Origin of the sequence: Streptomyces sp. NPDC002138 (assembly GCF_040296485.1) — a bacterium.
In the GTDB taxonomy this organism is placed as follows: domain Bacteria; phylum Actinomycetota; class Actinomycetes; order Streptomycetales; family Streptomycetaceae; genus Streptomyces.
Genome location: NZ_JBEOXE010000038.1, coordinates 1 through 55,608, shown reverse-complemented (window position 1 = coordinate 55,608; position 55,608 = coordinate 1). Strand labels below are relative to the sequence as shown.

At 72.5% G+C, this 55,608-nt stretch carries 52 protein-coding genes (1 of these 52 only partly in view); 15 read left to right on the top strand and 37 right to left on the bottom strand.

All coding sequences use genetic code 11. The features are described 5' to 3' along the window. From ABT084_RS23845 to ABT084_RS23810, 8 genes are all read right to left on the bottom strand, one after another. On the bottom strand, positions 1-569 hold the 5' portion of the coding sequence (locus tag ABT084_RS23845; protein WP_351047400.1) for a TIGR03842 family LLM class F420-dependent oxidoreductase. It extends 433 nt beyond the left edge of the window; 569 of the gene's 1,002 nt are visible here — the first part of the coding sequence; it begins with the start codon at positions 567-569; the stop codon falls past the left edge of the window. Between the two features lie 35 nt (positions 570-604). Then, a complete protein-coding gene (gene hydA / locus ABT084_RS23840; protein WP_351047397.1) occupies positions 605-2,005 on the bottom strand; it encodes a dihydropyrimidinase in 1,401 nt (466 codons plus the stop codon). A gap of 62 nt (positions 2,006-2,067) precedes the next feature. Beyond that, positions 2,068-3,321, bottom strand: coding sequence for an aspartate aminotransferase family protein (locus ABT084_RS23835; RefSeq protein WP_351047457.1), 1,254 nt, complete (start codon positions 3,319-3,321; stop codon positions 2,068-2,070). Between the two features lie 38 nt (positions 3,322-3,359). Then, positions 3,360-4,202: a nitrilase-related carbon-nitrogen hydrolase gene (locus ABT084_RS23830; protein ID WP_351047394.1), complete on the bottom strand. Its 843-nt coding sequence runs from the start codon at positions 4,200-4,202 to the stop codon at positions 3,360-3,362. 213 nt (positions 4,203-4,415) lie between these two features. After that, on the bottom strand, positions 4,416-6,551 hold the full coding sequence (locus tag ABT084_RS23825; protein WP_351047391.1) for a hypothetical protein: 2,136 nt from the start codon (positions 6,549-6,551) through the stop codon (positions 4,416-4,418). A gap of 45 nt (positions 6,552-6,596) precedes the next feature. Next, positions 6,597-6,977: a PPOX class F420-dependent oxidoreductase gene (locus ABT084_RS23820; RefSeq protein WP_351047388.1), complete on the bottom strand. Its 381-nt coding sequence runs from the start codon at positions 6,975-6,977 to the stop codon at positions 6,597-6,599. 9 nt (positions 6,978-6,986) lie between these two features. Then, positions 6,987-8,303 carry an alginate lyase family protein gene (locus ABT084_RS23815; RefSeq protein WP_351047385.1) on the bottom strand — a complete coding sequence of 439 codons (1,317 nt, stop codon included), beginning with the start codon at positions 8,301-8,303 and terminating at the stop codon, positions 6,987-6,989. Positions 8,304-8,415: 112 nt separating this feature from the next. Beyond that, positions 8,416-8,688: a helix-turn-helix domain-containing protein gene (locus ABT084_RS23810; protein WP_351047382.1), complete on the bottom strand. Its 273-nt coding sequence runs from the start codon at positions 8,686-8,688 to the stop codon at positions 8,416-8,418. A gap of 77 nt (positions 8,689-8,765) precedes the next feature. On the opposite strand from ABT084_RS23810, the gene map reads away from it, so the two are divergent. Then, the gene (gene map / locus ABT084_RS23805; RefSeq protein ID WP_351047379.1) at positions 8,766-9,533 is read left to right on the top strand and encodes a type I methionyl aminopeptidase; all 768 of its coding nucleotides are present in this window, start codon (positions 8,766-8,768) and stop codon (positions 9,531-9,533) included. 88 nt (positions 9,534-9,621) lie between these two features. Here map and ggt read toward each other — a convergent pair whose 3' ends face one another. After that, positions 9,622-11,427 (bottom strand): gamma-glutamyltransferase, encoded by a 1,806-nt coding sequence (ggt, locus tag ABT084_RS23800; protein WP_351047376.1) that lies wholly within the window; start codon positions 11,425-11,427, stop codon positions 9,622-9,624. A gap of 176 nt (positions 11,428-11,603) precedes the next feature. Between ggt and ABT084_RS23795 the strand changes: the two genes are divergently transcribed. Next, the gene (locus tag ABT084_RS23795; RefSeq protein WP_351047374.1) at positions 11,604-12,329 is read left to right on the top strand and encodes a hypothetical protein; all 726 of its coding nucleotides are present in this window, start codon (positions 11,604-11,606) and stop codon (positions 12,327-12,329) included. On the opposite strand, the gene ABT084_RS23790 is transcribed toward ABT084_RS23795, so the two are convergent. From ABT084_RS23790 to murJ, 5 genes are read right to left on the bottom strand one after another with little or no spacing between them, the layout of a single operon-like run. Next, complete coding sequence (locus tag ABT084_RS23790; protein ID WP_351047371.1) at positions 12,289-13,557, bottom strand: cytochrome P450; 1,269 nt, start codon at positions 13,555-13,557, stop codon at positions 12,289-12,291. The two genes, ABT084_RS23795 and ABT084_RS23790, sit on opposite strands and share 41 nt — an antisense overlap. Before the next feature lie 52 nt (positions 13,558-13,609). Beyond that, a complete protein-coding gene (locus ABT084_RS23785; protein WP_351047368.1) occupies positions 13,610-14,128 on the bottom strand; it encodes a hypothetical protein in 519 nt (172 codons plus the stop codon). Continuing rightward, complete coding sequence (locus ABT084_RS23780; protein WP_351047365.1) at positions 14,125-15,570, bottom strand: ATP-binding protein; 1,446 nt, start codon at positions 15,568-15,570, stop codon at positions 14,125-14,127. Before ABT084_RS23780 ends, ABT084_RS23785 begins: the two co-directional genes overlap by 4 nt. A 9-nt stretch (positions 15,571-15,579) precedes the next feature. Beyond that, entirely contained in the window at positions 15,580-16,260 is a 681-nt protein-coding gene (locus tag ABT084_RS23775; RefSeq protein WP_351047362.1) for a response regulator, read from the bottom strand. A gap of 39 nt (positions 16,261-16,299) precedes the next feature. Next, positions 16,300-18,000: a murein biosynthesis integral membrane protein MurJ gene (gene murJ / locus ABT084_RS23770; protein ID WP_502969056.1), complete on the bottom strand. Its 1,701-nt coding sequence runs from the start codon at positions 17,998-18,000 to the stop codon at positions 16,300-16,302. Between the two features lie 422 nt (positions 18,001-18,422). Here murJ and ABT084_RS23765 point away from each other — a divergent pair, with 422 nt between their 5' ends. Continuing rightward, positions 18,423-19,670: a L,D-transpeptidase gene (locus ABT084_RS23765; protein ID WP_351047359.1), complete on the top strand. Its 1,248-nt coding sequence runs from the start codon at positions 18,423-18,425 to the stop codon at positions 19,668-19,670. Between the two features lie 123 nt (positions 19,671-19,793). Continuing rightward, positions 19,794-21,392, top strand: a complete 1,599-nt coding sequence (locus tag ABT084_RS23760; protein ID WP_351047357.1) for a CocE/NonD family hydrolase — start codon at positions 19,794-19,796, stop codon at positions 21,390-21,392. A gap of 64 nt (positions 21,393-21,456) precedes the next feature. Here ABT084_RS23760 and ABT084_RS23755 read toward each other — a convergent pair whose 3' ends face one another. The 12 genes from ABT084_RS23755 to ABT084_RS23700 all read right to left on the bottom strand — a co-directional run bounded on the left by ABT084_RS23755 (position 21,457) and on the right by ABT084_RS23700 (position 31,494). Next, the gene (locus ABT084_RS23755; RefSeq protein WP_351047354.1) at positions 21,457-22,338 is read right to left on the bottom strand and encodes an amino acid ABC transporter permease; all 882 of its coding nucleotides are present in this window, start codon (positions 22,336-22,338) and stop codon (positions 21,457-21,459) included. After that, the gene (locus ABT084_RS23750) at positions 22,335-22,979 is read right to left on the bottom strand and encodes an amino acid ABC transporter permease (protein ID WP_351047353.1); all 645 of its coding nucleotides are present in this window, start codon (positions 22,977-22,979) and stop codon (positions 22,335-22,337) included. Before ABT084_RS23750 ends, ABT084_RS23755 begins: the two co-directional genes overlap by 4 nt. 17 nt (positions 22,980-22,996) lie before the next feature. Further along, entirely contained in the window at positions 22,997-23,923 is a 927-nt protein-coding gene (locus tag ABT084_RS23745; protein WP_351047351.1) for a glutamate ABC transporter substrate-binding protein, read from the bottom strand. Between the two features lie 12 nt (positions 23,924-23,935). Next, complete coding sequence (locus ABT084_RS23740) at positions 23,936-24,679, bottom strand: amino acid ABC transporter ATP-binding protein (RefSeq protein WP_351047348.1); 744 nt, start codon at positions 24,677-24,679, stop codon at positions 23,936-23,938. A gap of 125 nt (positions 24,680-24,804) precedes the next feature. Further along, positions 24,805-25,245, bottom strand: a complete 441-nt coding sequence (locus ABT084_RS23735) for a DUF6278 family protein (protein ID WP_351047345.1) — start codon at positions 25,243-25,245, stop codon at positions 24,805-24,807. 86 nt (positions 25,246-25,331) lie between these two features. Further along, positions 25,332-26,111 carry an exodeoxyribonuclease III gene (locus ABT084_RS23730; RefSeq protein WP_351047342.1) on the bottom strand — a complete coding sequence of 260 codons (780 nt, stop codon included), beginning with the start codon at positions 26,109-26,111 and terminating at the stop codon, positions 25,332-25,334. A 29-nt stretch (positions 26,112-26,140) separates the two neighbouring features. Beyond that, a complete protein-coding gene (locus ABT084_RS23725) occupies positions 26,141-26,773 on the bottom strand; it encodes an MBL fold metallo-hydrolase (RefSeq protein WP_351047339.1) in 633 nt (210 codons plus the stop codon). Positions 26,774-26,826: 53 nt separating this feature from the next. Next, complete coding sequence (locus ABT084_RS23720) at positions 26,827-27,420, bottom strand: hypothetical protein (protein ID WP_351047337.1); 594 nt, start codon at positions 27,418-27,420, stop codon at positions 26,827-26,829. Continuing rightward, positions 27,417-28,583: an ROK family glucokinase gene (locus ABT084_RS23715; RefSeq protein ID WP_351047334.1), complete on the bottom strand. Its 1,167-nt coding sequence runs from the start codon at positions 28,581-28,583 to the stop codon at positions 27,417-27,419. The genes ABT084_RS23720 and ABT084_RS23715 overlap by 4 nt, the downstream gene beginning before the upstream one ends. A gap of 15 nt (positions 28,584-28,598) precedes the next feature. Next, on the bottom strand, positions 28,599-29,456 hold the full coding sequence (locus ABT084_RS23710; RefSeq protein ID WP_351047331.1) for an ATP-binding cassette domain-containing protein: 858 nt from the start codon (positions 29,454-29,456) through the stop codon (positions 28,599-28,601). Then, complete coding sequence (locus tag ABT084_RS23705) at positions 29,423-30,487, bottom strand: ABC transporter permease (protein WP_351047328.1); 1,065 nt, start codon at positions 30,485-30,487, stop codon at positions 29,423-29,425. Before ABT084_RS23705 ends, ABT084_RS23710 begins: the two co-directional genes overlap by 34 nt. Further along, the gene (locus ABT084_RS23700) at positions 30,484-31,494 is read right to left on the bottom strand and encodes a sugar ABC transporter substrate-binding protein (RefSeq protein WP_502969051.1); all 1,011 of its coding nucleotides are present in this window, start codon (positions 31,492-31,494) and stop codon (positions 30,484-30,486) included. Before ABT084_RS23700 ends, ABT084_RS23705 begins: the two co-directional genes overlap by 4 nt. A gap of 189 nt (positions 31,495-31,683) precedes the next feature. Between ABT084_RS23700 and ABT084_RS23695 the strand changes: the two genes are divergently transcribed. Continuing rightward, a complete protein-coding gene (locus ABT084_RS23695) occupies positions 31,684-32,688 on the top strand; it encodes a Gfo/Idh/MocA family protein (protein WP_351047323.1) in 1,005 nt (334 codons plus the stop codon). A 148-nt stretch (positions 32,689-32,836) separates the two neighbouring features. Here the strand turns inward: ABT084_RS23695 and ABT084_RS23690 are convergent, their stop codons facing one another. Continuing rightward, entirely contained in the window at positions 32,837-33,766 is a 930-nt protein-coding gene (locus tag ABT084_RS23690) for a DMT family transporter (protein ID WP_351047320.1), read from the bottom strand. Between the two features lie 113 nt (positions 33,767-33,879). After that, entirely contained in the window at positions 33,880-34,488 is a 609-nt protein-coding gene (locus ABT084_RS23685) for a dihydrofolate reductase family protein (RefSeq protein ID WP_351047317.1), read from the bottom strand. 184 nt (positions 34,489-34,672) lie between these two features. Between ABT084_RS23685 and ABT084_RS23680 the strand changes: the two genes are divergently transcribed. Further along, positions 34,673-35,410 carry an SDR family oxidoreductase gene (locus ABT084_RS23680; RefSeq protein ID WP_351047314.1) on the top strand — a complete coding sequence of 246 codons (738 nt, stop codon included), beginning with the start codon at positions 34,673-34,675 and terminating at the stop codon, positions 35,408-35,410. A gap of 90 nt (positions 35,411-35,500) precedes the next feature. Here the strand turns inward: ABT084_RS23680 and alc are convergent, their stop codons facing one another. Both alc and allB read right to left on the bottom strand, forming a co-directional pair. After that, positions 35,501-36,628: an allantoicase gene (gene alc / locus ABT084_RS23675; protein ID WP_502969048.1), complete on the bottom strand. Its 1,128-nt coding sequence runs from the start codon at positions 36,626-36,628 to the stop codon at positions 35,501-35,503. 3 nt (positions 36,629-36,631) lie between these two features. Then, the gene (allB, locus tag ABT084_RS23670) at positions 36,632-37,975 is read right to left on the bottom strand and encodes an allantoinase AllB (protein ID WP_351047309.1); all 1,344 of its coding nucleotides are present in this window, start codon (positions 37,973-37,975) and stop codon (positions 36,632-36,634) included. Between the two features lie 327 nt (positions 37,976-38,302). On the opposite strand from allB, the gene ABT084_RS23665 reads away from it, so the two are divergent. Then, the gene (locus ABT084_RS23665; protein WP_351047306.1) at positions 38,303-39,109 is read left to right on the top strand and encodes an IclR family transcriptional regulator; all 807 of its coding nucleotides are present in this window, start codon (positions 38,303-38,305) and stop codon (positions 39,107-39,109) included. A 74-nt stretch (positions 39,110-39,183) separates the two neighbouring features. On the opposite strand, the gene ABT084_RS23660 is transcribed toward ABT084_RS23665, so the two are convergent. Both ABT084_RS23660 and ABT084_RS23655 read right to left on the bottom strand, forming a co-directional pair. Beyond that, positions 39,184-39,867 (bottom strand): ABC transporter ATP-binding protein, encoded by a 684-nt coding sequence (locus ABT084_RS23660; protein WP_351047303.1) that lies wholly within the window; start codon positions 39,865-39,867, stop codon positions 39,184-39,186. Beyond that, entirely contained in the window at positions 39,864-40,964 is a 1,101-nt protein-coding gene (locus ABT084_RS23655; RefSeq protein ID WP_351047301.1) for an ABC transporter permease, read from the bottom strand. The genes ABT084_RS23660 and ABT084_RS23655 overlap by 4 nt, the downstream gene beginning before the upstream one ends. Positions 40,965-41,098: 134 nt before the next feature. Here ABT084_RS23655 and ABT084_RS23650 point away from each other — a divergent pair, with 134 nt between their 5' ends. Both ABT084_RS23650 and ABT084_RS23645 read left to right on the top strand, forming a co-directional pair. Further along, positions 41,099-42,403: a sensor histidine kinase gene (locus ABT084_RS23650; protein WP_351047299.1), complete on the top strand. Its 1,305-nt coding sequence runs from the start codon at positions 41,099-41,101 to the stop codon at positions 42,401-42,403. After that, positions 42,403-43,032: a response regulator gene (locus ABT084_RS23645; protein WP_351047296.1), complete on the top strand. Its 630-nt coding sequence runs from the start codon at positions 42,403-42,405 to the stop codon at positions 43,030-43,032. The genes ABT084_RS23650 and ABT084_RS23645 overlap by 1 nt, the downstream gene beginning before the upstream one ends. Positions 43,033-43,058: 26 nt before the next feature. On the opposite strand, the gene yczR is transcribed toward ABT084_RS23645, so the two are convergent. Continuing rightward, positions 43,059-44,546, bottom strand: a complete 1,488-nt coding sequence (gene yczR / locus ABT084_RS23640) for a MocR-like transcription factor YczR (protein WP_351047293.1) — start codon at positions 44,544-44,546, stop codon at positions 43,059-43,061. A 244-nt stretch (positions 44,547-44,790) separates the two neighbouring features. Here yczR and ABT084_RS23635 point away from each other — a divergent pair, with 244 nt between their 5' ends. The 3 genes from ABT084_RS23635 to ABT084_RS23625 all read left to right on the top strand — a co-directional run bounded on the left by ABT084_RS23635 (position 44,791) and on the right by ABT084_RS23625 (position 48,866). After that, a complete protein-coding gene (locus ABT084_RS23635; RefSeq protein ID WP_351047291.1) occupies positions 44,791-45,498 on the top strand; it encodes a nucleotidyltransferase family protein in 708 nt (235 codons plus the stop codon). Positions 45,499-45,747: 249 nt separating this feature from the next. Then, positions 45,748-47,367, top strand: a complete 1,620-nt coding sequence (gene aceB / locus ABT084_RS23630) for a malate synthase A (protein ID WP_351047289.1) — start codon at positions 45,748-45,750, stop codon at positions 47,365-47,367. Between the two features lie 308 nt (positions 47,368-47,675). After that, positions 47,676-48,866, top strand: coding sequence for an SGNH/GDSL hydrolase family protein (locus ABT084_RS23625; protein ID WP_351047286.1), 1,191 nt, complete (start codon positions 47,676-47,678; stop codon positions 48,864-48,866). A gap of 77 nt (positions 48,867-48,943) precedes the next feature. On the opposite strand, the gene ABT084_RS23620 is transcribed toward ABT084_RS23625, so the two are convergent. Beyond that, entirely contained in the window at positions 48,944-51,112 is a 2,169-nt protein-coding gene (locus ABT084_RS23620; RefSeq protein WP_351047283.1) for a tetratricopeptide repeat protein, read from the bottom strand. A gap of 247 nt (positions 51,113-51,359) precedes the next feature. On the opposite strand from ABT084_RS23620, the gene ABT084_RS23615 reads away from it, so the two are divergent. Further along, a complete protein-coding gene (locus ABT084_RS23615) occupies positions 51,360-52,412 on the top strand; it encodes a radical SAM protein (RefSeq protein WP_351047280.1) in 1,053 nt (350 codons plus the stop codon). Next, the gene (locus ABT084_RS23610; protein ID WP_351047277.1) at positions 52,400-52,588 is read left to right on the top strand and encodes a hypothetical protein; all 189 of its coding nucleotides are present in this window, start codon (positions 52,400-52,402) and stop codon (positions 52,586-52,588) included. The genes ABT084_RS23615 and ABT084_RS23610 overlap by 13 nt, the downstream gene beginning before the upstream one ends. Before the next feature lie 48 nt (positions 52,589-52,636). Here ABT084_RS23610 and ABT084_RS23605 read toward each other — a convergent pair whose 3' ends face one another. Then, positions 52,637-53,533 (bottom strand): hypothetical protein, encoded by an 897-nt coding sequence (locus ABT084_RS23605; protein ID WP_351047274.1) that lies wholly within the window; start codon positions 53,531-53,533, stop codon positions 52,637-52,639. Between the two features lie 114 nt (positions 53,534-53,647). Here ABT084_RS23605 and ABT084_RS23600 point away from each other — a divergent pair, with 114 nt between their 5' ends. Beyond that, complete coding sequence (locus tag ABT084_RS23600; protein WP_351047271.1) at positions 53,648-54,052, top strand: hypothetical protein; 405 nt, start codon at positions 53,648-53,650, stop codon at positions 54,050-54,052. Between the two features lie 124 nt (positions 54,053-54,176). Here ABT084_RS23600 and ABT084_RS23595 read toward each other — a convergent pair whose 3' ends face one another. Together ABT084_RS23595 and ABT084_RS23590 are read right to left on the bottom strand one after the other, a co-directional pair. After that, on the bottom strand, positions 54,177-54,605 hold the full coding sequence (locus ABT084_RS23595) for a PH domain-containing protein (RefSeq protein WP_351047268.1): 429 nt from the start codon (positions 54,603-54,605) through the stop codon (positions 54,177-54,179). A gap of 10 nt (positions 54,606-54,615) precedes the next feature. Further along, positions 54,616-55,338: a hypothetical protein gene (locus ABT084_RS23590; protein WP_351047265.1), complete on the bottom strand. Its 723-nt coding sequence runs from the start codon at positions 55,336-55,338 to the stop codon at positions 54,616-54,618. Positions 55,339-55,608 lie beyond the last annotated feature (270 nt).

Here is a 55,608-nt window from a genome sequence, read left to right as displayed (position 1 = left end):
ACGGCCGCGTCCCGCACCGACTTGATCATCCACTCGGTGAGGAAGGGGTCGGCGAGCTGGAGGATGAACCCGTCGGCCTTCTGGCCGGCGAGGGCGAGGGCCTTGGGGCCGTACGCCGCCATCCACACCGGCAGCTTTCCGTCCTTGATCCACGGGATGCGGATCGGATTGCCGTCGACGACCGCTTCGCGGCCCTCCGCCAGGTCCCGGATCACGTCCATCGCCTCGCCGAGCCGGGCGAGGGTGTTGGGCGCGCGCCCGGCCACCCGCATCGCGGAGTCGCCGCGCCCGATCCCGCAGACCGTGCGGTTGCCGTACATGTCGTTGAGCGTGGCGAAGGTGGAGGCGGTGACCTCCCAGGTGCGGGTGCCCGGGTTGGTCACCATCGGCCCGACGTGCATCCTCTGGGTGTTCGCCAGGATCTGGCTGTAGATGACGAACGGTTCCTGCCAGAGCACGGCGGAGTCGAAGGTCCAGCCGTAGCGGAAGCCGTGGCGTTCGGCGCGCTTCATGAGGCTGATGACCTGGGAGGCGGGCGGGTCGGTCTGCAGGACGAGGCCGAAGTCCATGCGGGCGGCTCCTTACGGCGTGCGGCGTGCGGTGCTTACAGGTACTGGCAGGTGGAGCGGGGTACGAAGGCCCCGTGGCCGGCCCGGCCGGTGTACTCCCGCCGGTCGATGACGAGTTCGCCGCGCGAGAGCACGGTGTCGACGCGTCCGGTGATCCGCCTGCCCTCGTACGCCGAGTAGTCCACGTTCATGTGGTGCGTCTCGGCGGAGATGACCTGCTCGGCGTGCGGATCGTAGAGGACGATGTCGGCGTCGGAGCCCGGCGCGATCGTGCCCTTCTGCGGGTAGAGGCCGAACATCCGGGCCGGGGTCGCACAGGCGATCTCGATCCAGCGGCGGCGGCTGATGTGCCCGTCGAGGACCGCCTGGTGCAGGAGGTCCATCCGGTTCTCCACCCCCGGCAGCCCGTTGGGGATCTTCGAGAAGTCCCCCCGGCCCAACTCCTTCTGGCCGCGGAAACAGAACGGACAGTGGTCGGTGGAGACCACCTGGAGGTCGTTGGTCCGCAGCCCCCGCCACAGCGCCGCCTGGTGCTCGCGCGGGCGCAGGGGCGTGGAGCAGACGTACTTGGCCCCCTGGAAGTCCGGCTCCGCCAGGTTGTCGGTGGACAGGAACAGGTACTGCGGGCAGGTCTCCCCGAAGACGGGCAGCCCCTTGTCCCGGGCGGCCGCCAGCTCCGCGACCGCCTCCTCCGCGGACACGTGGACGACGTACAGCGGAGCGCCCGCGACCCGGGCGAGGGCGATCGCGCGGTGCGTGGCCTCGGCTTCGAGGAGCACCTTGCGGACCTCGCCGTGGTGGCGGGGGTCGGTCTCCCCGCGCGCCAGGGCCTGTTCGACCAGGACATCGATCGCGATGCCGTTCTCGGCGTGCATCATGATCAGCCCGCCGTTGTGCGCGGACCGCTGCATGGCGCGCAGGATCCGGCCGTCGTCGCTGTAGAAGACGCCGGGGTAGGCCATGAAGAGTTTGAAGGAGGTGATGCCCTCCTCGACGAGGAGGTCCATCTCCTTGAGGGTGCCCTCGTTGACGTCGGAGAGGATCATGTGGAAGGCGTAGTCGATGGCGCAGTTGCCGTCGGCCTTGGCGTACCAGGTGTCCAGTCCCTCGCGCAGGGCGTGGCCCACGCTCTGGACGGCGAAGTCCACGATGGTCGTGGTGCCGCCCCAGGCGGCGGCCCGGGTGCCGGTCTCGAAGGTGTCGGAGGCGGCGGTGCCGCCGAAGGGCAGCTCCATGTGGGTGTGGACGTCGACGCCGCCGGGGATGACGTACTTCCCGGTCGCGTCGAGCGTACGGTCGGCCGTCCACGCGGCCGCGGCGGCCGAGCCGGTCGCGGCGAGCGCGGCGATCCGGCCGTCCTCGATCAGGACGTCCGCGTGCAGCTCGTCGGCGGCGGTGACGACCAGGCCGCCGGTGATCAGGGTGCGGTGGGGCATGTGCCCGTCCCCCGTGTCTGGTTGAGGAGTGAGGTGACCGGTTCGCCTCGTGCGCGGCGGCGCTAGTCGAGGGTGCGCAGGGCCCGCGCGAGGATCTCGGCGCCCTCTTCCGCCTCGGAGACGGTCAGGGACAGCGGCGGCGCGATGCGCAGCACGCTGGTGTTGTACCCGCCGCCCTTGCCCAGCAGCAGGCCGTCCGCTCGGGCGGCTTCCAGGACGGCGGCGGCCGCCTCCGGATCGGCCCGGTCGGTACCGGGCCGGGTCAGCTCGATGCCCGCCATCAGGCCCCGGCCGCGTACCTCGCGTACGGCGGGCACGCCCGCCGTGACGGCCCGCAGCCGCTCCAGCAACAGGCCGCCGACGCGCCGGGCGTTGCCCTGGAGGTCGTGTTCGAGGAGGTAGCCGAGGTTGGCCACGCCCGCCGCCATGGTGACCGGGGAACCGCCGAAGGTGGAGATGGAGTTGGAGTCCAGGCAGTTCATGATCTCGCCGCGGGCGATGACACCGCCGATGGACATGCCGTTGCCGATGCCCTTGGCGAAGGTGATGATGTCCGGCGGGCCGTTCTGGGCGTGGGCCTGCCAGCCCCAGAAGTGGTCGCCGGTACGGCCCCAGCCGGTCTGCACCTCGTCGCTGATCCAGAGGATGCCGTGCCGGTCGAGGACTTCGCGGAAGGCGCCGTAGAGCCCGTCGGGCGGGGAGGTGAACCCGCCGACGCCCTGCACCGGTTCGGCGATGAGGGCGGCCGCTCCGCCGCGCGCCTGGCCGAGCACGTCCTCCAGGTCCGCGACGGCGGCGGCGGTGAACTCGGCGTCGGACAGCGCCGCGAAGGGCCCGCGGGTGCGCACCGCGCCGTGCACGTAGTACGTCTGGAGCGGCGAGAGGCTGGTCGGTGACCAGCCGCGGTTGCCGGTGATGGAGACCGCGGAGAAGGACCTGCCGTGGTAGCTGTTGCGCATCGCCAGGATCTGGTTGGAGCGGCGGTACGTCGTCGCGAGCAGCAGGGCGGTGTCGTTGGCCTCGGTGCCGGAGGTGGTGAAGAAGACCCGCGCGTCGGGGATGCCGGACAGCGCGGCGACCCGCTCGGCGAGCTCGACCATCGGCCGGTTCAGGTACAGGGTGGAGGAGTGGATGATCCGCCCGGCCTGCTCGGCGACGGCCTTGGTGACCTCGGGGAGGGCGTGGGCGGTCATGGTGGTGAGGATGCCGCCGAAGAAGTCCAGGTAGCGGTTGCCGTCCGCGTCCCAGACGTGGCGGCCCTCGCCGTGGGTGAGTTCGATGGGGCGGTCGTAGTACAGGGCCAGCCAGTCGGGCATGACGGCCTGGTGACGGCTGTGGAGCGGGATCGGGTTGGTCACGGCTGTACGAGTCCTCCGTAGGCGTCGGGGCGGCGGTCGCGGTAGAAGGCCCACTGGTCGCGGACCTCCTTGATGAGGTCGAAGTCGAGCTCGCGGACCAGGAGTTCCTCCTCCTTGTCGCTGGCGACCTCGCCGACGAACTGACCGCGCGGGTCGACGAAGTAGCTGGTGCCGTAGAAGTCGTTGTCGCCGTACTCCTCCTGGCCGACACGGTTGATGGCGGCGACGAAGTACTCGTTGGCGACGGCGGAGGCGGGCTGTTCCAGCTGCCAGAGGTAGCCGGACAGGCCCCGGGAGGTGGCCGAGGGGTTGTAGACGAGCTGGGCCCCGGCGAGGCCGAGGGCGCGCCAGCCCTCGGGGAAGTGGCGGTCGTAGCAGATGTAGACGCCGACCTTGCCGACGGCCGTGTCGAAGACCGGCCAGCCGAGGTTCCCCGGGCGGAAGTAGTACTTCTCCCAGAAGCCCTTGACCTGGGGGATGTGGTGCTTGCGGTACTTGCCGAGGTAGCTGCCGTCGGCGTCGATGACGGCCGCGGTGTTGTAGTAGAAGCCCTCGCTCTCCAGCTCGAAGACCGGGACGACGATGACCATGCCGGTCTCGCGGGCGAGTTCCTGCATCCGGCGGACGGTCGGGCCGTCGGGGACCGCCTCGGCCCAGCGATAGTGCTCGGGCTCCTGGACCTGGCAGAAGTAGGGGGCGTTGAACACCTCCTGGAACCCGATGATCCGCGCGCCCTGGGCGGCGGCCCTGCGGGCGTGCTCTTCGTGTTTGGCGATCATCGACTCGGTGTCGCCGGTCCAGGTGGCCTGGACCAGCGCGGCGCGGACGAGGTGGGCCATGAGCTGCTCCTTGCGACGGGACGCCGGCCTCTACGCACGTAGATGGTGTGCGTAGGGAGTCGAAAGTAGGCCTCGTCACACTCCGGGGCAAGACCACCGCGCACGGATGGCCGAGACGATCAACATAAGTCGCCCGGTGGTCGATTGTGTTCAGTTGGAGGTGGGAGTCGGTCAGGCGGGCGGGAGGGGCGCCGGGGCGGACACGGGATCGCCCTAGCGGGTGGTGGCGATTCCGGCCACACGGAAGGCGTGTACGAGGTCCCGGTGGGCGGATCCGGACAGCTCCCGGGCCGCCTTCAGCAGCCGCGGGGCGAACCAGCGCGGGTCGCGGCGGGCGAGGCCGGCCGCTTCCTCGGCGGTGCGCACCCGCACGAAGGCCGCCAGCAGGGCGTCGGCCTCGCGGGCCCGGCCGGCCGCGCCGAGGGCGAGGGCCGCGTCCGCGATCTCGGAGGCGGGGCGGGCGGCGCCCTGGCGCAGCAGCCGGTCGCAGTCTGCGGGGCGGCCGGCGTCCCCCAGGGCGGCGGCCAGGGCGGCCAGCCGGTCGGGCGGGAGCGAGGCCGCCTCCCACAACAGGGCCGCCCAGTCGGCCGCGAGCCCGGCCCGCTCCAGCTCCCGGGCCAGCCCGGGCAGCAGCCCCGCGTCCCACCCGGCGGCCTCGCAGAGCAGCGCGTGGGCCTCCCCGGTCCGCCCCTGCCCCCGCAGCCCGATCAACTCGCCCACGAGCACGGGCGTCCCCGCGCCGCCCCCGCCGGTCCCCGCGCCCCCGGCGGCGGATTCCGCCCACGGGAGCCGGGCCGGCGAAGCACCGGGCTCCACGCCGGCGGGCCCGGGCGCGGGCCACGCGGTAGCCGCCGGTACGGGCCCGGGCGCGGCGCCGGGTACGTCCCACCCCGCCTCCGCGGTCCCGGGCGCGGGCCCGGGCCGCGCGGGGCCGGGGTCCGCCCCGGGGGGCTCCGGCCACCTGGTGTGCGCACCGCTCGGCCGGGCCGCGGGCCAGCCGGCAACTTCCGTACCGGACACGGCAGTCGGCGCGGCCCACCCGGGGTCCCCGGCACCGGGTGCCACCGCGGCGGCCCCGTGTCCCGGGTCCCGGGGGTACTCGGGCGCCGGGGCGGGCACCAGGGCGGGGGCCGCGTCCGGCGTGGCGGGGCCGGGTACGCCCCACAGGTGGGCGCGTCGGACGGTGGGGACGTCGGGAGGCGCCGGAGCCCGGTCCCGGGCACCGTCCGCCGGGCCCGTGCCCGCACCCGCACCCGCACCCGCGCCGGTACCGGCGGTACGCGGGCCGCGGCGGCCCGTCGCGGCCGGGGGGCCGAAGCGGGCACCGCGGGGAGCGGCGGTGGGTTCCGGGGTGTCCGTGAGCCCGGGCGGGGCCGCGACGGCCGCCGTGGAATCCGCCTCCGCGGCCCCGGCGAAGCGCGCTCCGCCACTCTTGCGGGGCCTGCGCCCCGCGCCCCCGGACCCGGCCCGCCCGGGCGGCCGCACCACCCCCTCGGCACCGCCCGGGTCCACGGCCGAACCCTGCCCCTGCCCCTGCCCCTGCCCCTGCCCCGCCGACGCCGCTGCCCGCAGTTCCGCCCCCGCCGCGTCCCCGGCCCCGGACCCGGATCCCGCGCGCCCGGGCAGCCACACCGCGCCCTCGCCCAGCCAGAACTCGGCCTCGACACCGCCCGGGGTCACCGGCCGACCGGGACCCGCACCGTGCCCCGCCGGCGCCGACGCCGGCACACTCCGCTCCCGCTCCCCCTCCCCCTCCCGCTCCGGTTCCGCACCGGCGGCACTCGCGGACGGCACCGCCCCCGCGGCGCCCCCCTCGCGCGACCACCCCGGGCCCGGCTCCGCCCATGCCCGCGGAACGGCGGCCAGGCGGGCGGCGAGGTCCGAGCAGCGGGAGGTGGCGCGGGTGAGGTCGTCCCGGGTCCAGGCCAGTTCGCGGGAGAGGGCCGCCGCGGCCGCCGGGTCGGGCATGGCCGAGAGCCGCGCGCTCAGGACGTATACGGCGGCTTCGGACGCCGCGCGCTGCGCACTGGACGCGGCGAGCAGCGCATGCAGCTCCTCCTCGCCGCCCGGCATCCGGTCGTAGGCGAGGACGGCGGCCCGCCGCAGCCGGGCCGCCCGCCCTGACCGTTCGGCCGCGAACTCCGGCCCCCGCAGCGCCGCCAGGTCCTGGAGCAGGGACTCCATGACGTCCCAGGGCGGCATCGCGACCCCGTCGAGACAGGCCCGCATGCCGTCGGGATCCCGGCGCAGGAACTCCCCGTACCAGCCCGCGTCAGGGTCCAGGAATTCGGTCAACTCCCGTAAGCATTCGGCCAGTTGAGCGATCGCCGTCGAACTCACCGTCTCCATCCCCGCATTGGACCCCACCCGTGTTACGGGCGGGCTACGGGAATCTCAAAGCTTGACGGCGATAGCGGTGTGCGGACGCTTCCCGCGCCGGGCGAGGGTCGCGGGCACGTCCACCATCCAGTACTGCCAGGTGTACTTCCGGGCCATCAGCTTGCGCACCCGGTTCAGGCCCGCCTCGTCCAGCAGCCGGGCCTCGCCCTCCAGGGCGGTCGCACCCTCCGGGGTGCGCCCGCGCACGTCGCAGGCCGCGACGGCGACCCGCCCGTTGTTGCGGATCCGCTTGACCTTCCAGGTGTCGCTCTTCGTCCAGATGTACAGCTCGCCGCCGTCGGCCACGGCCCACACCGGGGTCGCCACCGGCGTCCCGTCCTTGCGGAAGGTGGTGAGACTGACGTACCGGGACCGGCCCAGCTCCTCAAGAGTCATGGCCCGAGCCTAGGGCCTGGACTCTGGAGCCTCGCTCGCCGGGCTGTCCACCTCCACCTCGTCCGCGCCCCGCGCGGCACCCCGTGCCTCGCCCGGAGCGTCCGCCACCGGTGCCTGCGGCGCCTCGCCGTGCGTCAGGGTCTCCCAGGCCACGAACAGGTCGTCGGTCCCGGCGGGCCGCGTCGATTCGACGAGCCGGCGGGTCCGCGGGAGGACGGCGCCCGTCCGCGTCGCGTAGTGGTGCAGGGCCACCTCCAGGTCCGGCCCCATGGTGCGCTCCACCCTGCCGCCGCACAGCCACTGCGGGGCCTCCTCCCCCAGCTGGTACGTCGCGTGGAACTCCAGCGCGGTCTTGATCCTGTCGCCCTCCTCGCCGTACAGGTCGACGCCCTGGTGCCAGGCGGTCTCGGCGATGTGCGCGGATGCGGCCAGCGCGTAGCCGACGTGCGTGAGGTTGCGGCAGGTCTCCTGCGCGATCCCGTCGACGTACGCGCCCTGGTGGAACCAGTACGCCTTGACCTTGTCCGGGGTGTCGATGCCGGTGTGGGCGGGGCCGAGCGGGTGCGGGCCGTCCTTGCGGAGGTAGAAGTAGGCCGGGACGCGGGTGCGGAATCGTTCCAGCGACTCCTTGAAGACGGCCCGGTCCTCCAGGAACACCGCGATGGACAGGGCGGCGTCGGTCATCGCCAGTTCCCAGTTGCCGTTGTACGCGGGCACCTGGGCCCGCACGGCGGGCAGATAGGCCGTGCGCAGCATCTCCTTGAACCGGTCGACCCGCGCCTTCTCCCAGTTCGGGTAGTCCGCGTGGACGATCTCGGCGGCCCGCGCCCAGGTCGAACCGGACCAGGCGGCCTGCAGAGCGCCGTTGTCCTTCTCGTGCCGCTTCATCCGCGCGGACCAGCCGTCCATGATCTCGACGGCCTTGCGGACGTGCGCGGTCCTGCCGGTCACCGACCACAGCAGGGCGTGGGTGTAGGCGGCGAGGGCGTCCTGGCGTTCGTCCAGACAGGACTGCGGTCCGGCGTCGAACGGGCAGGGCACCACGTCGGCCGGGTGGGCGGTGTAGGCGAGGGAGGCGTATCGGCTCCGGAGCAGGTCCTGGTACGCCGTGCGCCACGGTTCCCGACCCTCCGCGACCATCCTCTTCGCGTTCCGGAGCTCGGTGTGACTGACGACGACGCCCGGGTGACGGAAGACCACGTCGCCCGGTCTCCTGGCATGGGCGCGGCCCTCGGGCGCGGCGCAGGCGGCGAGCAGTAGGCCGCCCGCCAGCAGGGCTCCGACGATACCGAGGCCGACTCGCTTGGTTGCGTTCGTGGCTGACACGCCATCACGCTTGCCCCGCGCCCGGCTCCTCCCACCGCTTGTTGGGCCGTTCGGCGCTCAAGCCGTCCCGTCAGGCGTCGGACGGCAGCCTTCAGGCGTCAGGCGTCCGGCGTCAGACGGCGGCCCCCAGGCGCCAGGCGGGCACGAAGGCGCACTGCCGCATCAGGTCGTCCATCGAGAGGCCGAGGGTGGTGGCGAGGGCGGCGACCGTGAAGAACGCGGGGGTCGGGGCCCGGCCGGTCTCGATCTTGCGCAGGGTCTCGGCGGAGAGACCGGCGGCCGCGGCGACCTCGACCATGCTGCGGCTGCCGCGCGACGCGCGCAACAGCGCGCCCAGGCGCTCGCCGCGCTCGCGCTCTTCCGGGGTGAGAGGGGTACGGACCATGCCGTCATGCTACCCCGCCACCCAATTTCTATACCGTTACTTGTATCCCGGTATAGAAATACCGGTATAGTAATGGGATGGTGGAACTCAAGACGGACCGATCGATCGATGCGATGCGCGAGGCCGGCCGCGTGGTCGCCCGCGCCCTGGCCGCCGCGCGCGAGGCCGCGGATGTCGGCGTATCCCTGCTGGAACTGGACGGGGTGGCCCGGGAGGTGCTCCGCGCGGCGGGCGCGGGCTCGCCCTTCCTCGGGTACCGGCCGCGGTTCGCCCCGACACCCTTCCCCGCGGTGGTGTGCGCCTCGGTCAACGACGCGATCGTGCACGGCATCCCCGACGGCTACCGGCTGCGCGACGGCGACCTCGTCAGCATCGACTGCGGGGCCACGCTGGACGGCTGGGCCGGGGACGCGGCGGTCAGCTTCACCGTCGGCCGGCCCCGCCCGGCCGACCTGGCGCTGATCGCCACGGCGGAGCGCGCCCTGGCCGCGGGCATCGCCGCGGCCGTGCCCGGGAACCGCATCGGCGACATCGCCCATGCGATCGGCAGTGTCGGGCGCGCCGCGGGATACGGCATACCCGACGGCTTCGGGGGCCACGGCATCGGCCGCACGATGCACGAGGATCCGGGCGTGCCCAACGAGGGCCCGCCGGGACGCGGCATGAAGCTGCGCCCCGGCATGGTCCTCGCGATCGAGCCGATGCTCGTCGCGGGCGGTACGGACGACTATCTGACCGACGCCGACGGATGGACCCTGCGGACCGTCGACGGCAGCCGGGCCGCCCACGCCGAGCACACCGTCGCGATCACTCCCTCCGGCCCGCGGATCCTCACCGCGCCGTAGGCCTCACGGCCGGCGGACCGTGCGGACCGTGCGGACCGTGCGGGCGGGGCGGACCGTGCGGGCGGGGCGGACCGCAGGAGCAGCGGGCCTACGGGCGCCCGTGCGGGCTCACCACCATCGCCGAGCCGCCGCCGCGCCGGGTGGTCTCGGCGGCCGCGAGCCAGCGGCCGTCCGGCAGCCGCTGGACGCCGGTGGCCGCGCCGATCTCCGGGTTCGGCCGGAACCCCTGTCCCAGGGCTTCCAGTTGGGCGCGGACCGGGCTGTCCCACAGGCCCGGTTCCAGCTCGGTGGTGCTCTGGTTGCGCTGGCTGGCGCGCGGCGCGGCGATCGCGTCGACCAGCGGGAGTCCGCGGTCCAGGGTCCCGAGGAGGGTCTGGAGCACGGTGGTGATGATGGTGGCGCCGCCCGGGGAGCCCACGGCGAGGACCGGGCGCCCGTCCTTGAGGACGATGGTCGGGGACATCGAGGAGCGCGGCCGCTTGCCGGGGCCGGGCAGGTTCGGGTCCGGGACGCCGGGGGCGGCCGGGGCGAAGGAGAAGTCGGTCAGCTCGTTGTTGAGCAGGAAGCCCCGGCCGGGCACGGTGATGCCGCTGCCGCCGGTGGACTCGATGGTGAGGGTGTAGGACACCACGTTGCCCCAGCGGTCGGCGACCGTCAGGTGGGTGGTGTTCTCCCCCTCGTAGGTGGTCGGGGCGGCCTGCCCGGTGCTCGCGCAGGGAGCGGGGTGGCGCGGGTCGCCGGGGGCCAGCGGGCTGGTCAGGGCCCGGTCGGGCGAGATCAGGCAGGCCCGCGAGTCGGCGAAGGTCTGCGAGAGCAGCTCCCGGGTCGGGACGTTCTCGGCGGCGGGGTCGCCCACCCAGCGGCCCCGGTCGGCGAAGGAGATCCGCGAGGCCTCGATGAACCGGTGCAGGTACTGGGCCTGGGAGAGCTTCCCGAGGTCCGTGCCCTCCAGGATGTTCAGGGCCTCGCCGACGGTGGTGCCGCCGGAGGACGAGGGCGCCATGCTGTAGACGTCCAGGCCCCGGTAGCCCACCCGGGTCGGCGCCTGCCGCTTGGTGTCGTACGCGCGCAGGTCCCCGGCGGTCAGATCGCCGGAGCGCACGGTGCGGGTGGCGGCCGGATCGACCGGGGGTTTGCGGACGGCCGCGACGATGTCGTCCGCGATGGGGCCCCGGTAGAGGACTCCGGTGCCCTTGCGGCCGATCTCGGCGTACGTGGCGGCCAGGTCGGGGTTCTTGAAGGTGGACCCGACCACGGGCAGCTCTCCCCCGGGCAGGAAGAGCTTCTTCGTGTCCGGGAAGTCCTTGAACCGGTCCTGGTTCAGCGCGGTCTGGGCGCGGAAGGTGGCGTCCACCGTGAAGCCGTCGCGGGCCAGCTTCTCGGCGGGGCGCAGGAGCTGGCCGAGCGGGCGGCTGCCCCAGGACGCCAGGGCGGTGTCCCAGGTGTCGGGGGTGCCGGGGACGCCGACACCGCGGCCGCTGGTCTGCCCCTGCTCGAAGGGGATCGGTACGCCGTTCTCCTGGAAGAGGGTGGCGGTGGCCGAGGCGGGGGCGGTCTCGCGGCCGTCGATGGTGTGCACGCGGCGGGACTTCGCGTCGTAGTAGACGAAGTAGCCACCGCCGCCGACGCCCGCGGAATACGGCTCGGTGACCCCGAGGGCCGCGGCGGTGGCGACGGCGGCGTCCACCGCGTTGCCACCGGCGCGCAGGACGGCGATTCCGGCCGCCGAGGCGTCGGCGTCCACGCTGGCCACGGCCCCGCCGTAGCCGACGGCGACCGGGGCCTTGGGCGGGGTGGAGCTGTCGGCGGCGGCCGCGGGCGGGGCGGCGGCGGTCGCCGCGAGGGCCGCGGTGAGGGCGAACAGGGGTAACGCGCGAGCGGTGGGACGGCGCATCGAACCTCCACGTAAGGCAATGTGCCCGCGAGCCTAACGGCCGTCCGGCGCCGCGTCAGGATGGCCCGGCTCCCCCGTCGCGCCCCGCCTCCCGCACCACAGCGCGTCCCGCGCCCCGCACCGCCCCGCTGCCCGTGCCTGGCACGGCGGCGAGGTCACCCCCTACGATCCGCCGCATGAACGACGACGTACGCAACATCGTGCTCGGGGTGGTGGCGACCGCCGTCAGCGGTGGTTTCGGCTGGTTCTCCCGTACGTACCTATGGCGCCGCGCGCTGCGCCGCAAGCAGGCCTTCTTCGGGCTGCCGAACGGTTCGGACTGCCTGTTCGTGGTGAACCGTCAGATGGGCGGCAGCGAGGGCTCGGTGCACCGCAACGACGCCTTCGCGCTGCTGGAGATATCGGCGCTGATCAAGGACTGCGGGGCGAACCTCCAGATCGTCTCGCACGACGGGGTGCGCCAGGGCTTCGGCGAGCGGGCCGAGTTCTGTGTCGGCGGGCCGATCTCCAACGCGCGGACCACGGCCCATCTCTCGTCGATGCTGCCGGGGATCCGGGTGGACTTCAGCTCCGAGCCCGGGCCGGACCGGGGCGCCATCCACGTGGGCGGCGAGGTCTACCGCTGGCAGAAGGGCGCGGTGGAACACGTCCTGCTGGCCCGGCTGACGAACGGGGCGGGCGCGCGCCCGGTGTTCCTGATCTCCGGGCAGACCGCCATCAGCAACCAGGCGGGCGCCCGCTATCTGGCCCGCCACCATCAGCGCCTCGCCCGCACCTACGGCTCGGACTCCTTCTGCATCGTGGTGAAGGTGATCAATTCCGACGCCTACGGGCCGGACGTGACCGAACTGCTGGCGGACGTCACCCGGAGCGCCCGGACACCCGAAGGGGCAGCCGCGTGATCCCGTTGATGAAGTTGGAGACCAGCCGCCGGGGCTCGCCGGTGAGTTCGGGCGGTGGCAGCGCGGCCCGCCACTCCTCGTGGAGGACCCGGAGCTGAAGCCGGGCGAAGTGCGCGCCGAGGCAGACGTGCGGTCCGTCGCCGAAGGAGACGTGCGGGTTGGGGGTCCGGGCGAGGTCGGTCCGGCCGGGGTCGGCGAAGACCCGCTCGTCGTGGTTGGCGGCCGCGTGGAAGACGACCATCTTGTCCCCGGCCCGGATCCGCCGCCCGGCCAGCACCGTGTCCCGGGCCGCCGTGCGCCGGAAGCTCAGTACCGGCGGGTGGACGCGCAGGAGTTCGTCCACCGCCCGATCCACCGCGACCTCGCCCGCGGCGAGTTGCCGGGAGGCGCCGGGAGCGCGGGCCAGGGCGAGCAGACCGCCGGGGGCGGCCGACCGTACGGTGTCGTTGCCCGCGACGGTGAGCAGGAAGAAGAACATCTCCAGCTCCCCTTCGGCGAGTTCGGCGTGGGCCAGCACGCTCATCAGGTCCTCGGCGGGGCGGGCGCGCTTGGCCGCGGCCAGCTCCCGCGCGTACGCGAACATCTCGCCGAGCAGCGCGGGCGAGCGGGGATTGAGCGGGGTTCCGTCGGGGCCCAGCGGCGGCGCGGGCGCGTCCTCGGGGTCCTGGTAGCCGATGATCCGTACGGTCCACTCCAGCAGCAGGGACCGGTCGGCGGCCGGGACGCCCATCAGGTCGGCGAGGTTCAGCAGCGCGTACTCGTCGGTGACCGCGCGCACCACCTCGGCCGAGCCGTCCACGGCCCCGTCCCGGGCGGCGGCGAGCAGGCTCCGGGCCCGCTCGCGGACCCGCTCGCCGAAGGCGTCGACCCGGGCGGGGGTGAAGGCGCGGGCCAGCATGCGGCGCAGCCGCGCGTGCTCGGGCGGGTCCTGGTTGAGCATGGTGCGCCGGATGAACGGCAGGTCCGCGGGGTCGGGGTCGCGGATCTGGGTGGCCCCGAGGCGGGAGGAGTACACGGCGTGGTCGCGCAGCACCCGCACGACGTCGGCGTGCCGGGTGACGGCCCAGAAGCCGGGCCCGGCGGGCCAGCCCAGGACCTCGGGCTCGGCCTGCCAGGCGACGGGGTGGTGGTCGCGCAGGATCCGGTAGCGCGCGTGCGGGATGCCTTCGGCGTACGTCCGGGGGTCGAAGACGTCGGGGACCGCGGGGACGTCGGGCGCGAGCTCCATGGGGCCACGGTGACGGCCGCGCACCCCGCACCGCAAGGGGGCCGACGGCGCCTCAGCGTGCCTGGTCGCACCGCAGCGGGGCCATGGACCCGTCAGAGGTGATCAGGACCACCTCGGTCCTGGCCGAGTGGTCCGCCGCGAGGGCCGCCGTGCAGACCAGCTGGCTCCTGGCGGTGGCGGACAGCTCCGCGTCCCGCAGGAAGGGGAGCCGGAGCAGCAGTTGGTCGCGGTCGTTGCGGTTCACGCTCAGCGGGCCGGTCACCTCGCCGGCCGACGCGGGCAGGGCGGTGTGCAGTCCGGCCTCCCGCTCCGCGGCGCCGGGCCCCGCGAGGAGCCGGACGATCAGCGCGCGCAGCGGCAGGCGCCCCTCGCGGATCACGGTCGGGGCGAGCCGGCCGTCGGGGGCGACGAAGTACAGCACGTCCGCGGCGGGCGCCGTGCCCACCACGACGCTCGCGGGCCGGCCGCTCTCGACCACCCCGGTCGGCTTGATCCCGCAGCCGGTCAGCCACAGCGGGGCCAGCAGGGCGAGGAGGGCCGGCACGGCCCGTACGCCGGGTCCGCGGGTCATGCCCGGGCCTCCAGCGGCATCTCCACGGTGAACACGGCGCCGCCGGAGGCGCCGTTGGCGGCCCGGACGCTCCCGCCGTGCAGCCGGACGTTCTCCAGGGTGATGGCGAGCCCGAGCCCGCTGCCCGCCGAGCGGGTGCGGGCCACGTCGGCCTTGTAGAAGCGGTCGAAGATGTGGGGCAGCGCCTCGGGGGCGATCCCGGGGCCGCTGTCGGCCACCTCGACGGTCAGCCGTTCGCCGTCGGGGTGCGGGTGGGTACGGGCGGTGATCCGCACCGGGGCGCCGCCGTGCCGCAGGGCGTTGCCGACGAGGTTGGCGAGGACCACGTCGAAGCGGCGCGGGTCGAGCCGGGCCCTGATGCCCGCCGGGAGGTCGGTGGCCACCTGGTCCTCGCCCCAGTGGCGGCGTTCCAGGGTCATGCGGACGGCCTCGGTGAGGTCCACGTCGTCGAGGTTGAGGCCGGCGGCGCGGGCGTCGAAGCGGGATATCTCCATCAGGTCCTCGACCAGCACGGCGAGCTTGCCGGTCTCCGCGCTGATCAGCCGGAGCGCCTTCGCGGTGTCGGGGTCGAGCTGCTCGGCGTCCTCGTCGAGGACTTCGGTGACGGCGAGCATCCCGGCGAGCGGGGTGCGCAGTTCGTGCGAGACGTCGGCGGCGAAGCGCCGGGCGCGGGCCTCGGCCTGCTGGAGGTCCTCGACGGATCGTTCCAGCGCGCGGGCGGTCTCGTTGAAGGTTTCCGCGAGCCCGGCCAGCTCGTCGGCCCCCCTGACCTCGATCCGGGTGTCGAGGCGGCCCCGGCCCATGCGCCGGGCGGCGGTGCGCAGGTCGCGGACGGGGCGCAGCACGCTGCGGGCGGCGAGCAGGGCGGGGACGAGGGCGATGGCGAGGCCGGGCAGGGCGCCGGTGCGGGCGGCGTCGACCATCAGGTCGATGGTCTGTTCCTCGGTGACCAGCGGCATCACCGCGTAGAAGACGGCGCCGGTGGGCTGGCTGAGGCCCTGGCGGGTGAAGACGGAGGGCACGCCGACGACGAGGAACGGGCCGCCCGCGACCTGGACCCGCTGGAAGGCCGCGTGCGGATTGACCGTGATCTGCTTGCGCAGTTTCCCGCTGATGAGGGGCGAGGTGGCCGGGCCCCCGGGGTTGGAGGTGGCGCGCAGGTCGCCGTACTCGCCGTAGACCGTCCAGGCGTGCGGCTTGCCGCGCTTGCCCAGCTCGGTGACCTGGGACTGGAGGGACTTCTGTGCGAGCGGCAGGGTCGTGCCCGTGCCCTCCAGCTGGTCGCGGAGGGTGGCCACGGCGGTGTCCTGACTCTGCGTCAGGATCGCGGTGCGCGCCTGCCGGTAGGTGAGGGCCGCGGTGGAGACGGCGCTGATGGCGGCGACGAGCAGGAAGGCGGCGATCAGCCGGGTGCGCAGGCCGAGGGGGGCGATCCGTCGCACGGGCCGCCCCTACAGGGGGCCGAAGCGGTAGCCGAAGCCGCGCACGGTCTGGATGTAGCGGGGGCCGCCGTGGGCGTCCTCGATCTTGTGGCGCAGGCGGCGGACGCAGGCGTCCACGAGCCGGGCGTCCGCGTGGTAGCTGTGGTCCCACACGTAGGCGAGGAGCTGCTGGCGGCTGAAGACCTGCTCGGGCGAGGCGGACAGGTGCAGCAGCAGCTTGATCTCGCTGGGGGCGAGGGCGACGTGTGCGCCGTTCTTGGCGACGGTCAGTCCGGCCCGGTCGACGGTCAGTTCTCCGTGGTGCTCGACGCCCTGGCGGCCGGCCGGTGCGGTGAGCCGGCGCAGTACGGCCTTGATCCTGGCCTCGATGACCTCGGTGCGGGCGGGTTTGACGATGTAGTCGTCGGCGCCCGCCTCCAGTCCGACGACGATGTCGAAGTCGTCGCCGCGCGCGGTCAGCATGATGACGGGGACCTGGCTGGTCTCCCGGATGCGGGTGCAGACCTGGACGCCGTTGATGCCGGGGAGCATCAGGTCCAGGAGGACCAGCTCGGGCCGGAATCCGGCGAGCCGCGCGAGGCCCTCCTCGCCCGTCTCGGCGGCGTTGACCTCGTGGCCGCGCCGGCGCAGGCCGAGGGCGACTCCTTCCCGGATGGAGGGATCGTCCTCGATCAGCAGTACGCGTGGCATTCGATCAGTGTCCCAGACGGTTTGAGTGGGTTCCTCACCCTAACGGCCTATTTTGCGCCGCAGCGAATCCAGCAGGTCGGTGATCTCGGCCAGCCGCAGGGGCCGGGCAAGGAGTACGACGGTCAGGGCGAGCGCCGCGGTTCCCGCGCCGAGCGCCGCGAAGTCCCCGAGGCGGTCGGCGGCCCGGGCCGCGGCGTATCCGGCCGCCCCGCCGGGCAGGCAGGCGACCAGCAGCCGCAGGTGGGTGCGCAGCGCGGTGGAGCGCGGCCCCGGCCGGGCGTCCGCGCGCGGGCCCAGGCGCCGGGCCAGGGTGTACGCCGTCACGGTCATGCCCGCGAGGAGCGCGACGGAGTACGCGGCGGCCATGCCGGTGACGGCCCAGCGCGGGGGCAGCAGGAGGTAGGCGGCCGCCGAGAGGACGCCGTTGAGCAGCGCGATGACCAGGTTCAGGAAGAACGGGGTGCGGGTGTCGGAGAGCGCGTAGAAACCGCGCGAGAGGACGTACTGGCCGGAGAAGGCGATCAGGCCGGGGGCGAAGGCGATGAGCATGCCCGCCATGACCTCGATGTCGGCGGCTCCGGTGCGCCCGTACTCGAAGACGCCGCCCATCAGCCAGGGGGCCAGGGCGGCGAAGAGAGCGGCGGCCGGGACGACGAGGGCGGCGCTGGTGCGCAGTGCGTACGAGACGTCGCGGCGCACCCGCCCGAGGTCACCGTCGGCCGCCGCCGCACTCATCCGCGGCATCAGGGCGGTGACCAGGGAGACGGTGACGATGCCCTGGGGGACGATCCACAGCTGGTAGGCGTTGCTGTAGGCGGTGTAGCCCACGCCGCCGGAGAGGCCCTCCAGGGCGGCCCGGGCTCCCGTGGTGGTGGACAGCCGGGTGATCACCCAGTAGGCGATCTGGTTGGTCAGGACGAGCATGACCAGCCAGCCCGCGTTGCGCAGGGGGCGGGCGAGGCCGTTGCCGCGCCAGTCGAAGCGCGGGCGCCAGCGGAAGCGGGCCGCGCGCAGCGAGGGGACCAGGGCGAGGGCCTGGACGACGATCCCGGCGGTGGTGCCCCAGCCGAGGAGCCGGGTGTCGGCGGCCGTCAGGCCGTCCGGCGCACCGTGGGAGACGTGGAGGAAGAGCCCGAAGACACCGATGATCACGAGGTTGTTGAGGACCGGGGTCCACATCATCGCGCCGAACCGGCCCCGGGCGTTCAGCACTTGGCCGAGCAGGGTGAACAGGCCGTAGAAGAGGATCTGCGGCAGGCAGTAGCGGGCCAGGGCGACGGTCGTGCTCGCCTGCGCCCCGTCGTAGCCGGTGTACGCCGAGACGATCAGCGGGGCGCAGAGCACGGCGAGGGTGGTGAGCACCACGAGCGCCGCGGTGCAGGCGGTCAGCAGCCGGTCCGTGTAGGCGGCTCCGCCGTCCTCGTGCCCCTTGGCCGCGCGGACCAGTTCGGGGACGAAGACCGCGTTGAGGGCGCCGCCGACGAGCAGCATGTAGAGGATGTTGGGCACGGTGTTGGCGACCGCGTAGCCGTCGCCGAGCAGACCGGTGCCCAGGGCCGCGACGACGACGGCGGAGCGGACGAACCCGGTGGCGCGCGAGACGATCGAACCGGCTGCCATCAGCGCGCCGCTGCGCAGCACCGAGGACTTCGCGGGTGCGGCGCCCGCGGCCGGCGCGGTGGCCAGGGCGGCCACCGGCGCGGAGCCGGTGTCGGTGGCCGTCACCAGCGGGCCGGGCACGCCGGGACATGCGCGTGCTGCGTCGGGTCGGTGCGGCCGTCCATCGGTGTCTCCCACGTGCCTGGCGTGTCGGGTCGAGGGGGGAGGGTACCCCGCGCCCGGCGGCGCGGGTCGTCGAGCGGTGGCGCGAGACGGGGGCGGGGCGCGGTGGCGCGGGCCGGTGCGGCGCCGGATTCGCCCGCGCAACGTGTTCCCGCGACGGTCCCGGCGCGCGCGGATCCGCCGCCGGGCAAGGGCCGTTCGGCCCGGAGTCCACGCCAGAGGTCCCGTGGCCGGGGTCCACGGCGGGTACCGGAGAGCGGCGGCGTCACATTGCGGCGTAGGTCACATCCGATGAACGGATCTTTTCCGGGGAAACCGCAACCGAAGCGCGCGCCGTTGTCTCTTCCTTTGCGAACGATCATCACTTCGGAGGGATTTCGTTGAGCCGCACACGCCGTACCGCATCGTCGCGCCGCCGGGTTCTGGGAGCGGGCGGCCGGAGCGCCGCCCTCGCCGCCACCGCGCTGCTGGCCGCCACGGCCCTCACCGCCTGCTCGGGCGGATCGGGTGGCCAGGACGGCGGTAAGGCGGAGATGAAGAAGAAGACGGAGATGTCGATCTCCGTGAACCTGACGGGCAACCAGGTCAAGGCGGGCGAGCCGGTCAAGGTCACCCTCGCCGACGGAAAGCTCGCCCAGGTCAAGGTGACCGACGGCAAGGGCGGCGAGCTGGTGGGCCAGATATCCCAGGACGGCAAGAGCTGGACCTCGGAGCGCAACGCCTCGCCGGGGCAGGACTACAAGGTCGAGGCGCAGAACACCGAGAGCCAGAGCGCGACCACGCAGTTCAAGACGACCGCCGCCGACAAGGTGAACAAGGTCACGATCAACCCGGGCAAGGCCACCCCGGTGGTGGGCATAGCCCAGCCGGTCTCGATCGTCTTCGACAATCCGGTCAAGAACAAGGCAGCGGTCGAGAAGCAGCTGAAGGTCACCACCTCGGACAACACCGAGGGTTCGTGGGGCTGGTTCAAGGACTACTCGGGCAACGACCGCGTGGACTGGCGGCCGAAGGACTACTGGAAGTCCGGCACCGACGTGAAGGTCGAGATGAAGCTGAACGGCGTCGACTCGGGCGGCGGTTACTTCGTCAAGGACTACAACACGGAGTTCAAGATCGGCAAGGACCGCCGGATGACGGTGGACCTCGACACCAAGAAGATGTCGGTGACCGAGGACGGCAAGGTGGTCAAGACGATCCCGGTCTCGGCCGGTACGCCGGGCGGCCAGAAGGCCTCCTGGTCCGGGAAGATGGTGCTGATGTCCAAGGAGGGCACCATCCGGATGAACTCCGAGACGGTGGGCCTCGGCAACGCCTACGACAAGGACGTCGACAGCTCGATCCGGCTCACCTGGTCGGGCATGTACGTGCACGCCGCGCCGTGGAACGACGGTAATTTCGGCAACGCCAACACCAGTTCGGGCTGCGTGGGGATGAGCACCGCCAATGCCGCGGCCTTCTACAAGGACGCCCAGGTCGGCGACCTGCTCGAGGTCGTCGGCGACGGCTCCAAGGGCCAGGCGGAGACCGGCAACGGCTACGGCGAGTGGAACCTGAGCTGGGCCGACTGGCAGAAGAAGAGCGCGCTGAACGGCGCGGGCGGCTCCGCCGGGACGCAGAACGGCTGACCGGCGGCCGACTGACTTTCGGTCAATCGTTACCAGTGCGTAGCTTACCGACGGGTTACCTTCGGTAAGCCCTCCCCGTTACCGTCGGGTCACTTTGACACCGGCGCATGCGAGGAGCGATCGATGGCCCGCACCACCACCGCCGTGACCACGGCGGCACTGCTCGCGGCAGCCGCCCTGGGCCTGGCCCCCCACCCGGCCCGGGCGGCCCCCGCGACCGCCCCGACCACCTCTTCCGCCGCCCCATCCAGCGCCTCGTCGGAGCTGCGCTTCTTCGACATCCCGGGCTCCGGCGGCGTCACCCTCAAGGGCAACGTCTACTCCCCGGCCGGCGCCCGGCCCGGCCGGACCTTCCCGCTGATCGTGCTGCCCACCAGCTGGGGCCTGCCGCAGATCGAATACATCGCGCAGGCCAAGCAGCTCGCCGACTCCGGCTACATCGTAGTGAGTTACACCTCCCGCGGCTTCTGGCTCTCGGGCGGCGGGATCGAGGTCGCGGGTCCCCCCGACACCGCCGACGTCTCGGCCGTGATCGACTGGGCGCTCGCCACCACCGCCGCCGACCCCGCCCACATCGGCCTCGGCGGCGTCTCCTACGGCGCGGGCATCAGCCTGCTGGCCGCCGCCCACGACCCGCGGATCAAGGCCGTGGTCGCGCTCAGCGGCTGGGCCGACATCATCGAGTCCATCTACTCGGGCCGCACCCAGCACCTCCAGGCCGCCGGCCTGCTCGGCGCCGCCGGGTACCTCACCGGCCGCCCCGGGCCCGAACTCCAGGGCATCCTCACCGACTTCCTCGGCTCCCGCCTTGACCGCGAAGCCCAGATGATCGAGTGGGGCGAGCAGCGCTCGGCCTCCGAGCGGGTGGACGCGATCAACGCCAACGGCGCCGCGATCATGCTGGGCAACGCATGGGGCGACACCATCTTCCCGCCCAACCAGTACGCGAAGTTCTTCGAGCGGCTCACCGGTCCCAAGCGCCTGGAATTCCGCCCCGGCGACCACGCCACCGCCGAGGGCACCGGCCTGCTGGGCCTGCCCAACGACACCTGGACCCACGCCCACCGCTGGTTCGACCGCTACCTCAAGGGCGAGCGCAACGGCGTCGACGCCGAGGCCCCGGTGCAGCTGAAGTCCCGTAGCGACGACGCGTACGAGGGGTACCCCGACTGGAAGTCGGTCGGCGCGGGCGGCACCGAGAAGCTCGCGCTCCCCGGCAGCACACACGTCTTCGCCAACGTCGACTCCGGCGCGAACGGCGGGATCGTGCTGCTCTCCAGCGTGCTGGACCAGTTCGTCAAGGCGCCCCCCGTCGCCTCCATCCCGCTGCTCCCCCGCGCCTTCGCCGCCGTCTGGCAGTCCGGGCGCTACGACGAGGACCGGCGGATCCGGGGCACCGCCCGGCTGCACACCACCGTCACTCCCACGAAGGAGAGCGGCACCTTCATCGCGTACCTCTACGACGTCGGCCCCCTCGGCCTCGGCAAACTGGTCAGCAACGCCCCGTACACCTTCCACGGCAAGAACCCTGGCCAGGCCTTCGGGGTGGATCTCGACCTCTTCTCCACGGCCTACGACGTCCCCGCCGGCCACCGCCTCGCCCTCGTCGTGGACACCGTGGACCCGCTCTACACCGAGCACAACCCCACCGGCGCGCAGCTGACCTTCTCCTCACCGCGCACCGATCCGTCCTACGTCTCGGTGCCGCTGCGCGAGCAGTGATCCGCGGCTGCCGCCGGGCGGGGTGGCTCTCTCGGGGGCTCCCTCCGGAAGGACCGTCTCCGGGCTACCGCCCGCCCGGCAGGAGCGTCCCCGCCTCGGCCGGACCCACGTGGGCGGCCTCGGTCTTCGGGTTGCGCCGCTGGCGCCGGGCCATCCAGGTGGCGAACCAGGACAGCAGCATGCACATCCCGATGTAGATCGGGGAGATGATCACCACGACCGGGATGAAGGGCAGGTCGTAGTCCAGGTTCGAGGCGATCAGCTTGCCCGCGTGCAGGAATTCCTCGTACGTGATCAGGAAGCCGAGCGAGGTGTCCTTGAGGGCCACCACGAGCTGGCTGATGATGGTCGGCAGCATCGCCCGGACCGCCTGCGGCGCCAGGACGAAGGTCATCACCTGGGTCTTGCGCATGCCCAGGGCGTACGCCCCCTCCCGCTGCCCGCGTTCCACCGCGTTGATGCCCGTACGGAAGACCTCGGCCAGCACCGAGCCGTTGTACAGGGTCAGCCCCGCCACCAGGGCGGGCAGCGGCTGGACCTTCAGCGCCACGAAGATGAAGAAGATCATCACCAGCACCGGCATGGCGCGGAAGAACTCCACGCACAGCGTGGCGGCCCAGCGCACGGGCCGGTGCAGGGACAGCCGCCCGGTGGCGAGGACCGCGCCGAGGAGCAGCGAGAACACCGAGGCGTAGGCGAAGGCCTTGAGGGTGTTCCCGAGCCCCTTGAGCAGCAGCCGCTGGATGCCCTCGTACGCGAAGGGGCTCCACTTCGCGGAGGTGAACTGGTCGGTGTCGAAGAGCAGGTAGACGATCCAGCCGAGCAGGGCCAGGATCGCCGCGGTCGACGCCATCCCGTAGAGGAAGTGGCGCTGCCGGGCGCGCGGGCCGGGGATGTCGTAGAGCGCCGTGGACTCGCGGTCCCCGTGCAGCGCGTGTGCGGTCATCGGGCGACTCCCCAGCGCTTCTCCAGCACGTTGAAGAGCGCGCTGATGGACAGGGTGATGATCAGGTAGCCGACGGCGATCCAGACGAAGGTCCAGATGATGCTGTAGCCCAGTTCGTTGAGCGTCTTGTAGGTGCCCAGCAGCTCGGTGACGCTGAAGGCGCCCGCGATCGCCGAGTTCTTGGCGAGGGCGATCAGCGTGGAGCCGACGGGCGGGATGACCGAGCGGAACGCCTGCGGCAGCACCACCGTGCCCAGGGTCTGTCCGAAGGACATGCCGAGGCTCCGGGCGGCCTCCCCCTGTCCCTTGGGCACGGTGTTGATGCCCGAGCGCAGCGCCTCGCAGATGAAGGCGGAGGTGTAGCAGCCGAGCGCGAGGACCGCGAAGAGCTGGAAGGGCAGGACCAGCCCGAAGCGGGGCAGGCCCAGCAGGACGGCGAAGAAGAGCAGGGTGAGCGGGGTGTTGCGCAGGACGGTCACCCAGACCGTGCCGAGCACGCGGAAGGAACCGATCGGCGCGACCCGGAAGGAGGCCATGACGAAGCCGAGGACCAGGGCCAGCAGGGAGGCGTAGACGGTCAGTTCGACCGTGCCGAGGAAACCCTTGCCGTAGAGCGAGAAGTTGTCGGTCAGTACGTTCATGTCGGGACGGGCTCCTCTCAGCTCGCGGGGTAGCGGTCGATGGCGGGCGGCTTCGGGGCGGGCACTCCGGAGAGGCCGAGGGTGGCGTCGTACGCCTTGGTCCAGTTGCCGTCCTTCTCGTTCTCGGCCAGGGCGTCGTCGAGGGCGAGGCGCAGGGCGGTGTCGGAGCGCGGTACGCCGATGCCGTAGGGCTCCTCGGAGAAGGGCTTGCCGACGACCTTCAGCTCGTCGGGCACCTTGGCCGCGTAGCCGAGCAGGATCGAGTCGTCGGTGGAGACGGCGTCGACCTGGTAGGTCAGCAGGTTGTCGACGCAGACGGAGTAGGTGTCGTAGGCGACGAGCACCGCCTTGGGGAAGTCCTTCTGCAGGCGCTGGTACGGGGTGGAGCCGGCGGCGGAGCAGACCTTCTTGCCCGCGAGGTCCGCCGGGCCGTTGATGCCCTTCTCGTCGCGGCGGACCAGCAGGGACTGGCCGGCCAGGTAGTACGGCCCGGCGAAGCCGACCTGCTTCTTGCGGTTGTCGTTGATCGTGTAGGTGCCGACGTAGTAGTCGATCTGGCCGTTCTGCAGGGCCGTCTCGCGGTTGGCGGAGGCGATCGTCTTGAACTCGATCGTCTTGGGGTCGAAGCCGAGCGAGGCGGACATCATCCTGGCGATCTCGATGTCGAAGCCGGAGTAGCGGCCGCTCGCGGGGTCCTTCTCCCCCATGTACGGCTGGTCCTCCTTGGCGCCGACCACCAGGTGGCCGCGCCGCTTCGCCTTCTCCCAGGTCCGCGATTCGGGGAGGCGGAAGGCGGTGTCCACCCGGTAGACCGGCAGGTCCTCGGGCTGCGGGCCCTTGACCGGGGGGCTGCCGGACTTGCCGCAGCCGGTGACCGCGCTCAGCAGGGCGAGGGTCAGGGCGAGGGCGTACGCGGGCAGCCGGGAGGTGCGTGTCGCGTTCATCGGGGCCGCCCCTCAGTGCTTGAGGATCTTGGAGAGGAAGTCCTTGGCCCGGTCGCTCTCGGGGGCGGTGAAGAACTCCTCCGGGGTGCGGTCCTCAATGATCCTGCCGTCGGCCATGAACACGACGCGGTTGGCGGCGGAGCGGGCGAAGCCCATCTCGTGGGTGACGACGACCATGGTCATGCCCTCGCTGGCGAGCTGCTGCATGACCTCCAGCACCTCGTTGATCATCTCCGGGTCGAGGGCGGAGGTGGGCTCGTCGAAGAGCAGGGCCTTGGGGTTCATGGCCAGGGCGCGGGCGATGGCCACGCGCTGCTGCTGGCCGCCGGAGAGCTGGGCGGGGTACTTGTCCGCCTGGTTCGCCAGGCCCACCCGCTCCAGGAGTTCCCGGGAGCGCTTGTCGGCCTCGTCGCGGCCGCGCTTCCTGACCTTCGTCTGCGCGAGCGAGACGTTGGCGAGCACGGTCTTGTGCGCGAAGAGGTTGAACGACTGGAAGACCATGCCCACGTCGGCGCGCAGGGCCGCCAGTTCCTTGCCCTCGGCGGGCAGCGGTTTCCCGTCGAGGGTGATCGTGCCCGACTCGATGGTCTCCAGCCGGTTGATCGCCCGGCACAGGGTCGATTTCCCGGAGCCGGAGGGGCCGATGACCACCACCACCTCCCCGCGGCCGACGGTGAGGTTGATGTCCTGGAGGACGTGCAGTTGTCCGAAGTGCTTGTTGACGTCCCGCAGCTCGATCAACGGATCGACGGCCATACGCTGCCCTGCCCACTCGTCGGTGTGTCGCGTCAGCGCAAACTATCCAGCGCCGCAGGCGACTTCGCCTCGACACGCCCGACACGCCTAAAAGCGACATAAACGTCACCGTGGCACGGTGGGCGTCACCCTTCGGAGGCCTCCGCGTAGATCTGGGACAGCTCCGGGGATCCGGTCATCGCCCAGGACACCCCGGACTCCACCACGTTCAGCTCGCGGCCCGAGGCCAGCCGGATCACCGGCTGGCCGTTCGGCCACACCTGCCAGCCGCAGCCGGACAGGGTCTTGATGATCACCGTGCCGAGGTAGAAGCCCGCGTCGTTGCCGAGCCAGGGCGTGGCCTCGGGGTCGCGCCGCCACCGCGGCATCAGCTGGTCGAGGGCCTCCAACGAGGCCGGGGTGCCGTCGAGTTCGAGGCCCGCCACCCGCGCCTGGGCGCGCAGCATCTCGCACTCCGCGAACATCTCGCCCACGCCTTCGGGATCGTCCGCCAGGGCGGCGGCCAGAGCCGCTCCGTGCTCGGTCTCGTGCCGGTTCAGCCAGTGGTCCAGGAAGGGGATGTTCATACCGCCCAGCCTGGCACCCGTACCCTCCCGCGGCCACAGGACGCGCCTGGATCGCCGCGATCCCGGCCCGGTGGGCTAAACGCGGGCTAAATGTCCAGGTCCACGACGACCGGCGCGTGGTCCGAGGCGCCCTTGCCCTTGCGCTCCTCGCGGTCGACGTAGGCGTCCTTGACGGCGGCGACGAAGGGGGCGTTCCCGTACACGAGGTCGATGCGCATGCCCTTGTTCTTGGGGAACGCGAGCATCCGGTAGTCCCAGAACGTGTAGGGGCGGTCGTACTTGAGCGGGCGGGGCATCACATCGGCGAGCCCGGCCGCGCGCAGGGACTCCAGGGCGGCCCGCTCGGCGGGGGTGACGTGGGTCATGCCCTCGAAGACGGCCGGGTCCCAGACGTCCTCGTCGGTCGGCGCCACGTTGAAGTCGCCGAGCACGGCGAACGGCCGGGGGCCCGCCGCGTCGTCGGCGACGGCCGCGCTCAGGGCGCGGAACCAGTCCAGCTTGTAGCCGTAGTGGTCGTGCTCCACCTCGCGGCCGTTGGGCACGTACACGGACCAGACGCGCACGCCCCCGCAGGTCGCCGAGATCGCGCGCGGCTCCGCCACGCCCTCGTAGTCCGGGCCGCCGGCCAGCCCCGTGACCACGTCCTCCAGACCGACCCGCGAGAGCAGGGCGACGCCGTTCCACCGGCCGGTGGCGTGGACGGCGGACTCGTAGCCCAGCTCGCGCAGCTCGGCGTGCGGGAACTGCTCGGCGGAGCACTTGGTCTCCTGCACGCAGAGCACGTCGGTCCCGCTGGACTCCAGCCAGGCCAGCAGCCGGGGCAGCCGGGCGGTGATCGAGTTGACGTTGTAGGTGGCGATACGCATGTCCGTAACCTACCGCCCGGCACTGACACTCACAGGTCGGCGCTGTCCCCGGCGGTGAGTCGGCTGTGCGGGGCGCCGCCGAGGGAGTCGAGGGCGAAGTCGTAGATCGGCCGGGCGATGTCGGCGAGGTAGGCGTCGTGGATGTCGATGGCCGCGCGCGGCTTGACCTCGCGGACGTAGTCGATCACCTCGGAGACCTTGTTCCAGGGCGCGTGCACCGGCAGCAGCAGGGTGTCGACGGGGACGCCGGGTACGGTCAGCGCGTCCCCGGGGTGGAAGAGCGAGCCCTCGACGAGGTAGCCGACATTGGTGACCCTCGGCAGGTCGGGGTGGATCTCGGCGTGCAGCTCGCCGTGCACCTGCACGTCGAACCCGGCGGCCGTGAAGGCGTCCCCGTGGCCGACGGTGTGGACCCGCCCCGGGTAGGCGGGCGCGAGCCGCCCGGCGACGCTGGCGAGGGTCCACAGCCGGGCCGCGGGGTTCGCGTCGAGGGCGGCCCGCAGCCGGCCCTCGTCGAAGTGGTCGGGGTGCTCGTGCGTGACCAGCAGGGCGTCCGCCCCGAGTCCGGCGTCGGGTTCGCTGAAGGCGCCGGGATCGATGACGAGCACGCGCCCGTCCTTCTCGACCTGGACGCAGGAGTGCAGCCGCTTGGTGAGCTTCATGATCCAAGGCTAGCCCCGGGGTCGCCCGGGGGGCTACGGGCGGCTACGGGCGCCTACGGGGTGGCGGTGGAGACGACGTAGACCTTGGGCTTGGCCGGGACGGTCAGGTCGACGGTGACGTCCTGGGTCGGGCGCGGGTCGTTCTGCTCGTGCGTGGCGCCGTACCAGGCGTTCTTCGAGTCCCAGTTCCAGCCCGCGGCCTCGGTGTCGCGCTCGCTGATCGAGACGCCCCGGGTCAGGCCCTCGCGGCTGGTGCCCATCGAGGTCAAAAACTTGTCCAGCTCGTCCGGGGTGATCGCGAACTGCACGTACAGCCGGCTGGTGCGCCAGTTGTTGGTCTCCAGGAAACCGACGCGCCAGGCCTTGTCCGGGATCGGCACCTCGTAGATGCTGCGCTGCACCGTGGACGGCCAGCCCGCGCGCACCTTGGTGGCGCCGACCTTGGCCGCCTTCTCCTTGCCGCTCTGGCGGCTCTGCTGGGCGGCGATCGAGAGGTAGCCGGCGGGTACGCCGATCAGCAGCACGATGATGATCGCGGTGATCCAGCGGCGGCGTACGACGTGCCGGCGGGCCTCGGCGGCGGCGGGAACGCCGCCCTCGTCGGGGGCCGGGGCCTGGCGCGGCAGGGTCGGGGGCGGGGGTGTCACGGCTGTTCTGGTCCTTGTTCCTCGGACCCGGCGGCGGCCCGTCGGCCCGCCTGGGCATAGCGTTCGTAGCGTTCGACCCGGCGGCGGTTGGCGCGGCGGAACCGGCGGGCGACGAGCCGGGAGAGGTCGGCCGCACCGACCATACCGGCCTCGGGGCCGAGCTGGGCCTTCGCGATGCGGGCCTCGGGCCGGTAGCCGCGGCCCGTCAGGTGGCGCCGGAAGGCGTCCCGGGCCGGTCCGATCAGCAGGTCGTCGGCCGCGCTGACCCCGCCCCCGATGACGAAGCAGGAGGGGTCGAGGGCGGCGGCCAGGTTGGCGATGCCGACGCCGAGCCACTGGCCGATGTCCTGGAGCAGCTCGACGCACATGGCGTCGCCCTCGCGGGCCAGCTCGGTGATGAGCGGCCCGGTGACCTCGGAGACGTTCCCGCCGACCCGGGCGATCAGGTTGTGGGCGACCGGGGAGTCGGCGGCGGCCAGCTCGCGGGCCTCGCGGACCAGGGCGTTGCCGGAGCTGTACTGCTCCCAGCAGCCGCGGTTGCCGCACGGGCAGCGGTGGCCGCCCGGGACCACCTGCATGTGGCCGAACTCTCCGGCCACGCCGAACTTGCCGCGCTTGACCCGCCCGTCCTCCAGGATCGCGCCGCCGATGCCCGTACCGAGCGTGATCATGACGAGGTGGTCCTCGCCGCGCCCGGCGCCGAAGCGCCACTCCGCCCAGGCGGCGGTGTTGGCATCGTTGTCCACCATGACCGGCACGGCGAGCCGTGACTGGAGCGCGTCGCGCAGCGGCTCGTCGCGCCAGGCCAGGTGCGGGGCGAAGAGCACCCGCGAGCGGTCCGCGTCGACCCAGCCGGCCGCGCCGATGCCCACGGCGTGGACGTCGTGGCGGTCGGAGAGGTCCAGGACCAGCTCGACGATGGTGTCCTCGACGACCTTGGGGCTCTTGGACTTGTCGGGGGTCTCGGTGCGGATCTTCTCCAGGATGACGCCGTCGGCGTCGACGACGCCCGCCATCACCTTGGTGCCGCCGATGTCGATGCCGACGGTGGGGACTCGCGGGGCGGTCAGGTGCGACCGGCGCTCACGGGTTCCGACGGTCCGCAGGACGGTGCCTCGCGCCGAGCCCCGGTGGGCGAGCGTGAAGTCCCGGTACGTGCTCATCGAGTCGTGTCGTCCCTATGGTGCGGTGGTGCCGGAAGGGTCAGTGTGGGGCGGTGTTGCCCCCGATTCTGCCACCCGCTCCAGCTCGTGGCTCAGCTCGTCCAGTTCCGAGCCACCCGCCATCTGCCGGGTGAGCTCGTCCAGGGTGATCGAATCGCGGGTGTGGCTGCCCGCCATCGCGCCCCGCTTGAGGAGCACGAAACGGTCTCCCACCAGGTACGCGTGGTGCGGGTTGTGCGTGATCAGGACCACGCCGAGGCCCGCGTCGCGGGCGGCGGCCACGTATTTGAGCACGACGCCCGACTGCTTCACGCCGAGGGCCGCCGTGGGCTCGTCCAGGACGAGCACCTTCGCGCCGAAGTGGACCGCCCGGGCGATGGCCACGCACTGGCGCTCGCCGCCGGACAGGGTGCCGATCGGCTGGTCGACGTCGCGCAGGTCGATGCCCATGCGCAGCAGCTCGGCGCGGGTGGTCTCGCGCATCAGGGCCACGTCGAGGCGGCGGAAGGGACCGCGGCCCTTGGTGGGCTCGGAGCCGAGGAAGAAGTTGCGCCAGACGGGCATCAGCGGGACGACCGCGAGGTCCTGGTAGACGGTCGCGATGCCGTGGTCGAGGGCGGCGCGGGGATTGGCCAGAACCGTCTCCTCGCCCTCGATCTCGAAGCTGCCCGCGTCGTGCCGGTGCAGCCCCGCGATGATCTTGATGAGGGTGGACTTGCCCGCGCCGTTGTCGCCGAGGACACAGGTGATCTCGCCCGCCGAGACCTCCAGGGACACCCCCTCGAGGGCGCGGATGTTGCCGTAGTACTTGCTGACTCCGGTCAGCTCCACCAGAGCGGTCACTTGCTGGCCTCCGCCCGCTTGCGTACCCATGCGTTGAGCAGCGTGGCCAGCAGGAGCATCGCGCCGAGGAAGAACTTGAACCAGTCCGGGTTCCACTGCGCGTACACGATGCCGTTGCTGGTCATGCCGAAGATGAAGGCGCCCACGGCCGAGCCGATCGCGGAGCCGTAGCCGCCGGTCATCAGGCAGCCGCCGATGACGGCCGCGATGATGTACAGGAACTCGTTGCCGACGCCCTCGCCGGACTGGACCACGTCGAACGAGAACAGGATGTGCTGGCCCGAGATCCAGGCGCACAGCGCGACGCCCATGTAGAGCCCGATGCGGGTCTTGACCACCGGTACGCCGACCGCGCGGGCCGCGTCGGCGCCGCCGCCCACCGCGAAGATCCAGTTCCCGGCGCGGGTGCGCAGCAGGATCCAGGTGGCCACCGCGACCAGGAGCAGCCACCACAGGATGGTGACGCGCAGGGTGACCGAGCCGATGGTCAGCTGCGAGGCGAAGAGGGAGCGGGCGGAGGAAAAGCCCTCCATGTCGGCGATGGTCTTGGTGGAGACCGAGCCGCTGATCAGCTTGGTGAGGCCCAGGTTCAGGCCGGTCAGCATCAGGAAGGTGCCGAGCGTGATGATGAAGCTGGGGAGTTTCGTACGGGTGAGCATGAACCCGTTGAAGAACCCGATGGCCAGGGTGACCAGCAGGGACACCCCGACGCCGACCCAGGCGTTGGCGGTCATCTGGTAGGCGAACATCGAGCTGAACAGCGCCGAGCTGGTGACCATCACACCGGCCGAGAGGTCGAACTCGCCGCCGATCATCAGCAGGGCGACCGGGACCGCCATGATCCCGATGGTGGAGGCCGAGTACAGGATCGTGCTGAGGCTGGAGGCCCGCAGGAAGCTGTCGGCGGCGAAGGCGAAGAAGACGAAGACGGCGGCCGCGCCGACGACCGCGCCCAGCTCGGGGCGGCCGAGCAGGCGGCGTACCAGCGAGGCCGGGGCGAGGCGCTCGTCGCGCTCCTTGGCGGGCGGGGTGGGCGCGGCCGCGGGGGCGAGGGCGCTCATCGGGTCACCCGCTTGATGAACTCCTCCAGTTTCGCCGCTTCGGCGCCGGTCACGATCTGCGGGCCGGTGAGCACCGGACGGCCGCCGCCGAGCGTGTTCGCGTTGTAGCGGTAGAGCCAGAGCAGGTCGACGGCCTCGTAGCCCTGGAGGTAGGGCTGCTGGTCGACGGCGAAGCCGAGGGTCCCGGACTTCAGGTCGCGGGCGACGGCCTCGTTGAGGTCGAAGGTGTCGATCTCCGCCTTGCTGCCCGCCGCGTCCTTGGCCTTGACCGCGGTCGGCGCGAAGGGCGCGCCCAGTGTGACGACCGAGTCGATCGAGGGGTCGGCCTGGAGCTTCGCCTGGATGGCCGCCTGCACGGAGGGCATGTTGGTGCCTTCGACGTACAGGTTCTCCAGGTCTCCGCCGAAGGTCTTCTTCGCCCCGGCGCAGCGCTGCTCGTGGCCGACGTTGCCCTGCTCGTGCAGGACGCAGACGGCCTTCTTCTTGCCGCGCTTGGTCAGCTCGGCGCCGACGGCCTCGCCCGCGATCTCCTCGTCCTGGCCGATGTGGGTGAGGGCGCCGTACTCCTTGGACTGGGCGGAGCCGGAGTTCACCGTGATCACCGGGATGCCCGCCTTGGCGGCCTTGCCGAGCACGTCCTTGAGGGCCTCGGGCTTGGCCAGGCTGACGATGATGCCCTGGACCTTCTGGTCGATGGCGTTCTGCACGAACTGGGCCTGCTGCTGGGCCTGGTCGTCGTGCGCGTAGACGAAGTTGATGTTGTCCTTCGCCGCGGCTTCCTTGGCACCCTTCTGGACGATGTCCCAGAAGGTGTCGCCATCGCCCGCGTGGGTGACCATCGCGAAGGTCCAGCGCGGGGTGGAGACGGCCGGACGGCCCTGCTCGGCGGCCTTCGCCCGCTCCTCGGCGCGCTTGCCGCCCGTACTGCTGCACCCCACGAGGGAGGCCCCCAGTACCGCCGCGAGTACGGCGCCCACGGCGCGTACCCCTGTCCGAACCCTAGCCACGTCGCCGTGCCCTTCCCTCGTCCTGAACGTCCTGGAATCGTGCGGTCGCCGCTCCGGTCGCCCGGGGCGGTCGTCAATGCGGTCATTCCGGTTCCAGCCGCCCAGTATCCGCCACAGTGGACCACGAGGTGGTCATCGGGGCAGGCCGGGCGGATTGACACGTGACCCGGACGGGGTCACGTTGAGTGCATGCGCATCGGGCTCATCGGTACGGGCCGGATCGGTTCCTTCCATGCCGCGGCGCTGGCACGCCAGCCGCAGGCGGGATCTTTGGTGCTCGCCGACGCCGACCCGGCGCGGGCGGCGCTGCTGGCCGCCCGGCTGGGGGCCACCGCCGCGCCCAGTGTCGACCAGATCTTCACCTGGGGCGTGGACGCGCTGGTGGTGGCGTGCGCGACCTCGGGCCACGCGGAGCTGGTGGTCCGGGCGGTACGGTCCGGGCTGCCGGTGTTCTGCGAGAAGCCCGTGGCCGCCGACCTGGGCCGCAGCCTCGCCGTGCTGCGCGAGGTGGCGGCCGTCGGCGGGGTGCTCCAGGTGGGCTTCATGCGGCGCTTCGACGCGGGGTACGTGACGGCTCGGGAGCTGGTGCGCTCGGGCGCGCTGGGCCGGCTGCACACCGTACGGACGATGACCGCGGATCCGGCGCCGCCCTCCGCCGCCTATCTGGCCGGGTCCGGGGGCCTGTACCGGGACTGCCTCGTGCACGACTTCGACATGGTGCGCTGGGTGACCGGGCTCGAGGTGGCCGAGGTGTACGCGACCGGGTCGGACGCGGGGCCCGCGCGGTTCCGCGAGGTGGGTGATGTGGACACGGCGGCGGCGGTGCTGACCCTGACCGACGGCACGCTCGTGACCTGCACCGGCAGCCGGTGCAACGGCGCCGGGTACGACGTCCGCATGGAGCTGGCCGGCGAGCTGGACCAGGTCGCGGCCGGGCTGGACGACCGTACGCCGATCGCCTCGACCGAACCGCAGGGCCCTCCCCCGGCGACCAAGCCGTGGGCGGGCTTCCTGGAGCGGTTCGGGCCCGCCTACGAGGCGGAGCTGGCCGCCTTCGTGAGCCTGGTGCGCGGCGAGGGCGGCAATCCGTGCGACGGCCGGGAGGCGCTGGCCGCGCTGCGGATCGCCGAGGCCTGTGAGCTGTCGCGGCGGGAGCGGCGGCGGGTGACGCTGGCCGAGCTGCCCGGCCTCTGAGCGGAGGGCCACGTACGGCTACCGGCTCAAGGGATCGGCCGTGAACTCCTCGGCGTTCCCACTGATGTCGACTACTGGCATCGGTCCACCGTACGGCGGCCGTTGATCCGTGGATGCGGCGTTTTCGGCCACTCGTCGGGCTCGGGGTTCAGGCGGGGTCCGGGGCCGCGGCGCGGCGGCCCCAGGCGGTGCCGGCCAGCACGAGGACGGCGCCCACGAGTCCCGCGGCGCCCAGGTGTTCGCCGCCGATGGCGATGCCCGCGGCGGCCGCCCACAGCGGTTCGGTGCCGAGCAGCAGGCTGACCCGGGAGGGCGAGGCGCGGCGCAGGGCCCACATCTGCGCGAAGAAGGCGAACAGGGTGCAGAAGACGGTGAGGAAGGCCAGGGCCGCCCAGGCGCGGGGGCCGAAGCCGGCGGCCGCGGCCCACGGGGTGGCGCCCGTCCCGGGCAGGGCCGCGAGCAGCGCGAAGACCAGTACGGCGCCGCCGAGCTGGACGGTGGTCAGCGAGAGCGGGTCGGCGTCCTGGACGGACTTGATCCGGGCGGTCAGCAGCACGTTCAGGGTGCGGGCGAGCGCGGCGCCGAGGATCAGCAGGTCACCGACGGAGGGCGTGGTGAAGCCCGCGCCCTGGGTGAGCAGGACGACCCCGGTGACGCAGACGCCCGCGGCGGCGAGGAAGGCCGCCGGGGGGCGGACCCGGCGCAGCACGGCCTCGGCGAGCGGAGTGAAGATCATGGCCAGGCTGATGATCAGCCCGGCGTTGGTGGCGGAGGTGTGGACGACCCCGTAGGTCTCCAGCAGGAAGATCACGCCGAGGACCAGACCCAGCAGGGCGCCGCCGCGCCACTGGGCGGGCCGCAGCGCGCGCAGCCGCCGCGCCCCGGCCACCACGAGGACCGGCAGGATCAGGGCGAAGCGCAGCACCAGGACGGCGATCACGGTGTGCGGGGTGGTGACGCCCTTGGCCACCAGGTAGCTGCCGCCCCAGACGAGGGCGACGAGCAGCACGGGCAGGTCGGTGAGCCAGGCACGGCGGGGTGCGAGGCCGGGCGCCGGTACGGCGGCGAGCGTGGACACGGGTCTCCAACGACTGGTCGGGGGCGGAGACTTCGGTGGCTCGCACGGGTGCCGTCACCGTACCGGAGCGCCGACCGGCGGGTACACCGCGTTTCGGCTGGTGGGCGGGCTTCTCAGTAGGAGCCGAAGGAGGCCCGGCCCGTGGGCCGGTAGGTGTGGATGGCGACCCCGCCGGAGGTGATCCGGGAATCGGTGAGTTCGCAGGTGGTGGGCGGTCCCCCGGCCGGGAAGAGGCGCCGCCCGGCCCCGAGGATGAGGGGGTAGACCAGCAGGTTCAGTTCGTCGACGAGGTCGCGGGCCAGCAGCCACCCGACGAGCTCCCCACTGCCCCAGATGTGCACCTCGCCATCGGATTCCGCCTTGATGCGGGCGATCTCCGCCTCCAGGTCGGGGCCGAGGACGCTGCTGTTCTCCCACTCCGGGTTCTCCAGGGTGCCCGAGGCCACGTACTTGGGCAGGCCGTTGAGCTTGGCCGCGATCCTGTTGTCGGGGTCGGTCATCTTGGGCCAGTACCCCGCGAAGATCTCGTAGGTCCGGCGCCCCAGCAGGAAGGCCCCGGCCCGGTCGAAGGCCGCGGTCACGAATTCGCCCACGCCCTCGTCCTCGAAGGGCACCTGCCAGCCGCCGTAGGAGAACCCGCCGCTCGGGTCCTCCTCCGGGCCGCCGGGTGCCTGCATCACGCCGTCGAGGGTGAGGAAGGTGATGAGGGAAAGCTTGCCCATGTCGCTCGTCTCCTTGCGGGTGGGGCCCGTCCGTCGGCCCGTACGTGGATTCAGACTCCCGCCCGGTACGGAACTCATCGGTGCGGCGCGCGTGAACGCGAGGTCCGATTCCTGCCAGCGCGGGCACCGCCCCGCCGCTTTCATTGAACCCGCAACCACTTACGACATGTGCGGGAGGAAGACCATGAAGAGCGACAGCACCGTGGCCCTGGTGACGGGCGGCAGCCGGGGCATCGGCGCGGCGACCGCGCTGCGCCTGGCCGCCGACGGCGCGGACGTGTCGATCACCTACGTCAGCGACGGCGAGGCGGCCGCGGAGGTCGTCCGCAAGATCGAGGCGTACGGACGCACCGGCCTGGCCGTGCGGTCGGACGCGGGCGACCCGGCGGCCGCCGCCGCGGCGGTGGAGCGCACCGTGCGGGAGCTGGGGCGCCTCGACGTCCTGGTCAACAACGCGGGCGTCGGGGTGCTCGGCCCGCTGGACGGGCTGACGCTGGCCGATGTGGACCGGGTGCTCGCGGTCAACGTGCGCGGGGCCTTCCTCGCGGCGCAGGCGGCCGCGGCCCGGCTCGGCCGCGGCGGCCGGATCATCACCATCGGCAGCTGCATGACCCAGCGGGTGCCGGGCCCGGGCGGCTGCCTGTACGGGATGAGCAAGGCGGCGCTGATCGGGCTCACCAAGGCCCTGGCCCGGGAGCTGGGCGAGCGCGGCATCACGGCGAACCTGGTCCACCCGGGCCCGGTGGACACCGACATGAACCCGGCCGACGGACCGTACGCCGCCGGGCAGAGCGCGATGACCGCCCTCGGGCGCTTCGGCACCCCGGACGAGGTGGCGGCGACGGTTTCCTTCCTCGCCGGACCGGACGCGGCCTACGTGACGGGCGCCGAGTTCTCGGTGGACGGCGGCCACGCGGCGTAGCCCTTCCGGGTTTCGCCGCCCGCACGTGCCGGTGGGGCGCCCCGGATGCCTGTGCATCCGCGGCGCCCCACCGGGCTGTTCAGCGCGGGATCAGCCGCCCAGCTCCTGGTGACGGGCGGTCAGGGCGGTCGCGCCCTGGTCCGTCAGCGAGCCGAAGAGACGCAGGCGGGAGAAGCCGCCGTCCGGGAAGATGTCGATGCGGACGTGGCTGCCGACCGCCGGGGCGTCGAGCACGAACCGGTGGTTCGTGTCGGGCTGCAGGCGGGTGCGCGGCAGGAACTCCTGCCACTCGCCGTCCTCGCCGGACTTGATGGAGAGCGAGGCCCAGCCCGCCGAGTTGCCCTTGAGGTAGGCGGTGTCGATCTCGACCGCGCGGATCTCGGACTCGGCGACGAGCTGGTAGCGGATCCAGTCGTTGCCGTTGTCGCGGCGACGGGCGGTCTCCCAGCCGTCGTCCATCTTGCGCGAGCGGCCCGGCGCGATGGTGTTGGTCGGCGGGGAGTAGAAGCGGTTGGACGCGTCCTGGACCGACCCGCCGTTCTCCAGCGCGACCACGTCGAAGGAGCCCAGCGCGGCGAGCCACCGCGGGTCCGGGACGACCTCGCCGTAGACGCGCAGGCGGGCGACGCCGCCGTCGGGGTGCTGGTTGAGGCGCAGGTGCGTGAAGCGCTGCTCGGCCGATACCTCGAAGCCGTTGGCCGCGTGGCCGCCGACGGCGGTGCGCGGGACGAGGGTCGTCCACTTCACGTCGTCGCCGAGGAGCTCCTCGGGGGTGGGGGCACCCGCCACCGAGGTGCCCTCGACGGAGACGGCCTGCGGCATGTTGCCGCGGAAGTGCGCGGTGTCGACGACGATGCCGCGGATGACGCCGGGGGCGCCGAGGCGGATCAGGGCGTAGTCGTGGTCCTCGGGGGTCGGCCAGGGCTGCTCGGCCGAGACGCCGCGGCGGCGGCGGGTCTCCCAGCCGTCCATGACCTTGCCCTTGTGGCCGAAGTGCTCGGGGTCGAAGTGCGCGGCCTCTTCGATGAGCAGGTTCTCGCGTTCGGCGAAGAACTCGTCGTTGGCGAAGGTGACACCGGCGCCCAGGGTGCGGGCGGCGAGGTTCGCGTACTGGGTGAAGGGGAAGTCCGCGGTGCGGTAGTCCGCGTACGGGTCGCCGCCCCCGTACGGGTTCGCGTTACCGGTGAAAGAAGCCAAAGGAGTCGAATGCTGCGCCACTTGTCAGTTCTGCCTTTCGAGGAGTCGGCCGGTGGGCTCGTTCGGGGTGCCGTGGTCGGCGATCTGCGTACCGCGCAGCCAGGTGGACTTCACGACGCCGTGCAGGGTCTTGCCCGCGTACGCCGTCACCCGGTTGCGGTGGTGCAGGTGGGCCGGGTCCACGGTGAAGGTCTCTTCGGGGGCCAGGACGGCGAAGTCGGCGTCGCGGCCGGCCTCGATCGCGCCCTTGTCCGCCAGACCCGCCAGCTTCGCCGGGGCGGCGGACATCCAGCGGACGACGTCCTCCAGGGTGTGCCCGCGCTCGCGCGCCGCGGTCCAGATCGCCGGCAGGCCCAGCTGCAGGGAGGAGATGCCGCCCCACGCGGTCGCGAAGTCGTCCGTCTTCAGGTCCGCCGTGGAGGGCGAGTGGTCGGAGACGATGCAGTCGATGGTGCCGTCGGCGAGCGCCTCCCACAGGAGGTCCTGGTTCGCGGCCTCGCGGATGGGCGGGCAGCACTTGAACTCGCTGGCGCCGTCCGGTACTTCCTCGGCCGTCAGGGTGAGGTAGTGCGGGCACGACTCGACGGTGATCCGCACGCCCTCGGCCTTGGCCGCGGCGATCAGCGGCAGCGCGTCCGAGGAGGACAGGTGCAGCACGTGGACGCGCGCGTCCAGCCGCCTCGCCTGGGCGATCAGGTTCTGGATCGCGGTGTTCTCGGAGTCCCGCGGGCGGGAGGCGAGGAAGTCGGCGTACTTGGGGCCGGGCACCTGCGGCGCGGACTCCAGGTGGTGCGGGTCCTCGGCGTGCACGATCATCAGGCCGCCGAAGCCGCTGATCTCGGCGAGGGAGGTGGCCAGCTGCTCCTGGTCGAGCTCGGGGAACTCGTCCACGCCGGAGGGCGACAGGAAGCACTTGAAGCCGTAGACCCCGGCGTCGTGCAGGGGGCGCAGGTCCTTGACGTTGTCGGGCAGCGCGCCGCCCCAGAAGCCGATGTCCACGTGCGCCTTGGCGCGGGCGACCTCCTGCTTGACGCGCAGGTTGTCGACCGAGGTGGTCGGCGGGAGGGAGTTGAGCGGCATGTCCAGGATGGTGGTGATGCCACCGGCCGCGGCGGCGCGGGTGGCCGTCCAGAAGCCTTCCCACTCGGTGCGGCCCGGGTCGTTCACGTGGACGTGGGTGTCGACCAGTCCGGGGAGCAGTACGTCGTCCCCGAAGTCCTCCAGCCGGGCACTCGCCGGCACCTCGGCCTCGTACGGCAGTACGGCCACGATCTTTCCGTCGGCGACGGCGACCGAGGCGGCACGCGTCCCCTCGGGGGTGATGACGCGCGTCGAGCGCAGTACCAGTTCCACGACGTCGGCGGACACCGGAACCTCCCCATCTACTTCCACAGAGCGAAATTCAACGTTCTGTTGACGGAGTCTTCACGCCGATGCGGGGCCAGTCAAGAGCCCCCGGACGGACCACTGACACACCCGCATCGCAATTGGATGTTTCCACAGGATGGAATTAAGATTTCGCTCTACAGAATGTAGCTACCACCACCGGGGCTCCGGCGGGTGACCTCCCGAGGCGGCCAGACACCTGGACAAACCGCCTCTGACCGGCAAAGACGGCCTGGCCCCGGCACTAGGGCCGATGCCGACCGCCGGGTAGGCTGCTGCCTTGCCTGCCAGCACCGAAAGGACCGCGCCGTGCCGACGTCCAGCGCCAGCACCACCGACGCTTCCTCAAAGACCCCCGCAGCCAGCGGCGGTGTCCAGTCCCTGGAGCGCGCCTTTGATCTGCTCGAACGCATGGCCGACGCCGGGGGCGAAGTCGGCCTCAGCGAGCTGTCCGCCACCAGCGGGCTGCCCCTGCCCACCATTCATCGCCTCATGCGCACCCTCGTGGCGTGCGGCTACGTCCGGCAGCAGCCCAACCGACGGTACTCCCTCGGCCCCCGGCTGATCCGCCTCGGCGAGTCCGCGTCGCGCCTCCTGGGCACATGGGCCCGCCCCTACCTCGCCCGCCTGGTCGAGGAGACCGGCGAGACGGCGAACATGGCCCTGCTCGACGGTGACGAGATCGTCTACGTCGCCCAGGTGCCCTCGAAGCACTCCATGCGCATGTTCACCGAGGTCGGCCGCCGGGTGCTGCCGCACTCCACGGGCGTGGGCAAGGCGCTGCTCGCGTACACCCCCGCCGACGAGGTCCGGGCCCTGCTCGCCCGGACGGGCATGCCCGCCGCGACCGAGAAGACCATCACCACCCCCGAGGGCTTCCTCGCGGCGCTGGAGCAGGTCCGCGAGGTGGGCTACGCGGTCGACGACAACGAGCAGGAGATAGGGGTCCGCTGCCTCGCCGTCTCGGTGCCGAATTCGCCGACGGCCGCCGCGATCTCCATCTCCGGTCCGGCCGGCCGGGTCACCGAGGCCCTGACCGACTCGATCGTGCCGATCCTGCAGGGCGTCGCGGCCGAGCTGTCGGTGGTGCTCTCCACGCAGAACCCGGCGCAGTAGCGCGCGGCCACACCCGTACGCGAGGACCCCGGCGCGCCTCACAGGAGGGGCGCCGGGGTCCTTCCGTACCCGGATCAGGCCGCCGCGACGACCTCCGTCAGGCGGCCGTCGGTCATCGTCACCGTGCGGTCCATCCGCTCCAGGTGCGCGTGGTCGTGCGTGACCAGGACGGTGGCCGTCGCGCGCTCGCGGGTGAGGGTGACCAGCAGGTCGAGTATGGCCGCGCCGCGCTCGTGGTCCAGGGCGCTGGTGGGCTCGTCGACCAGCAGCACGGCGGGCTCGTTCATCAGCGCGCGGGCGATGTTGATCCGCTGGCGCTGACCGCCGGAGAGCTGGTGCGGGCGCTTGTCGGCCTTGTCCGACAGACCGACCGCGTCGAGCAGCTCCAGGGCGCGGCCGCGCAGCTGCCGGGAGGGCCGCCCCGAGAGGTGGGCCATCACCTGGAGCTGCTCGGCGGCGGTCAGCGAGGCCAGCAGGTTCGGCTGCTGGAAGACGATCCCGATCCGCTCTCGGCGCAGCCGCGCCGTGTCGGCGGCGCCGAGCGTCGCGGTGTCCTCCCCCGCCACCACGACCCGGCCCGAGTCCGGGGTGACCAGGGTGGCCGCCACCGCGAGCAGGCTGGACTTGCCGGAGCCGGAGGGGCCGACCACCGCGGTCAAGGTGCCCGCCGGGACCTCCAGGTGCACCGCGTCCAGAGCGGTGAGCCGGGTGTCGCCGTCCGGGTAGGTGAGCGTGACGTCGTGGACGAGGAGGGTCATCGGGCGCTCCCGAGGGCGGTCAGCGGGTCGACGGCGGTGATCCGCCGGATGGACAGGGCCGCCCCGACCGCGCCCAGCGCGATCATGATGGCGGCGGGGACCAGGACGGTGGCGGCGTCCAGGACGAAGGGCACGGCGCCACCGCTGATCAGCACGCCGAATCCGGCGGCGAGCCCGGTGCCGAGGCCCGTACCGACGGCGAGCATCACCACGGCCTGGCCGAGCGCGTCCTTCAGCAGGTACGGGGTGGAGGCGCCCAGGGCCTTGAGGACGGCGACGTCCCCGCTGCGCTGGATCGTCCAGACCGTGAAGAAGGCCCCTATGACGAGGGCGGAGATGACGAAGAGGAACCCGCGCATCAGCTGGAGCGAGCCGTTCTCCGCCTGGTAGGAGCCGATGGCGCCGAGCGCCCCGTCGATGGTCTCGCTCTTGCTGGCGGAGGCCTTGTCACCGGCCGCCCAGTCCACCTCCCCGCCGGAGCCGAGGGCGACGACCGTCGCCAGGGTCTCCATGGAGGTGCCGGGGCCGCCGATGCGCTGCCAGTCGTGGAGGTCCATCCACACGACCGGGGTGTGACTGTAGGAGGCGGTCCCGGAGACGGCGCCGACAGTGAGCTCCAGCGAGCCGATCCGGAGCTTGGAGCCGGCGCTCAGGCCGCCGAGTTCCTTGGCGGCCTTCTCGGTGAGGACGACCCGGCCCTGGCCGAGGGCGGGGGCCGTGCCCGCGCCCTTCGGGGCGAGCCGGCCGCCGGGTTCGACGCCGAAGACGGAGACGGCCGCGGTGCGCTCTCCGGCGGCGGCGTTGGTGGTGCGGATGCCGAGCGGGTCGGCGGACGTCACGCCCGGCTGCCCCCGCCAGGCCCGCCAGGCGCTCTCGGGGAGCTGGGAATTGGTGAAGGACACCTTCTGGTCACCGGCGGGGGCGGCGAAGGCGAGGCGGGTGGCGGGCAGACCGGTGATGGCCGAGATGTTCTCCCGGGCCAGTCCGGAGGTGAGCCCCGACAGCAGGCCCACGAGCAGCGTGATCAGCACCACCACCGCGCCCATCAGGGCGAAGCGGCCTTTGGCGAACCGGAGATCTCTCCATGCGACGAACATGCTTCCCACCTTGGTCTTCGGCGCGGGCCCAGGGCATCGCGCCACGGGAGGGATCCTGGTATCGAAGGGAGCAGGGCGACATCAAACTTTTGGTTGACCGGGGCCGGGCGGGGTCGATCTACGCTGGTCGGGCCATGGAATCCGCCCGTACCACCCGCCCTTTCCGGCCTTCGCGGCCGGGCCCCCGCCCGACGCCGGCCACCGCGGTCGCCCGCGCGCTGACGCCCGTCTCCCGGGTGCTGCGGCTGTGCCTGCACGCCCTGCTGTTCGGGCTGCTCGCCCTGGCCGCGGGGCGCGCCGTGACCGGTTCCGCGCCCCGCGCGGGGTGGGTGATCGCCGCGTGCGCGGTGCTCGCCGCCGTGTACGTCGCGGGGGTACGGGCGCCCGTCGTGCACCGCTCGGCGCGGGCCGGGGCGCTCTGGCTGGCGGGGCTCGGCGCCGCCTGGGCCGGGCTGCTCGTGGTCTCCCCCGACGGGCTGTGGATCGCCTTCCCGCTGTACTTCCTCGAGCTGCACCTGCTCCGGCTGCGCTGGGGGGTCGCGGCGGTCGCGCTGACCGCGTGCGCGGCGATCGGGGGCTTCCTGGGGCACAGCGGCACGGTGACCCCGGGGGCATTCCTGGGGCCGCTGCTGGGCGGCGCCGTGGCGGTGGCGACCGTCCTGGGCTACCAGGCGCTGTACCGGGAGAGCGAGCGCCGCCGCGAGCTGATCGAGGAGCTGATCACCACCCGCGCGGAACTCGCCGCGGCCGAGCGGGGCGCGGGCATCCTGGCCGAACGGGAGCGGCTCGCCCGCGAGATCCACGACACCCTGGCCCAGGGCCTCTCCTCCATCCAGCTGCTGCTGCGCGCGGCGGAACGCTCCCTCGGTGACGGACCGGCGCCGGAGGGATCCGGGCCCGGGCTCGCCGACGGCCCGGGCGACGAGGGCCGGGCGGCCGCGCTCGGGCACATCGCCCGGGCCCGGGAGGCCGCCCAGGACAACCTCGCCGAGGCCCGGCGGTTCGTGCGGGCGCTGACCCCGCCCGACCTGGAGCACGGCTCGCTCGCCGCCGCCCTGGAGCGGCTGTGCGTCGGCGCCCCGGGGGTGCGGGCCCGGTTCTCGCTGAGCGGGAGCCCGGCCGTCCTGCCGACGCCGTACGAGGTGGCCCTGCTGCGCATCGCCCAGTCCGCGCTGGCCAATGTGGTGCGGCACGCGGGGGCGGGGCGCGCCGAGCTCACCCTGACCTTCATGGAGGCCTCCGTGACCCTGGACATCGTGGACGACGGCCGCGGCTTCGACCCCGCGGCGGCCCGCTCCGGCGGGGGCGGGGGCGGCTTCGGGCTGCCCGCGATGCGTTCGCGCGCCGAGACCCTGGGCGGCATCTTCACCGTGGAGTCCGCGCCGGGCCAGGGCACCGCCGTGGCCGTCACCCTGCCCCTGCCCGTGGAGGCCCCCTGATGACCATCCGGCTGCTGCTCGCCGACGACCACCCGGTGGTCCGGGCCGGGCTGCGCGCGGTCCTGGACACCGAGCCCGGTTTCACGGTGGTCGCCGAGGCGGCGACCGCCGAGCGGGCGGTGGAGCTGGCCGCCTCGGAGCCGGTGGACGTGGTGCTGATGGACCTCCAGTTCGGCGCCGGGATGCACGGCTCCGAGGCCACGGCGCTGATCACGGCCCGGCCGGGCGCCCCGCGGGTGCTGGTCCTGACGACGTACGACACCGACGCGGACATCCTGGCCGCGGTCGAGGCGGGCGCCTCCGGCTACCTCCTCAAGGACGCGCCGCCGGAGGAACTGGCCGCGGCGGTGCGGACGGCGGCCGCCGGCCAGTCCGCGCTCGCCCCGGCGGTGGCGCTGCGCCTGATGGACCGGATGCGGACCCCGGCGGAGGCGCTGACGAAGCGGGAGCTGGAGGTCCTCCAGCTGGTGGCCGACGGGCTGTCGAACCAGCAGATCTCCAAGAAGCTCTTCCTCAGCCAGGCCACCGTGAAGTCCCACCTGGTCCACATCTACGCCAAGCTCGGCGTGGACTCCCGCACCTCGGCGGTGGCAGCGGCGAACGCCCGCCGCCTCATCCGCACCCCCTGAGAGGCCCCGGGGGCCGGGCGGGCGGGTCAGGCCACCCAGTGCGGGCGTTCCACCGCGGGGGTCAGCGGGACGCCCTCGTGGAGGGCCGTGGCGAGGCGGCGTACGGCCTCGTCCAGGCGGTCGGCGGGGAGCGTGTACGGGATGCGCAGGCGGTGTTCGAAGGTCCCCGGGTCCACCCCGAAGCGGGCGCCGCGGCCGATGTGGACCCCGCCGGCCCGGGCGCGTTCGGCGAGGGCCGAGCCGACCGGCTCGCCGAGGTCCACCCACAGCGAGAGCCCGCCGGGCGGCAACTTCCACGACCACTCCGGGGTGTGCCGCTGCAGCGAGGCGACCAGCGCGGCCCGCTGCTCGCGCAGCCGCGCGAGCCGCTCGGGCAGCGCCCTGTCGAGGCCTTCCAGCAGGGGCAGCGCGACGAGCTGGTCGAGCACCGAGCCGGTCATGTCGGTGCTGACGCGTACGCTCGTCAGCTCGGCGATCATCTTCGCGGTGGCCCGGATCCAGCCGACCCGGAGCCCGCCCCAGTGCGTCTTGCTCAGCGAACCGATGGTGACCACGTGGTCGGCGCCGCCGCGCGGGGCGAGCGAGGCCATTGGCGGCGGCGCGGGCACGTCGAGGGCGATGTCGGCGATGGTCTCGTCGACGAGCAGCCAGGTCCCGGTGCGGCGGCTGGCGGCCAGCAGCCGCAGCCGCTGGTCGGGGGGCATCAGGGCCCCGGTGGGGTTCTGGAAGTCGGGTATGACGTAGGCCAGCCGCGGCACGGTCTGGCGCAGGGTGGACTCGGCGATCTCCATGTCCCACCCGGCGTCGGAGACGGCGATGGAGGCGGTGCGCAGCCGGGCGTGGCGCAGGGCGTCGAGGGCGTTGGCGTAGGTCGGGTTCTCGGTGACCACCCGGTCCCCGGCCCGGCAGAGCAGGCTGGTGACGAGCGTGAAGGCCTGCTGGGCGCCCGAGGTGACCAGGATCTGCTCGGGCCGGGTGGGCAGGCCGCGGCGGGTGAAGCGCTCGGCGACGGCCGCGCGCAGGTCGGGCAGGCCGAAGGGGTGGTAGCCGGGGGTGCGGGCCAGGGCGGGCAGCCGGGCCGCGGCTCGCCCCAGGGCGTCGGAGAGGCTCGCGCCGGGGGCGCCCATGGCGGCGATGGCGAGGTCGATGCCGGGGTCCCCGTCGGCGCTGTAGCCGCCCGCGCCGAGGAGGGCGTGGGCGCCGACGGGCACGTGGCCGTCGGGGAGCTCGGTCCAGGTGCCGGATCCGCGGCGGCTGCGGACGTATCCGCTCTCGCGCAGCAGGTCGTAGGCGCTGGAGACGGTGGCCCGGCTGGCGCCGACCGCTTCGGCGAGGTCGCGTTCGGCGGGGAGACGGACGTGCAGGGCGATCCGGCCGTCGAGGATCAGGGTGCGGACGGCGTCGGCGAGGGCGCGGTAGCCGGGGCGGGCGCGGACGTCCGCGGGCAGCAGAGCCGTGAGCTGCCGACTGCCGAGGGCCCTGTCCGCCGTCTGGACGACTCGCTCGTTTGCCATGCCAACCTCCCCCGATTGGCTCTGCCTGCCAGGCCAATCGAGGTCCAGACTCTCGGTATTGGCCCCCGATTGGCAAGGACGTACCGAAAATGCTGACCGACCGCGACGAACGCGCCCTGGTCCTGGCCACCGAGAACCGGATCTCCTCGCCGCCGCGGATCGGGGCCGCCCTGGCCGCCGTCCGGACCCTGCTGCGCTCGGCCCGCCCGGCTCCGGGGAAGGGCCGGGAGGGAGAATCGGAGGCATGTCAGACTCCGACTCCTCAGGCGTCCCGGCCGCACCGGCTCCCCACGGCTCCGCACCGCTCGACCCCGCGCCCGGTGACCCCGCTCCCCGCGACTCCGCGCCCGGCGGCCACGCCCCGGCCCCGGTGATCGCGGGCCTGCTCCTCGCCGCGGGCGGTGGCCGGCGGCTCGGCGGGCGGCCCAAGGCCCTCCTGCCCCACCGGGGCCGCCCCCTCGTCGAGAACGCCGTCCGCGTGCTGCGCGAGGCGGGCTGCGCTCCGGTGCACGTGGTGCTGGGCGCCTCGGCGGACGAGGTGCGCGAGCGGGCGGACCTCACGGGCTGCGTGGTGGTGGAGAACCCGGACTGGGCCGAGGGCATGGGCTCGTCGCTGCGGGTGGGACTGACCTCGCTGGCCGGTACGGACGCGGCCGCGGCCCTGGTCTCCCTGGTGGACCAGCCGGGCATCGACGCGGAGGCCGTGGCCCGCGTCCGGCGGGCCTACCGCTCCCCCGCGAGTCTGGTCGCGGCGGCGTACGAGGGCGAGCGCGGCCACCCGGTGCTCTTCGGGGCGGACCGGTGGGCGGACATCGCGGCGACGGCGACCGGCGACCGGGGCGCGCGGGTGCACCTCGAGCGACACGCCGACGAGCTGGTCCTCGTGGAATGCGCGGACGTCGCCGAGCCCTTCGACATCGACACGCCCCCCGACCTGGCACGTCTCGGTTGAGCAGGGTGTGACCGTCGTGGCACCCAGGGCCACCGGAGGCCGGAATCTGTCGACCCAGAGAATCTCGACATCAACAAACCATTGAACTTCCACCATGAGGAAATTACTATCCACTGGTCAGAAGCGCCCTGAACCACAAACGGCGCCCGCGACCGTTTCACGGAACTCTCTCCAGTCAGCGGCACTGCGTGCCGCAGCGCGAGCATTCCCCCGCGGCCGCCAGGCACCGCCGCTGAAGGAGTGACAGATATGTCCGCACCAGCGCCGTCCCCGCTGGCCATCGTCGATGCCGAGCCCCTGCCCCGGCAGGACGAGGTCCTCACCGAAGCGGCCCTCGCGTTCGTGGCCGAGCTGCACCGGCGGTTCACCCCCCGCCGTGACGAGCTGCTCGCCCGCCGCGCCGACCGGCGCGCCGAGATCGCCCGTACCTCCAGCCTCGACTTCCTCCCGGACACCGCACAGGTCCGCGAGGGCGACTGGAAGGTCGCGCCGGCCCCGGCCGCGCTCAACGACCGCCGCGTGGAGATCACCGGTCCCACCGACCGGAAGATGACCATCAACGCCCTGAACTCGGGCGCCAAGGTCTGGCTCGCGGACTTCGAGGACGCCTCGGCTCCCACCTGGGAGAACGTCGTCACCGGCCAGCTCAACCTGATCGACGCCTACGAGCGCCGGATCGACTTCACCGACGCGCGCACGGGCAAGTCGTACGCCCTCAAGGACGCCGACCAGCTCGCCACCGTGGTCATGCGCCCGCGCGGCTGGCACCTGCAGGAGCGCCACCTCCAGATCGACGGCCGCCCGGTCCCCGGCGCCCTCGTGGACTTCGGCCTCTACTTCTTCCACAACGCGCGGCGCCTGATCGACCTCGGCAAGGGCCCGTACTTCTACCTGCCGAAGACCGAGTCCCACCTGGAGGCGCGCCTCTGGAACGAGATCTTCGTCTTCTCGCAGGACTACGTCGGCATCCCGCAGGGCACGGTCCGCGCGACCGTCCTGATCGAGACGATCACCGCCGCGTACGAGATGGAGGAGATCCTCTACGAGCTGCGCGACCACGCGGCCGGCCTGAACGCGGGCCGCTGGGACTACCTCTTCTCGATCGTGAAGAACTTCCGTGACGGCGGCGAGAAGTTCGTCCTGCCCGACCGCAACGCGGTGACGATGACCGCCCCGTTCATGCGGGCGTACACCGAACTGCTGGTGCGCACCTGCCACAAGCGCGGCGCGCACGCCATCGGCGGCATGGCGGCCTTCATCCCGTCCCGCAAGGACGCCGAGATCAACAAGGTCGCCTTCGAGAAGGTCAAGGCCGACAAGGACCGCGAGGCGGCCGATGGCTTCGACGGCTCCTGGGTCGCCCACCCCGACCTGGTCCCGATCGCCATGGCCTCCTTCGACGCGGTGCTCGGCGCGCAGCCGAACCAGAAGCACCGGCTGCGCGAGGACGTCTCGGTGGCGCCCGGCGAGCTCATCGCGATCGACTCCCTGGACGCCCGCCCGACGTACGAGGGCCTGCGCAACGCCGTCCAGGTCGGCATCCGTTACATCGAGGCGTGGCTGCGCGGCCTCGGCGCCGTCGGCATCTTCGGCCTGATGGAGGACGCCGCGACCGCCGAGATCTCGCGTTCGCAGATCTGGCAGTGGATCAACGCGGGCGTCGTCTTCGAGAACGGCACCCTGGCCACCGCGGACCTGGCCCGCGAGGTGGCCGCCGCCGAACTCGCCGCGATCCGCGCCGAGGTCGGCGAGGAAGCCTTCGCGAACGGGAAGTGGCAGCAGGCCCACGACCTGCTCCTCCAGGTCTCCCTCGACGCCGACTACGCCGACTTCCTGACCCTCCCCGCGTACGACCAGCTCACCGGCTGACCCGTCCCGGCCCTCGACTGACTCGCACAGCAGCCGAACCCCCGACGGTCACGAAGGTCCGGCCCGGTACCCCCAGGTACCGGGCCGGACCTTTTTCACGTTCCGCCCCACCGCCCGCGGTCGCCGCCCACCAGGCAAGACCGAACGTACGGTCGGGCGTTACCTCATCGTAATCTGCGGCTACCTAGCGGTAACAACGTGTGGCGTGTCACCTTTCCGACTGCCACCGGCCGGCGGTACCCCCACTTACACAGCCATACACCGGAGTTGTCCGCGACTTCGGCGTGGCCGACCGCAGGAGTTCCGCAGTGATCGGATTCCGCACCGTCAGCAAGACCCGGACCGCCCGTCGTGTGCGACGACTGGCCGGGGCCGGGCTCGTCCTTCCGCTCGCCGTCAGCGCCCTACTGGCGGGCGGGGCCGGGACCGCCGCCGCCGGCCCGGGGAACGGACCCAGCGCCGTGGTCTCCATGGGCGACAGCTACATCTCCGGCGAGGGCGGCCGCTGGAAGGGCAACAGCCTGACCAACAGCGGCAATCGCACGGGCACCGACCGCGCCTGGGTCAGCGGCAGCAGCTACGACCCGTCGAAGGTATACGGCGCCACCGCCAACGGGTGCGACCGCTCGGACTCGGCCGAGATCCGCAGCGCCGGTCCGATCGCCGATGTCGCGATCAACCTGGCCTGCTCCGGGGCGGTCACCGACAACGTCTTCCGCGCCTCCAACGGCGGCGTCTCCTTCAAGGGCGAGGCCCCGCAGGCCGATCAGCTCGCCGGGGTGGCCGCGACGAACAACGTCAAGGTCATCGCACTGTCCGTCGGCGGCAACGACCTCGGCTTCGCCGACGTCATCCAGGAGTGCGCGTACGACTTCGTGCTCTGGGGCTCCTACTGCTACGACGACCAGCAGGGCGTCGTCGACCAGAAGATGGACGGCGTCATGGCCAAGGTCGGCAAGTCGGTCGACGAGATCCGTGCCGTGATGCGCGGCGCCGGGTACGCCGACTCCTCGTACCGGATCGTGCTGCAGTCCTACCCGTCGCCGATCCCGCGCGGCGCGGAGAACCGCTACACGCAGAGCGACTGGAGCCGCCTGAACACCGGTGGCTGCCCCTTCTGGAACAAGGACTCGGACTGGGCCCGCGACTCGCTCGTGCCGCAGATCGCGAACCGGCTGAAGGCCGTCGCCTCGGCCAAGGGCGCGCAGTTCCTGGACCTGCGGGACATGATGCAGGGGCACGAGGTCTGCGCCAAGGCGAGCCAGCTGGTGACCACTGCCGCTCCCGCGTCGGCGAAGACGAGCGAGTGGGCGCGCTGGATCGACAGCAGCCAGACCCAGGGGCCGATCCAGGAGGACATGCACCCGAACTACTTCGGGCAGCTGGCCGCCGGGCGCTGTCTCTCCCTCGTCTCCGCGCAGCCCGCGAGCAGCGGCTTCGGCTGCCGCAACACCGCAGGGAGCGACCAGAACGGGATGTACCTGACCCCGGCTTCATAGGACCCGGGGGTGATCCGTGGGTGATCCGTGGGTGATGTCGTGATCATTCGGCGCTCTCGTGCCTGCCGGTCACGACATCACGCCGGCCCCGGGCGGTCCAGCTCGGCCCGCACGTCGACCGCGTCGGGGTGGCCGAGGTCTTCGAGGGTCACGAGCGCGCGGAGCCGGTGGGCCCGGGCTTCGGCGCCGTGGCCCTTGCCCTCGAAGGCGCCCGCGAGGATGCGCGCGGTGGCGGCCTCACTGAGGCGGTTGCCGAGCTCCTCGTGCAACGCGAGCGCCTGGGTGGCGAAGCGGACCGCTTCGTCGAAGTGGCCCAGGGAGAGGTGGGCGTCGGCAAGCTTGTCCAGTACCAACGCCTCTCCGTAAGCACGGCCGAGGTCACGGAAGATCGCCAAAGACCGCTGCAGGCAATCGATCGCTTCGCCTTCGCCGAGATAGCGCCCCAGCGCGCTGTACGCGGGGGCGATGTTCTCCAGGGAGTGGGCGGCCAGAGCGGCGTCGCCGCTGCGTTCGGCGGCGTCCAGCGCCTGGCCCAGCTGCTCGATCGCCTCGTCGTGACGACCGAGCGACACCAGGCAGTCCCCGATGCTGTTCAGGCACCACCCTTCGTCCTCGCCGGTCTCCCGGCTGATGGCGAGGGCCTCCCGGTTGCGCCGCAGGCTCTCCTCGTACGACCCGCGATAGGAGAGCGCCGCCCCGAGGGACCGCAAGGTGATCGCCTCGGCATGCGCGTCACCCAGGTGACGGGCGGCGGCGACAGCCGTCTCGGAGGCCGTGACCCAGTCGGTGGTCGGCCGTCGCAGCTGGAAGAAGGACCTGAGGGCGATCGGCAGCTGCCAGGCCACGACGTGCTCGCCCACCTCGGCGGCCTGGCGGCAGGCCGCGAGGAGATTCGGGAACTCCGTCTCACACCAGGCCATCGCCGCGGCGCGGGACGGGAAGACGATGGTCAGCGCGGGTGGCGGACGGTCGCCGGGCGTCCGGTCGAAGGGCGCCGGCCCCCTGCGGACGTCGAGCCGCGCGGCCGCCTCCTCGGCTGTGAACAGGTACCAGGTCAGCAGCCGCCGGAGAGCGGCCGAGCGCTCCTGCCGGGAATCCTCGGACGCGCGCTCGCGGGCGTAGTCGCGCAGCAGGTCGTGGAACCGGTAGCGATCCGGGCCCGCCGACTCGAGGAGATGCAGCCCGGCGAGCCCGCCGAGGACGCGGGCGGTCTGACCCGGCGGGAGTCCGGTGAGGGCCGCGGCTGCCGGCACGCTGATCTCGGGACCTGAAACCAGTCCGAGAAGCCGAAAGGTCCGCGCCGCCGTGGGGGGAAGCTCGCGATAGGACCAGGAGAACACTTCCCGGATCGCCGTCGTCTCGTCGTCGTCATAGGTGGTCAGGAAGTCCAGCCGCCGGCTTCCGGAGTCGAGTTCGCCGGCCAGGGCCGCGATGGGCACCTGCGGATGGAGCGCCGCCCGCTCGGCCGCGATGCGCAGGGCCAGGGGAAGGTGGAAACAATGGCTCGCCAGCCGGGCGGACGCCTCGGGTTCCGCGTCGACGCGTTCCCCGCCCAGGATGGAGCGCATCAGCTCGGTCGCGTCCTGTGGGGCGAGCGGGCCGATGACGATGCGCCGGGCCCCCTCGCGGACGACGAGACCGGACAGCTGGCTCCGGCTGGTCACCAGCATCAACGACCCTGAGGTGCCGGGGAGGAGGGGACGCAGCTGGGCGGCGCCGCGCGCGTTGTCGAGAAGGATGATCAGGCGTCGCCCGCTGACGACGTGGCGGTACAGGGCCGCCCTGGCGTCCAGGTCCGGCGGGATGGTGTCCGGAGGCACGTCCAGACTCACGAGGAAGTTCTGCAGGGCCTGGTGGGGGGTGAGCGGAGGGCCGACGTCGTAGCCCTGGAGGTTGAGGTAGAGGTGACCGTCCGGAAAGCGGTCGCGCACGGCGTGGGCCCAGTGGATGGCGAGCGCCGACTTGCCCGCTCCCGCGGCGCCGACGACGGCCGCGATCAGCAGGGTGGCCGGGTCGCCGGTGCCGGAGGCCGCCAGGAGCGCCTCGAGCCGCGCCAGTTCGGCCGTCCTGCCCACGAAATGGGTGGGCCTCGGGGGTAGTTGACGAGGCACCGTCGCCGCGGTGGGGCGTCCGGTGTGGAAGTGCACGCCACCGAGGATCTGCCGTGCCTGGACGACGTTGTCGGCGGTACCGGGAAATTCGTTGTGCGAGCCGCTGGATGGATGGGGATCAACACGATCTGTCATGACGCCGCATCAATCGTCCGGAAGCCGGGGATCCAGCGTACGGGGGCGCGCGGAACGCTGTCCACGGCCATGCCGAAGCGGACCATTGCAGTCCAGTTGGTCGCGCCGCGGGTGCCATTGACACGCTCGGCCGCGACCCGTTCCATGAAAAGGCTCCCGGTACCACGACCGTAGGAGGCTGCACGTGCATGCGGTGTCCGGCGGTGACAGGGGGGCGGCTCTCGGGCTGCGGCCGTCCGTTCTGGTGATGCAGCCGACGACCTTCTGCAATCTCGACTGCAGATACTGCTACTTGCCCGACCGGTCGAAGCGCCTCGACATGCCGGCCACCGTCAACCGCGCCGCCGCCGGGGCCGTGGCCCGCTGGAGGGACTCGGGGCACCGGGTCGGGGTCCTCTGGCACGCGGGAGAGCCGCTCACGGTCGGGGTCCGGAAGTTCGACGAGCTGCTCTCCGACTGGCCCGACGGCACCGCTCATCAGATCCAGACGAACGCGACCTTGATCGATGAGGCCTGGTGCGATCTGTTCGACCGGTACCAGGTGCGGGTGTCCGTGAGCGTGGACGGGCCGGGGGACATGAACGCGGGCAGGGTCACCCGCGGGGGCGGCCCCGCCTGGCGGAGGATCACGGCCGGGATCGCGGTGCTGCGGCGCCGGGGGATCCCCTTCCACGTGCTGTCCGTGGTGCGCGATCCCGCGCCCGGGGCCGCCCGGTCGGTCTACGCCCACGCCTGCGCCATCGGGGCGGAGGTCCTGGGAATCCTGCCCGAGGAAACGAAGGGCTCCCATGGCGAAGGCTCCTCGGCGGACAGGGGCGCATGGGTGGCCTTCTTCGCCGAGCTGTTCACGCAGTGGCGGGCGCACCCCGTGGTGCGGCTGCGGGAAGTCGAGTCGGTGGCGAACTGCTACGGCGCGGTGCGATCGGGGATCACCGCGGCGGAGGTCCTGAGCATGCCCGTGGAGCCCATTCCCACCGTGGCGTACAACGGGGAGGTGACGGTCATGTCCCCGGATCTGGCGGGCTTCCGGCATCCGGAGCACGGGGCCTTCACGGTGGGCAACGTAGTGCGGCGTCCCCTTGAGGAGCTGCTGGGCGGGGCGGGCTCGGTTCCCTGGGTCCGCGAGGCCCTCGCCGGTGTGGACGCCTGCCGCCGGACCTGCCGCTATGCCGTCGCATGCGGCGGCAGCTGGCCGGCGAACAAGTTCTTCGAGCTGGGGCGGCTCGACGGTACCGAGACGAATTTCTGCCGGAACCTCCACCAGGCGAAGACCGAAGGAGCGTTACTGTGTCATCCCTGAGCTGCGAACACGTCCCGGAACGGACCATCGAGGACGCTCTGCTCGCGCATGCGGACCACCTCGAATGGCTGATGCGTCCGATACCCCGGGGCAGCACTCCGTCCGATCGCGACGGTGGCCTCGTCTTCCACGCGTTCCAGTCGATGAGCCAGACGTGGGGCCACCCCGGCGCCTGATCACCCCCGGGCCTGATCACCTCCGGGCCTGATCACATCCGGGCCTGATCACATCCGGGAGAAGGCACCCCGCGGGAAGGCGCCGGCGAAGACCAGGGCGCTGGACGGATCCCGGCGGCCCTCCATCGAGCCGTCGTGCAGCGCGAGTCCGGCGGGCAGCACGACCAGCTCTCCCACCGCCGTCGTCCAGACGGCACACACGAGGTTCGACACCTCGTCCGGATGTCCGGCGAGGAACTCACGGAGCTGTTGGGTGGTCGGTACGTTCCGGCCGTCACCGGGGCTGACCCTGTCCGACAGATGGAGGGCGGACATGTTCAGTGCGAAGACCAGTGACCGGGTGCCCGGCCCCAGGTTGTGAATGACGCGCCGCTCCGCGCACGCGACCCGAACGTCGCGGGCATAGCGCTCGCCTTCACCCCGGCCGGTCCAGGCGTTGTCGTAGTGCATGCCCACCCAGCGGGCTGCAGCGGGCTCCGAATACCGGGCGATGCGCGGGTCCATCACGGTGGTGGTCCGCGTGCCGCCGCGCGCCGTGAGCACATCCACCAGCCGTCCGGCGTGCGGGCCGAGCGCGTAGCGCGCACCGTGGTGGGGTACGAAGTCCGGCCGGGCGGCCTCCTCCGAGGCGGCAGCCACCACCCGGTGCTGGGAGCCGCCCAGTCGGCCGAAGCCGACGCACAGGCCCGCGGGGGTCCCGGGATCCGCCAGGAACGGTGTGATGCGCCGGAGCCGCCCGGCGGTCAGCGGCACCGGCGCGTCCGGCACGATCGCGTCCTTCACGAATCCCCCGTGCGTCACCTCTTCCGGCGTCGCCAGATGGACGCCGCACACCGACAGCCGATGCCGGTGCGTCCGCAGCCACCCCTCCGGGCAGTCGAGCCTGATCGACCTGTCGTCGACCCGCAGGGAGTCCAGGCTTGCGTCCACAGCACCCGTACTCATGTCCATCCCATGTCCTCGCGGTCGGCAGCGGATGACTACCCGCGGGGCTCCTTCACCACTCCGAGGCGGCCAGAAGGCGCTACTTTGAAGGGTCGGAGAGGGAAGGGGAAGCCCATGTTCGACGCGTCGACAGCGCAGGCGGTGGCAGCGGTGGTGACCGCGGCCGCGACGGGCGCCGCGACCGAGGCCGGGCGCGAGGCGTGGACGTCGCTGCTCCGGCTCGCACGGCGGGCCGCCCGGCGCTCACCCGGAACACCCGAAGAGGATGTGCTGCCCGTAGACCCGCGGGATCCGGCTCAGGTCCGGAGGCTCGCCGGGCTCGTCCTCGAGGAAGCGGCGCGGAACGACGATTTCGCGGCGGCGTTGGAGAGTTGGACGGATGCCGTCAGTACCCGGCTGGGGCTTGGTCCGCGGACGAGCGGCGTGCACAACGAGGTGGCGGGCAACGCCCGCGCGACCACGGTGATTCAGGCGGACACCGTGAACGGCGGGATCAGCTTCGGACAGGGGTCGCCCTAGGACGTGTTGTGAAAGTGCTGGTCGCAGCCATTCGTTGATGGCTGCGGCCAGCACGCGCCGTCGCCGGTCACCGGCACGGCCCTCTTGGCGGACCGCATGCGGAGCCGGGAGCCCGGACCGGCCGTCAAGCGACCGGCGCCTCCGGCACGGACCCCGTGCCACGCAGCTCGGCCCAGGCGGCACGCATGACGGCGATCTCGTGGTCCATGTCGTACCCCTCGTTGTTCACATGCAGGAGCAGCTTGCGCCTGCCACCCGCCAGGTAGGCGTACGCGACGGCCTCGGGCAGGAACGCGCTCAGATCAGCCCCTCTCAGCGGCTCGGACCTGATGTCCTGGACCTCTTCCCAGGCCAACCGGCGTGTGCGGCTGATCCCCCGGATGCGGATGCCGGTGCGGTCCACCAGAGTGCCTGATCGTGGCACACGGACGGCGAACACCGCCAAGAGCAGCGGGATGAGGACGCTCAGTCCGAGCTTCATCCAGGAGGGGAAGATCTCCTCGGTCCATAGAACGAACAGCAGCAGGGCCGTCTTGGCGACGAGGACGGCCAAGACCGCGTTCCTACGTCACGGCGTCGTCCGCCACACCGCTGCGGAGCGCGGCGACGGCGAACGCCACCGACGTGGCCAGCAAGATCAGCGCGATCGGCCCCCAGATCGCCGGGATCGCCCAGATGGGCCAGCCGCGGCTCGCCTGCGCCCACAGCGTCAGGAAGGCCGTCAGGCCCAGGGCGACGCTGTGCCACCGCACCGCCGCCGCCGCGAGCGCGTGCCGGCGGTCGCGGCGGCGGATGAGCCCCCACAGTGATCCGACGAGGGCGGTCAGGCCGAATGAGACGCAGGCGAGCGCGCCCCCGAGCCGGTCAGCGGGCCACCCCAGCGGGCTGAACGTCGTCTTCTGTCGCCGCCCGTCGGCGTCCCGCACCTCGACGACCCGCCCGTGCCAGATGACGCCGTGGACCGCGTCGCCCGGTTCCATTTTCGATACGACCGGATCGGCGTCCTGGAAGGTCACCGTCCAAGGCTTGCCGTTCGGCAGCGCCAACTCCGCCTTCGGCTCATCGCCTTTGCCGCTCCGGTGCACGTCCGCCCGCCGGACGCTGAACTCCTGATCCCATACGCATGCCGACGCCTCCACCGGCACGGAGGCACACACCGGCGAGGCCCGGAACTCATGCTCCCGCTCGAGCGCTCCGCGGACTTCGAGCGCCGACACCACCCCCGCCAACAGCGCCACAAGAGCGATCACCACCCAGACCGCGAGCTGCATCGTCTTCTTCTGCACCGGCCCCCGCCTGCCCCTCGTTCCCCCGCGGACCCCTGTCCCGTCGGTCCGCCCATTGGAGCACGCCGGCCGATCACCACACAGGGAGGTCCTGGCAGTCCGTCACGACACGTACCTGCCGCGGCGGTTCGAGCAGCAGCTTCCACCTCGCCGTCGAAGCTCCTCCGGGGCGCCGTTACGCGCATACGGCGGTGGGGGGGGGGGCCCCCCCCCCCCGGGGGGGGGGGGGGGCCCCCCGGCCGGGCGGGGGCCCGCCCCCCCGGCCGCGCG

What these genes read in the sequence shown, in the direction of transcription:
- ABT084_RS23820 (WP_351047388.1), bottom strand. Translation starts at nt 6,977, where the DNA reads ATGACTCTTGAGGAGCTGGGCCGGTCCCGGTACGTCAGTCTCACCACC.
- ABT084_RS23685 (WP_351047317.1), bottom strand. Translation starts at nt 34,488, where the DNA reads ATGGGCAAGCTTTCCCTCATCACCTTCCTCACCCTCGACGGCGTGATG.
- ABT084_RS23695 (WP_351047323.1), top strand. Translation starts at nt 31,684, where the DNA reads ATGCGCATCGGGCTCATCGGTACGGGCCGGATCGGTTCCTTCCATGCC.
- ABT084_RS23760 (WP_351047357.1), top strand. Translation starts at nt 19,794, where the DNA reads ATGGCCCGCACCACCACCGCCGTGACCACGGCGGCACTGCTCGCGGCA.
- ABT084_RS23745 (WP_351047351.1), bottom strand. Translation starts at nt 23,923, where the DNA reads ATGAACGCGACACGCACCTCCCGGCTGCCCGCGTACGCCCTCGCCCTG.
- ABT084_RS23680 (WP_351047314.1), top strand. Translation starts at nt 34,673, where the DNA reads ATGAAGAGCGACAGCACCGTGGCCCTGGTGACGGGCGGCAGCCGGGGC.
- ABT084_RS23795 (WP_351047374.1), top strand. Translation starts at nt 11,604, where the DNA reads ATGAACGACGACGTACGCAACATCGTGCTCGGGGTGGTGGCGACCGCC.
- ggt (WP_351047376.1), bottom strand. Translation starts at nt 11,427, where the DNA reads ATGCGCCGTCCCACCGCTCGCGCGTTACCCCTGTTCGCCCTCACCGCG.
- ABT084_RS23825 (WP_351047391.1), bottom strand. Translation starts at nt 6,551, where the DNA reads ATGGAGACGGTGAGTTCGACGGCGATCGCTCAACTGGCCGAATGCTTA.
- yczR (WP_351047293.1), bottom strand. Translation starts at nt 44,546, where the DNA reads ATGGCAAACGAGCGAGTCGTCCAGACGGCGGACAGGGCCCTCGGCAGT.
- ABT084_RS23735 (WP_351047345.1), bottom strand. Translation starts at nt 25,245, where the DNA reads ATGAACATCCCCTTCCTGGACCACTGGCTGAACCGGCACGAGACCGAG.
- ABT084_RS23660 (WP_351047303.1), bottom strand. Translation starts at nt 39,867, where the DNA reads ATGACCCTCCTCGTCCACGACGTCACGCTCACCTACCCGGACGGCGAC.
- ABT084_RS23730 (WP_351047342.1), bottom strand. Translation starts at nt 26,111, where the DNA reads ATGCGTATCGCCACCTACAACGTCAACTCGATCACCGCCCGGCTGCCC.
- ABT084_RS23750 (WP_351047353.1), bottom strand. Translation starts at nt 22,979, where the DNA reads ATGAACGTACTGACCGACAACTTCTCGCTCTACGGCAAGGGTTTCCTC.
- map (WP_351047379.1), top strand. Translation starts at nt 8,766, where the DNA reads ATGGTGGAACTCAAGACGGACCGATCGATCGATGCGATGCGCGAGGCC.
- ABT084_RS23830 (WP_351047394.1), bottom strand. Translation starts at nt 4,202, where the DNA reads ATGGCCCACCTCGTCCGCGCCGCGCTGGTCCAGGCCACCTGGACCGGC.
- ABT084_RS23710 (WP_351047331.1), bottom strand. Translation starts at nt 29,456, where the DNA reads ATGGGTACGCAAGCGGGCGGAGGCCAGCAAGTGACCGCTCTGGTGGAG.
- ABT084_RS23705 (WP_351047328.1), bottom strand. Translation starts at nt 30,487, where the DNA reads ATGAGCGCCCTCGCCCCCGCGGCCGCGCCCACCCCGCCCGCCAAGGAG.
- ABT084_RS23620 (WP_351047283.1), bottom strand. Translation starts at nt 51,112, where the DNA reads ATGACAGATCGTGTTGATCCCCATCCATCCAGCGGCTCGCACAACGAA.
- ABT084_RS23715 (WP_351047334.1), bottom strand. Translation starts at nt 28,583, where the DNA reads ATGAGCACGTACCGGGACTTCACGCTCGCCCACCGGGGCTCGGCGCGA.
- ABT084_RS23835 (WP_351047457.1), bottom strand. Translation starts at nt 3,321, where the DNA reads ATGCCCGACTGGCTGGCCCTGTACTACGACCGCCCCATCGAACTCACC.
- ABT084_RS23600 (WP_351047271.1), top strand. Translation starts at nt 53,648, where the DNA reads ATGTTCGACGCGTCGACAGCGCAGGCGGTGGCAGCGGTGGTGACCGCG.
- ABT084_RS23655 (WP_351047301.1), bottom strand. Translation starts at nt 40,964, where the DNA reads ATGTTCGTCGCATGGAGAGATCTCCGGTTCGCCAAAGGCCGCTTCGCC.
- ABT084_RS23785 (WP_351047368.1), bottom strand. Translation starts at nt 14,128, where the DNA reads ATGACCCGCGGACCCGGCGTACGGGCCGTGCCGGCCCTCCTCGCCCTG.
- ABT084_RS23645 (WP_351047296.1), top strand. Translation starts at nt 42,403, where the DNA reads ATGACCATCCGGCTGCTGCTCGCCGACGACCACCCGGTGGTCCGGGCC.
- ABT084_RS23605 (WP_351047274.1), bottom strand. Translation starts at nt 53,533, where the DNA reads ATGAGTACGGGTGCTGTGGACGCAAGCCTGGACTCCCTGCGGGTCGAC.
- ABT084_RS23615 (WP_351047280.1), top strand. Translation starts at nt 51,360, where the DNA reads ATGCAGCCGACGACCTTCTGCAATCTCGACTGCAGATACTGCTACTTG.
- aceB (WP_351047289.1), top strand. Translation starts at nt 45,748, where the DNA reads ATGTCCGCACCAGCGCCGTCCCCGCTGGCCATCGTCGATGCCGAGCCC.
- ABT084_RS23810 (WP_351047382.1), bottom strand. Translation starts at nt 8,688, where the DNA reads ATGGTCCGTACCCCTCTCACCCCGGAAGAGCGCGAGCGCGGCGAGCGC.
- ABT084_RS23725 (WP_351047339.1), bottom strand. Translation starts at nt 26,773, where the DNA reads ATGAAGCTCACCAAGCGGCTGCACTCCTGCGTCCAGGTCGAGAAGGAC.
- ABT084_RS23790 (WP_351047371.1), bottom strand. Translation starts at nt 13,557, where the DNA reads ATGGAGCTCGCGCCCGACGTCCCCGCGGTCCCCGACGTCTTCGACCCC.
- ABT084_RS23755 (WP_351047354.1), bottom strand. Translation starts at nt 22,338, where the DNA reads ATGACCGCACACGCGCTGCACGGGGACCGCGAGTCCACGGCGCTCTAC.
- ABT084_RS23775 (WP_351047362.1), bottom strand. Translation starts at nt 16,260, where the DNA reads ATGCCACGCGTACTGCTGATCGAGGACGATCCCTCCATCCGGGAAGGA.
- hydA (WP_351047397.1), bottom strand. Translation starts at nt 2,005, where the DNA reads ATGCCCCACCGCACCCTGATCACCGGCGGCCTGGTCGTCACCGCCGCC.
- ABT084_RS23635 (WP_351047291.1), top strand. Translation starts at nt 44,791, where the DNA reads ATGTCAGACTCCGACTCCTCAGGCGTCCCGGCCGCACCGGCTCCCCAC.
- ABT084_RS23740 (WP_351047348.1), bottom strand. Translation starts at nt 24,679, where the DNA reads ATGGCCGTCGATCCGTTGATCGAGCTGCGGGACGTCAACAAGCACTTC.
- ABT084_RS23650 (WP_351047299.1), top strand. Translation starts at nt 41,099, where the DNA reads ATGGAATCCGCCCGTACCACCCGCCCTTTCCGGCCTTCGCGGCCGGGC.